Genomic DNA, 54,880 nt, shown 5'->3' with positions numbered 1-54,880 from the left:
TTCGCGCTCGATCGCTGGCAAGCCAGCTCCCACAGTTCCGGGTACACAAATCTACTGTGGGAGCCGGCTTGCCGGCGATGGGCTGGCAGCAGCCCCCGAATCTAGAAGTTCGCCGGGGTGTTGGCGCTGATGATCTCGGCCTCATCCTGGCCGATGTTCTTGAAGCTGTGGGGCAGGGTGGTGGGGAAGTAGTAACCGTCGCCGGAGTTGAGGATGCTGACCTGGCCATCCACCCGCAGCTCGATGGTGCCACGGGTCACCAGGCCACATTCTTCGCCCTCGGCATGCACGATCGGCTCACCGGAATCGGCACCTGGCGCATACAGCTCGCGCAACATGCGCATCTGCCGGCCTTCGACACTGGCACCCACCAGCAGCATGCGCAGGCCACTGTTGCCAAGGTCGGGCTGCTCGTTGGAGCGGAACACAAAGCGCTCTTCGCGGATCGGCTCGTCGAAACTGAAGAACTCCGCCAACGACATCGGAATGCCTTCAAGCAGCTTTTTCAGGGAACTGACCGAAGGGCTGACGCGATTCTGCTCGATCTGCGAGATCGTCGAGTTGGTCAGGCCACTGCGCCGAGCCAGCTCCCGTTGGGAGAGTTTGTTGCGTTCACGCACCAGTTTGAGTCGTGTCCCCGTGTCCATAGCCGCCTTATGTGTCAAAAATTTTGGGCGAAGCATTAAAGCACATTCCGTTAGGCTATAGCGGTCCGCCTGTAGGGATGGATGGCCGCAGGTGTTGCGGGCCTGATTTTGCACGCCACAACGACAGGGAGTGTTGGATGAGCCAGCTTGAACCTATCCCCGAGGGCAATAGCAGCTTGCGCGAGTACGCCAGGCAGTTGAGTGATGGTTTGCTCTGGATAAATGATCGTGCCTGGCCACTAGGGGGGTGTCTGCTATTCCTGTCCGGGCTCTATCTGCACCAGTACATCCAGGTCGAGAAGATCCCCTTGAGTATTACTTCGGGGGCGGTGATTACGGCATTGCCAATCATGTTTGCCATGATGATCTTCGTGATCGTGGTGCTCAGCACCAACATCCTGCTGCCGACCATGGTGCTGTTCCAGCGCCTGGATGCCAAGGGTAGGCGTCTGGCTGATCAGCTGGAGGGGAAGAGCCGGGGCGCAGTGAGCCTGGCGTGGCTTGCGGGCTCCCTCGCATTGGCATTGTTCCTGGCGTTTTCCGGGTATTTCGTGATTCAGATAGGCCCCATGGACTGGTACTGGCTGGTGCTGTTGCCGGTCGGGCTGATTGCCGTAGCAACCTTTGTAGGATTTATCCATTGGCTGGTTCCTACGGATCTCGACAAGCCCGAACGTGGCGAGTTTTACACGATTGCTTTGTGCAGCGCCGGGTTGCAACTGCTGGTGCTTCTGCAAGTCACAGCTGTCGTCGAAACACTGGTGGGCGAGCTGGCCGGCTCAGCCTCGACATTCCTGCCGATCATGGCTCTGGAAGTGCTGGTGCTGGTGATTGTGCAAGTCCTGATGGTGGCAATGATGGTGCATTTCCATCGGCAAAAAAATGTCTTTCGCCCTTTGATGGTGAGCTTCACTTTGCTGCTGATGGTTGTGGGGCTGTTCCCCGAAGCAGCTGCAAAAATTGGCGGTTACGCCCTGCAAGTGTCGGGCTCGGGCGGCAGGACCTGCATTGTGCTCAATACCGAGCAGGGGCCGACCGAGTCAATGAAAATCCTCGCCGAGGCCGACGGCATCTATTACGCGCGGCCTATCACGGCGACGACAAAGGAACTGCAGTTGATCCGCCGCGACACCGTCAAGGGTTTCGACGAATGCGCGAAACCCAAACCCGCTCAGCCCTGACGCCGCGGCATCGGCCAAAACCCCACCAGCAATAACAAGGCACCCACGATCAGGTATGGCAGGCGTGGATCGACGGCGTAGATCAGGGTTCCGGCCAGCGGCCCGATGACCACGCCCAGGCCCTGCACGGCGCCGATGGAACCGGCCGTGGCGCCTTGTTCGGAGGCGTCCATGGCATTGGCCGCCAGCGCCGAGAACGCCGGGAACACCCAGCCCATGCCGCAGGCCGAGAAAAAGAAACACGCCCACAAACCCACGGCGCTGGTGGCCAGGGCGCTGGCGGCAAAGCCCACGGCGGCGATGCTGGCGCCGACGCGGATCATCCGCAGCGGTGGCCACTCGAGTTTGCGCACCAGGATCTGCGACAGGATCAGCGCCACGCCGACCATGGTCAGGGCAACCCCGGCGGTTTGCGCCGCATCGGCCGGGTCCATGCCCAGACGGTCGAGGGCGAAGAAGCCGACGGTGATTTGCGCCACCGAGACGCTGAGCATCGCCACGAAAGCCACCAGCAACGGCTGGCGCAGGCGCGGGTCGGCCAGGCGTACCGGGCGGGGTGGCTGCTTGAGGTGCAGTTCCTGACGCTTGAGCTTGAGCAGCAGCACCAGGAACGCCAGCATCGGTAGCACCGCCATCACATAGAACGGCAGGCTCAGGCTGTAGCGGGCCAGGACCGCTGCCAGCGCCGGGCCGATCACCAGGCCGAAGGCGTTGGCCGCACCCAGCGAAGCCATTGCCCGAGCGCGGTGCTGAGGTTCGATGTTATCGGCAATCAGCGCCGCGCCAGCGACCGGCAGAGCGGCGTAGAAGGCGCCGATCAAGCCGCGGCCAAGCACCAGCCCGGCAAAGGCCAGGGTGGCACTGGGCAGCAGGTGCAAGGCGGTATCGATGAACAGGCATAACGCCCAATAGGCCGCGGTGAAGCCTGCGGTGCCAAGCAACAGCACCTTGCGCCGTCCCAGCCGGTCACTGGCTCGGCCCCAGGTGTGTGCCAGGAGCATCCAGATCACCCCGGCAACCGTCACCGCTGCGCCGGCCTGCCAGGTGGCCAGACCGAGCGTGCGGGCAATCGGGCCGATCAAGGACACGAAAGCCATCATCGCCATGGTGCAGGCCATGTTGGCCGCCAGTAACGGGCGTAGGTCGAAGGTAGATCGCTCGGGTTCGTCGAGCATGGCAGGGTCCGTTGCGGTGGTCATGGGCTATCCAGGGCAGGTGAGGGCAAGGCGGTCGACGACCGGCAGAAGATGATAACGATTGTCATCTGCTGGCGTCGACCGCAAATCACCTGCGTCAGAAATCGCCTTTGAGGGTCACCATGAAATTGCGCGGCTCACCATAGAAGTTGCCCCAGGCCAGGGCGCCGACGCTGGAGTAGTAATGCTTGTCGAACAGGTTGTTGCCATTGACGGCGATACTCCAGTTGTCATCCAGCTGGTAGCCCAGGCGCGCGTTCCAGATTGCATAGCCGGGCTGTACGGTTTTCGCCGCGCGGTCCTGGTAGTGGTTGTCGCTTTGCGCATTGACCCCACCGCCCAGGCTCCAGCGTTGCAGCGGGCCGTCCAGCTGATAGTCGGCCCAGACCCGCAACAGATGGCGTGGCACATAGCTGGCGGTGAAGGTCGCGTCCTGGCTGTTGGTATTGGTCTTGAGGTATTCAAGCTCGGTGTAGGTGTAGCCGGCCAGCACCTGCAGGCGCTCGGCCAGCTCGCCGCTGAGTTCGGCCTCGAAGCCCTGGGCGCGGACCTTGCCCTTGTCGCTGTAGCAGTAGCCGTCGGAGGAGCCGGCGCATACCGAGTTATAGTCGGCTTCGGCGCGGTGCGCCTCGATGGTGCGGAACAGGTTGAACGCCGCGTTCAGGCCGCCATCGAACCATTCGCCCTTGATCCCCAGCTCGTAGTTGGCGCCGGTCTTGGGTTGCAGCGGGCTGCCCTGGGCGTCGGTGTAAGTGCCTTGCGGCTGGAAGATATCAGCGTAGCTGCCGTACACCGACCAGGTGTCGTCCAGGTCGTAGATCAGCGCAGCAAACGGCGTGACCTGGCCGTTTTCCTGGCTGCGGTCATGCTGCCAGTAGTCCCAGGCCTGGGTGTAGGAATCGCGCTGGCTGCGGTACCAGCTGACCCGGCTGCCAAGCACCAGGGTCAAGGGCTCGGCCAGTTTCAGGCGCAAGGTGGCATAGGTGCCGATCTGCCGGGTGTCGCTTTCCACCGGCAGCGGGCCGCCGCGGTAGGAGGCGGTCTGGTACAGGCTGTCCGGCGGCTTGGGAATGTCGCGGTTGGGCGCGAACGGGTCCATGGTGGTGCCAAGCAACTGGGTCATGTTGATCAGCGCGTAGGTGTCGCTGCCCTTGGCCCGGCTGGCGTTGGCACCGATGATCAGCTCGTGCTCCAGGCCCCAGGCGTTGAATTTGCCATCCAGGTAGGCGTCCATGCCGTAGTCGTGCTGGTCGTAGTCGAACAGGCCGGAGTACAGCGGGTTGTTGGCCGAGCTGCTGCCGACCGGCACGCTGCCCAGGGTCATGGCGTACTGCATGTCCTGGGTGTTGTGGCTGTGCATGGCCGCGACTTTCAACAGCCACTGGTCATTGAAGTGGTGGGTGAGGTCGGCGAACAGGTTGACCCGCTGGCTTTCCCAGCTGTTCCAGGTCGCGCCCAGGCAGGTGGAGCGCGACAGCTTCAGGTCCGAACCATCGCTGTAGCGCGGCAGGCCCTGCCAGCACGGGGTGGCATTGAGCTTCTCGTAGGCGGCGCCGATGCCGAGGGTGGTGGCGTCGTTGAAGTCGTAGTCGAGGGCGCCATAGACCACCTGGTCGTCGCGCTTGCCCATGTCGTAGAAGTATTGGCGGTCCTGCCCGGCGACCACCAGCCGGCCACGCAGGCTGCCGGACGCGTTCAGCGGGCCGCCGGTGTCGAGCTGGGCGCGGTAGTTGTCCCAGGAGCCTGCCGAAAGGCTGACGCTGGTAGCGGCCTTTTCCTGTCCGCGCTTGCGGATGAAGTTGACGCCACCGGCGGAGCTGCCGGAGCCCTTGAGCATGCCGGCGGCACCGCGCAGCACTTCGACGCGGTCGTAGTAGGCCATGTCGCTGGCAAAACTGTTGGCCTGCACGTAGTTGCCACCGAGGTCCAGCGGCACACCGTCGTACTGGTACTGGCCGGCAAGCATGAAACCGCGCGAGTAGAAGTATTTACCGCCCATGGGCGAGTCATGCACGGTGATCCCCGGGGTTTTCTCCATCACCTGTTCGAGGGTGGTGAGGTTCTGCTCGTCCATCATCTTGCGGGTGATCACCGTCACCGACTGCGGCGTCTCGCGCAGTGAGTGCTCGCCCTTGGCAAAGCTGACCTGGCGCACCGTGAGGCTGTCGGTGGTTTCCATGCCGGTGTTGAGGGTGCTGGCGCCGATGGTGGTGGCGCCCAGTTCCAGTGCACCGTTGCTGGCCGGCAGCGGGCGGATCGAGTAGCTGCCGTCAGCCTGGCGGAACGCTTGCAGGCCGCTGCCGGCGAGGATCTGGCTCAACCCTTCGAGTACCCCGAAGCGGCCCTGCAGGCCTTGGCTCTGCAGGCTGGCGGTCAACTGTGCGTCATACGACAGGTTGACTCCGGCCGCTGCGGCAAAGCTGCCCAGCACCCGGCTCAGGGAACCCGCTTCAATGGCGAATACCTGGCCGCTGCTGGTGCTTTCGGTCTCTGCGGCCTGGGCAATGGCGAGGGGTAGCAGGGGCAGGACCAGGGTGGCAGCCAGCAGGTGGCTGCCAATCAGGTGGGGTAGAAGGGCACGGGGGAAGCGGGGTTGCATGGAAATCCTCTTCGTTCGCAAATGAGATTATTTCCTACAGAGGCGGACGAACGAAAAGAAACAGGCACCCCTCGCTGAAATTTTTTTAACTCAGGCCGACGCTGACCCAGAAGCGGTTGTAGCGACGCACCTGGAGCTTGAACGACGTGGCCAGCGCTGACAGCGCCGCATCGCTGTCTGTGAGGGAAAAGGTCCCGGATACCCGTAGCCCGTTCAGTTCGTTGGAGTAAGACAACAGCCCTGGCCGGTAGCGGCCGAGCTCTTCGAGCAAATCGCCCAGGCGCCAGTCTTCGACGATCAGGTGCCCGCCGGTCCAGGCCGCTTCGCTGCTGGCGACGGTCTGCGCGGCATGCACCACATGGCTGTCGAACTGGCAGCGCTGGCCGGCGTGCAGTCGACGTGCCGGCGCCTGGTGCGGGTTGATGCGCACCGCATGCTCGAAGACTTCGACCCGGCTGGCGGTGTCGCGCTGCTCAACGCTGAAGCGCGTGCCCAGGGCTTCGACCAGGCCTTGAGCGGTTTCCACTCGCAAGGGGCGTTGGCGGCTGTCTTTGCCACTGGTAAGAAAGATCCGCCCGTGACGCAAGCGAATCAGCCGTTGCTGGTGGTCGAAGCGAATGTCCACGGCGCTGGCGGTGTCGAGCACCAACTGGCTGCCGTCGTCCAGGGTAAGGTGACGAATTTCACCGGTGGCGCTGTGAACATCAGCCAGCCAGTGCTGCGCCGGCTGGCTGCGATAGCTGGCCCAGCCGCCAAGGCCCAGGCCGGTGGCCAGCAGCAGACCCTTGAGCACGCTGCGCCGGGGCAGGCCCTCAGCTTCGCTGCGCTGCAAGGTGTCGAAGGCCAGCGCCCCGGGCACACTGGCCAGGCGCCCCTGCAATTGCTCGACCCGCGCCCAGGCCCAGCGATGCTCCGCGGCGCTGGCCAGCCATAGCTGCCAGGCCTGGTGCAGTTCGGCCGGGGCATCGCCGGCGGCCAGTTGCACATGCCAGCGGGCGGCGGCTTTCAGGGCCTGGCGTTGGCGCTCGCGCTCCGTCATGGCTGGGCGTCGTAGGCGAGCAGCAGGCAGCGCTCGGTGGTCTTGATCAGGTACTTTTTCACCGTAGTCAGCGACACGCCCAGGGCCTCGGCGATTTCCACGTAGGTCATGCCCAGCCAGTTGGCCATCAGAAACGCCTTGCGCGCCTTGGCGCCACAGCCGGCCAGCAACTGGTCAATTTCACGCAGGGTTTCCAGAATCAGCACCTGCTCTTCGGTGGAGATCTGTTCGGCTTCCGGTTGCGCGGCCAGTGCTTCCAGGTAAGCGCGTTCCAGTTGCTGACGGCGGAAATGATCGATCATCACCCGCCGCGCCACCGTCGCCAGGTAGTTGCGCGGCTCACGCAGCAGGCGCACCAGTTCCAGCGCCTCGGAGGAGGCGAGGATGCGCACGAAAGTGTCCTGCATCAGGTCCGCCGCCCGTTGCGGGCAGCTCAGGCGCCGGCGCAGCCAGTGTTGCAGCCACAGGTGATGGTGCTGATAGAGCTGGCCGAGCTCGGCATTGGGCGGTGACGGCGGTGCGCTCATCCTGGCTGCATCCCGGAAAAATGATGCAGATGATAAGCATTCCCAAAAAACTAATAAAGGGTTGTTTTCACACGGCCGCCAGCCGCGTTACCAGAGGGCCAGGGTGTAGCCGACGATCAGGCGGTTCTCGTCGATGTCCGTGGTCAAACCGCTGCTGGAGCGAAAGGTGGCGTTGCGCAGGCGCACGCTGACATTCTTCAGCGGACCGCTTTGCACCACGTAGGCAATGTCGGTATCGCGCTCCCATTCCTTGCCGCCGTTGACGCTGGCGGTTTCGATATGGCTGCCATTGACATAGCGGGTCATGAAGCTCAAGCCCGGCAGACCGAGCGCGGCGAAGTTGTAGTCGTAGCGCGCCTGCCAGGCATCGGTTTCGGCCTTGGTGAAGACGTTCACGGTGACCAGGTTGACCGAGTAGGGGTCCAGGCCCGGGTAGGCAAAATCGCCGTCGCCGGACAGGTTCTGGTAACCGAGGCCGAACTTGTGCGCACCCACGCCGAGGGTGAGCATGCCGTTGAAGAAGCGGTTGTCGATCTTGCCGCCGTCAACCCGCGAGGCGGCGCGCAGGTCGTGGCTGCCTTGTTCGCGGGTGTCGAAGTAACGCAGGTCGCTGCGCAGGTTGATGCCTTCGGCCAGGGGCAGGTCGTGGACCAGCCCGGCGTAGTGCTGGCGGTAGATGTCCTGCATCTGCGCGTAGTAATAACTGACCGCCAGGCGCGGGTTGACCGCGTAGGTGCCACCGGCCAGGTCCAGATGATTGCTCTCGACCCCGGCGTAGCTCATTTCGTCGTTGCTCGAGGAATCGCGCAGGTTCTGTTTTTCCAGGCGGCCGAGGTTCAGGGTCAGGCCGTCGATGTCCTGGGAGGTCAGCAGGCCGCCGCTGTAGGTCGAAGGCAGCAGGCGCACGTCGTTGATCGCCGCCACCGGCAGCATCGGTTGCAGGGTGCCGAGCTTGAGCGTGGTCTTGCTGACCCGCAGCTTGGCGGTCAGGCCCAGTTCACTGTAGTCGTCCACCGGTTCCTGGGTGGCGCCGAAGGGCAGCAGGCCGGTGCCGCGACGGTCGCGGCTGGAGTCGAGCTTGACCCCCAGTTCACCCAGGGCATCGAGGCCGAAGCCTACGGTGCCTTCGGTAAAGCCCGACTCCATTTTCAGGATAAAACCCTGGGCCCATTCCCGCGCCTGGCTCTGCGGCGCGCCGCTCTGGCGAAAGTCGCGGCTGAAGTAGAAGTTGCGTGTCTCAAGGCTGGCTTTGCTGTCCTTGATGAACTCGGCCTGGGCGATGTAGGAGGTGAATGCGGCGCACAGGCCGGCACTCACCGTCAGCGAACGGGGCAGAAGCATGGGGCTACCTTTTTTTGTTGTTGTGTGTGGCGGGTGCCAGGTGTCTCTGCCTATATTGTTAACATATTATCTTTATTTTTGAATAGACCTCTTGTGGGTGCAATTGGACCTGAGCATAAAATAATTAAGATATTAATTCTTGGGCAGCGGCCCCGGCCACATGCTGCGCAGCACGCCGTCACGGCGTACCAGCCCGTGCACCAGTGCCGCGCCCAGGTGCAGCAGCACGGTGGCGAACAACACATAGGCCAGCCAGCCGTGGGCCTGGCGCAGCAGGGCATACAGCGGCAGGTCGTGGGGCAGCAGTGCCGGGAGTTGTAATGGCAGCGGATAGCCTCCTGCAGACTGCATGCCCCAGCCAAGCACCGGCATCGCCAGCATCAGCCCGTAGAGCAACAGGTGCGAAGCTTTCGCCGCCCAGCGTTGCACTGGTGGCATGTCGTCAGGCAGCGGCGGGGGCGCCAGGCTCAGGCGCACGCCAATGCGCACGAGCACCAGCAGCAACAGCGCCAGGCCAATGGCCTTGTGCAGGCTGACCAGCCAGGTGTGGCGCGGCGACAGGTCGCTGACCATGCTCACGCCGACGAACAGCATGGCCAGGATCAGCACGGCCATCAGCCAATGGAGCAGGCGGGCCAGGGGGTGGAAGGCAACAGGTTTCATGGGCGAGCTCCCAGCTGCGCGGCTTCACGGCTGCGGCGGTTGAAGGATTCCGAATAGGCCGCCGAGCGGGCAGCAAGGATCGGGTCGGCCGAAGGCCTGATGCCGCTCGGTAGAATCAGCGGGTCGAAGTTCAGGTCGCGACAGGCGCCTCGTTCCGCGGCATCGACCTGGTCGAGCACCAGGGTACCGGCGTTCACCGTGGGGCGTTGTGCGGGCCAGGGCTGGCTTGGGTCGTCGACTGCATCGCCGGCAGCTGCCAGGGTCAATTGCAGGGTCCAGCGCAGCGGGCCCTGGCTCAGGCGCTGGCGCAGGTCATGCTGCAGGTAGTCGTTGTCGTCAACCTTTGCCGGCAGCGCGCTGAACGGCGTTTGTGGCAACAGGCTCCAGCGCACGTAGTGGGCCTTGCCGCTGGCATCGATCAGGGCAAAGGCGTTGATGCTGTTGTAGCTGGTGCTGGCGAAACTGTCGGAGGCCTTGTAGTCCTTGGCCCATTGGCGAAAGGCGGCGCTTTCCGGGTGGGCGGCGAAAAACGCCTGCAGGCGCGCGGGGTCGGGTTTGCCGGTGGCCGGGTCCGGGCTCATGGCCAGTACCTGCTGGTAGAAGGCTTCAGGCGTACCCACCGCCAGCACCGGTGGGGTGTTCATGCCGGTGCGCCACTGCTGGCCATCGTCCGTGCTCAGTTGCAGCGCCAGGCTACGGGTCGGCACGCTGGCGTCAGGGCTGTGGGGGTTGGCGCCGCCGATGGCGAAGCGACCGATCACCGCTACGTTGCTCTGGTTGAACACCCGGGCAGTGGACAGGCTCGCCGCCTGCCCGCTGCTCAGGAAATAGCCGCTGACGCACAGGCCCTTGGCGTGATTCTTACGGTAGCCGGGGTAGTGCCCGGCCTGGGTTTCGAAGGTGTCGATAAAGCGCTTCGGGGTCAGGCGCTCGGCGCCGATCCAGCCGGCAGCATAGGCAAAGCCGGTGGCCAGGGCGGTAAGCCCGAGGCCAATGGCAGCCAGGCGCAGGGCGCGGGGGCGACCGTGTAACGGAGTGCTCATGGCGGTGATCCGGGTCAGTGAATGAGCCGGTACGACGCGTGGGGCAGAAATTTATTCCAGCACCAGGGAATAATTCTTCACCACCAGCGTCTGCCTCGTACACTGATCGCCTACAGGCCAAGACTGCGGCAATGAACGAACTAGACGACGAGCAATTGCGCCAGATGCTCCAGCGCCTGCGCCGCTTCGCCCTGTGGCTGACCCGCGAGGCCAGCAGCGCCGACGACCTGGTCCAGGCCACCCTCGAGCGCGCCCTCAGCCGCCGCGCTCAACAACGCGAAGACGCCAGCCTGCGCGCCTGGCTGTTCTCGATCCTGTACCGGCAGTTTATCGACGGTAAACGCCGCGAACGCCGTCAGGCGCGCTGGCTGGCCTGGTTCGGCCGCGGCGAGGAGGCGGGCAGCAACACCGAAGACATCGTCGTTGCCCAGTCGGGCCTGGCGGCGTTTGCGCAATTGCCTACCGAGCAGCGCGCCTTGCTGTTGCTGGTCAGCGTCGAAGGCCTGAGCTACAAGGAGGCCGCCCAGGCCCTGGATGTGCCGATCGGCACGATAATGTCACGCTTGTCGCGCGCTCGCGCGGCCATGCGCGAACTGGCCGAGGGCAATACGCCGCCCCCGGCGCTGCGGAGGTTGAAATGAGCTTGATTCCGTCTGACCACGAACTGCACGCCTATGTCGACGAACGCCTGGACAGCGAGCGGCGTCGGGCGGTGGAGCTGTACCTGGCGGCCAACCCCGAACAGGCGGCGCGGGTCGAGGCCTGGCGTAACGATGCCCGCCAGTTGCGCGCGGCGCTGTCCGGCTTTGCCGGGCAGGCAGCCAATCCGCGTCTGGACCCGGCCAACGTGCGCCGCGCGTTGCGTCGTCGCCGGCAGCGGCGCTGGGCCAGTGCCGCGGTATTGCTGGTGACCCTGGGCATCGGCGGCCTGGGCGGCTGGCAGGTGCGCGAGGCGAGCCTGCTGGCCAGCAACCCGCCGATGGCCGATGCCGTGCAGGCCCATCGGCTGTTCGCCAACGCCAAGGCCCTCGACCTCAACGCCCAGGACCCGGCGCGCCTGCAAGCCTGGCTGGGCCAGCACTTCGCCCATGTCGGCAACCTGCCGGACCTCTCGGCCTACGGCTTCACCCCGGTTGGTGCACGATTGTTGAGCAACGAGCAGGGGCCGGCGGCGCTGTTGCTGTTCGAGGACGCCCAGGGCCAGCGCGTCAGCCTGTTCCTGCGTTCGCCGGGCGAGCACTATGCGCGCATGCCCAGCGGTGAGCGAACCGACGGCCAGTTGCAGGCACGCTACTGGTCGCGGGGTGACTACAACTACGCCCTGATCAGCGCCACGTCCGATAGCCGGGGCGAGCAATTGCGCCAGGCGCTCGATATCACTTTGTAGCTGAAATGCCATTAGGGGCGTAAGCTCAAAGCCGTTGTTCCTGTCGTCATTTCACTTCATTCGAGGTATCCGCCAATGAAGCGCAAGCAAGGTTTGGTATTGGCCGCAGTGGTTCTGCTGGCCGGCCAAAGCGCGCTGGCTTCGGCACCAGAGGTAAAGGATGCGCGTCTGGTTGCCCATGAGCAGGCAGTGCAGGCCTATGCAGCAAGAACCGGCAAGACCGTCCCGACCATCCAGGACTTTACCTACGGTAAATCCGTGGATGTCGCCCGTCTGATCGAACAGACCCCCATGGCCCGCGGCTGCGAAGCGGCGCCGATGCTGATGACCTATGAAGATTCCAGCGGCCAGCTGGTTACCGTGCGTTATCGGCTCGAAGGTCAGTGTCCGCGCTTTCAGTCAACGCGATAAAGCGCCCCGGCAGCGGCGAGGGATCGTCGCTGCGCCACACCAGGTACAGACCCAATCGCGGGCTGGCTCCCAGCAAATGGCAAAAGCGTACCCCCGGCTGGGCATTGGCCTGGGCGGCTGCCGCCGGCACCAAAGCGATGCCGAACCCGCAACCCACCAGGTTGATCAGCGTTTGCAACTGCGCCGCCTGCTGGCTGATGCGTGGGTAAAAGCCTGCGCTTTGGCACAGGTCAAGCAGTTGCTGATGGTACCCGGCGCCCAAGGCTTGTGGGGTGAAGACGAAATCTTCATCGGCAAAGTCCGCCAGGCTGACAGATGTTTCGCCAGTGCGAGAATGTTCACTCGGCACCGCCAGCAGAATCTCCTCTTCCAGCAACAAGCGGCTGCTCAGGCGTTCGCTCATGATCGGCAATTGCCTGACCACGGCGATATCCAGCTGGCCATCGAGCAGGTTCTCGACCAACTGCGCCGACGATCCCTGCTGCAGGTCCAGCTGTACCTTGGGCCAGTCGGCACGAAACTGCTTGAGCGCATTGAGCAGCAGTGGATAGCCGGCCAGCGCCAGGCTGCCGATGCGCAACTGCCCGGCAATGCCTTCAGCCACGTGCCGGGCCTGGACGATGCCTTGCTGCAAGGTCGCCAGGGTCGCCCGCGCTGTTTGCACAAACGCCGCTCCGGCAGCGGTCAGCGCAACACCTCGGGAGTGACGGGTGAACAGGGCAAACCCCAGACGCTGTTCAAGCCTGCCAATGGCCTGGCTCAAGGGCGGCTGGGCCATGTGCAGGCGTTCGGCGGCGCGGTGAAAGTGCAGCTCTTCGGCCACGGCGATGAACTGGCGGAGCAGGCGGGTTTCGATCACGGCGGGCGTCCTTGATGCGCATCGATATCGGCAGGATATCGGCGGGTCAGCCCGATAGTATTCAACTTTGCGGTGCTCACTGGCTAGGCTGAACGGCCCATCAGGAGACTGCTTGTGATTTCATCCAGAACTGTACTCATCACTGGCGGCGCCCGTGGCCTGGGCCTGGCCTATGCCCGTGCCCTGGCAGAAACCGGTGCTCAAGTCGTCATCAGCGACCTTGGCACCGACCGCGTGGGGTGTGGCAGCGACGCTTCGATAGCCGAAGCCGCGGCCCAGTCCTTGCGCAACGAAGGCCACCAGGTGATCGGCCACAGCGCCGAGCTTGGCGATGAACAGGCCTGCCAGCAGTTGCTTGCCAAGGTACTGGACGCCTTTGGCGGCCTCGATGCGCTGGTCCATAACGCTGGCTGGGTCGGTTATCAGAATGTCGAGGACAGCAGCGCCGATTTCATCGAGCGCGCCCTGGCCATCAATGTTCACGCGCCGCTGTGGCTGAGCAAGCACGCCTGGCCTGCGCTCAAGGCCTCCGGTAGCGGGCGCATCGTGCTCACCACCTCCGACCGGGCCATGTACCTGCGCCATGCGCAGATCGGCCTTGGCGCCTACGCCGCCGGCAAGATGGCGCAATTGGGGATCATGAACGCCCTGGCTGCCGAGGGCGCCGAGCACGGGATTCGGGTCAACGCGATTTCGCCGGTGGCGCGCACGCGCATGTGGGGCCAGCAAGGCGAACCCGAGGATCTCAAGCCCGAGTGGGTTGTCCCCGGCGTGCTGTACCTGGCCTCGGCCGATTGCCAGGACAGCGGCTATATCCTGCGCGCCAGCAACGGCCAGTTCTGTGCCACGCGCTTCGAGGAAAACCCGCAGGTGGACTATCCGCGCGAACTGCGCGGGGTATCTGCCAGTACGGTGCGGGAAGTGCGCCAGCGCTGGCAGATGATAAAAGCCATGTAATAGCGCTTGGTTTGCGCAGGGGTATTAATTAGAATCAATCTCATTTGAGTCTAATCAATCCAGGTGCGTTGACATGAGCGAAGCGGCGGGCCCCACCGAGCAGACCCTGCATGGCCTCTATCGGGAGCATCGCAGCTGGCTTGAGCACTGGCTGTACCAGCGCCTGGGCAACCGCTGGGATGCCGCCGACCTCAGCCAGGACACCTTCCTGCGGGTGCTGGCCAGCCCCCAGGTGCTCAGCGAGTTGCGCGAACCGCGGGCCTATCTGCTGACCGTCGGCAAGCGTTTGCTGATCAACTTCCACACGCGCCGCAGCCTGGAGCGCGCCTACCTCGATGCCCTGGCCAACCTGCCTGAGGCACGGGTGCCTTCGCCGGAGCAGCGCTGGCTGCTACTGGAAACCCTGCAGGCCCTGGACGAACTGCTCGACGGTTTACCGGCAGTGGTGCGTCGGGCGTTTCTCTGGTCGCAGCTCGAAGGCCTGAGCTACGCACAGATCGCCGAGCGTCTGGCTGTCAGTGAGCGTACCGTCAAGCGCTACATGGCCCAGGCCTATGAGCATTGCCTGCTGGTCGAGCTATGAACCGCACCGTCACTCGCGAATCCCGGCAACTGGCCCGCACCGCCGCGCGCTGGCTGGCCCTGCTCGATTCCGGGCGGGCCAGCGCTGATGACCTGCAGCAGTTGCAGCACTGGCGCGCGGCCAACCCGCAGCATGAGCAGATCTGGCAGCGCGCCGAAGGCTTGCGCCAGCGCTTTCAAGAGGTGCCGCCAGCCTTGGCCATGGCCAGCCTGGATCGCCCCGAAACGAGCCGCCGAACCCTGCTCAAGCGCGGCCTGGCGTTGGCACTGCTACTGCCCGCCGGCGGGTTGCTCAGCCAGCAGACGCCGCTGCAGGCTCTGCGCGCCGACTTGCGTACCGCAGTGGGCGAGCGCCGCGGTGTGCGCCTGGCCGATGGCAGCCTGCTGCAATTGAACACCGCAACGGCCGTCAACCTTGACCTTGCCCACCAGCGCCTGACGTTGGTCGAGGGCGAAATCGCCTTGAGTGTCAGCCGCGCACAAGCGCTGCACGTCGATCTCGGCATGGCCCGGGTGAGCGTCGGCCAGGCCCAGGTCTGCCTGCGCCGCGATGCCAAGCAGTGCCGTATCGCCGTACTGCATGGCTCGGTGCAGGTACAGCCGCGCCACGGCACGGCGCTGGCCTTGCAGGTTGGCGATCAACTGACCATCAACGCCGACGGCAGTGGCGCCATGGACCGTTTCGATCCGCATCAACCGGATTGGCGCGACGGTGTGTTGAGTGTCAATAACCAGCCGCTGGGGCAGTTTTTGCGTGAACTGTCGCGTTATCGCCCGGGCTGGCTGCGCTGGGACCCGGCGCTGGAGTCGCTAAGAGTCACCGGCACTTTCCGCCTGGATGACACGGACCGGGTCCTGGCCTTGCTGGCTGCCAGCTTGCCAGTGGCGGTGCAGGCGCGCAGCCGTTACTGGATCACGCTGGTGGCGCAACAGAAAACGGCCTGAGTCGTGCCTGGTATTTTTACCAGTAGCGCGCCCGCCCGCAGATGGTGATTATGCCGACTCAAGGGCCGGAGCCATGCCGACATGGACGACAACAACAAAGAGCGTCTTCGCCTGTATCAACCTGGAGACACCGTGGTGCTGTACGGCTGTTTTGCCGCCGAATACGGAGTGATGGACACCCAGTCAGGCGAAGTACGCAGCATCGACTGGCGCACTCACCAATTGCAGCTGTACTTCGCCTGCGATGATGAATGCCGCTGTATTCCATTCGCCAGCATCACCGCCGTGCTGGCGCCGGCTCCAGGCTGAGCGCCGACCTTCAAAATGACGCCCGGACACCCATGCTCATGCTGCGCGGCTCGCCCCACCAGCCCTGGCTGTAGAAGCCGACCTGTTCGTAATAGCGCTTGTCGAACAGGTTGTCGACATGAGCGCTGACGCTGATGTAATCGGTAAGTTGATAACGCGCCATCAGGTTGAACAGGGTATGGCTGCCTTGCTCAAGGTCGGTGAAGCCGCCGGGACGGGCGACATTGTTACGGGAGATACCACTCTGCCAGGTAGCGCCACCACCGAGGGTAAGGCGGCTTAACGCACCGCTTAGGCGGTAGGTGCTGAACAGCTTGGCCTGGCTGCGCGGGAAGTTGCTGTTGATCGCTTCGCCGTCGCTGTTGCGGGCGATGAAATGGGTGTAGCTGGCCGACAGGTTCCACACTTCACTGAGCTGCCCGGCCAGTTCCAGGTCAAACCCGTCGACGCGCGCCCCCGTGCCAGCCTTGTAGGCTTGCTCATTGGCCTGGCCTTCCACGTTCACTCCCGGGATGGCTTCGGCCAGGCCTTCCTGCTGGGTGCGATACACCGCAAAAGCGGCATTCAGACGACCGTCAAAGTAGCCTGCCTTGATTCCCGCTTCGTAGCTGTCGCCGGTCACCGGATCGAGGATGCTGCCGTCGGCGCTACGGGCATTCTGCTGGTTGAAGATGCTGGTGTAGCTGGTGTACACGCTGTAAGTCTTGTCGATGTCATAGATCAGGCCAGCGTAAGGCGTAACCTCATTGTGGTAGCGGTATTTGCGCTGACTGCCGTAGTAATCCTGGTCGATTTGCCAGTCGCTGATCCGTGTGCCGATGATCAGGTGCAGCGGGTCGGCAAGCGAGAAACGCACCACGGCGTAGCTGCCGGTCTGTTTCGTGTGGGTGGCGTCACCGGATGCGCGGGTGCTTGACCAGACCGGTTGCGCAATGTGGTCCATGCCCCAGTCCATGAAGTTGCCGGTGTCCGGTACCGCGCCCAGAGGGCGGAACTGGTCGATGTTCAGGTCATCGTCGATGCTCATCCAGCCCAGGGCCAGCTCATGGCTGCGACCCAGCAGCTGGAACGGTCCGTTGGCCGTCAGATGCCAGTCGTCGCGGCTGCGTTCGCCGTTGTACTTGAGGAAGCTGGCATTCATGCCGCGGCCGCTGTCGCGGTCCGGATAGCCGCCCCGATAGAGGTAGCGCATGCGGTAGTTGCCATCGAAGCGGCTGTAGGCGGCGCGCAGTTTCCAGTCATTGTCCAGGCTATGTTCGAGGTCGACGAAGGCCGTGGTCGACTCGGTTCCGAAGTCGGCCCATTTGGTGTTGTTCGCCGCCGAGCGGCCGAAATCGGTGCGCGAACCGTCGCTGTAGAACAGCGGAAATCCGCTGCCCATGCCATTGGTTTGGTTTTTCTGGTACTCGATGCTGGTGGTCAGACGCGTGCTAGGTGTCAGCTCGCTGCTGATCACGCCGTACAGGGTACGTGAGCCATAGTCGAGGAAGCTTACGTAGCTGTCTTTGTCCGAATAGGCTGCCACCACCCGTGCCGCGATCCGGCCATCGGCGCTCAGTGGTGTCGACACATCGATATCGCCGCGCCGCTCGTCCCAGCGCCCGGCACCCGCCGAGCCACTCACGGCGAAATCTGGCAACGGTCTTTTGCGCACGAAATTGACTGCCGCCGATGGGCTGCCGGCACCGGTCAGCAGGCCTGTGGAGCCGCGTACCACTTCGACCCGGTCGTAGATTGCCGAATCCATTTCGGTGGCGCCAAAATTCCACAATCCATTGATCGGTGAAGCCAGACCGTCGAACTGAAAGTTGTCGATGGTAAATCCACGAGCAGAAAACGACAGGCGATTGCTGTCGTTGCGGGTGTAGGAGACGCCCGGCGCAGTGTTGAGAATATCGGCAGTGGTGGTCAGTTCCTGGTCTTCGATCTGCTGGCGGGTGACCACGCTCACCGACTGTGGCGTTTCCTTGATCGACAAGGGTAAACCGATGGCGGTGGACATCGCCCCGGTGGTATAGCTGCCACTGCCTTCGGTGGTTTGCGGCTGGTAGGCCTCGCCCTGGATGTCGATGGCCTGCAGGGTCAGGACCTGATCGCTTTCGGGTTGGGTGGGCTCTTCGGCGCTGGCGATCAGCGTGACGAAAGCGCTGCCCAACAATGCCGTGCGCAAGCGGACAGGACGAGCGGCAGGAGCAAGGCGGTACTGCATGGGAATAGTTCTCCGCAGAGTATAGTTATCGTCTGCGTATTATTCACATTTACCTGGGTTCTCAGTTTTGCCGGATGCCAGAGCCTGTATGGGCGCTGCCAAAGCATAAGGCAGGCGAGAACCTCAGGTGATTTCCCGCGGCGACAGGCCGAAGCGCTGGCGAAATGCCGTGGCAAAATTACTGGCATGACGGTACCCGACATAGTGCGCCGCCTGCTGAATGCGCCAACCTTCGTTGAGCAATTGCCGGGCTTGGTCCAGGCGCCGGTCACGCAGGTAGGCGAACACCGACTGGCCATACAGCAGGCGAAACTTGCCGCGCAGCGAGCTGCTGCTCATGCATGCCAAACGCGCGAGATCGGCCAGGTTATGATCATCGCCGGGTTGCAGGTGCAGATGCTCGCGGACCCGTTCGAGCATCAGTCGGTCGCGAGCGCAGAGGGTGCTGCTCGTCGGTTTTGGCTCGAACTGTGCCAGGGCGTGGGCCAGCAGTTGCAGGCTCACGCCCTGGCAGAGAATGTGCTGCAATGGTCCTTGCCAGCGTGCGGCCAGCAACTCTTCTATGCCAGCCAGCAGATAAGCGGGCAATTGCCAATGGCTCAAAACCGAGCCGTGGCTGCGCAGCCGGGCCTGGATCAGGTCGGCCAGTGCCTCTTCACCAACATCTTCGGGCTGACGCACCGCCAGGTTGAGCCCGCGCAGGTTGGCACCGCGCCGATGCAGCGCCGACATCGGCCGACCATCGGCGCAAAGGGTGGTCATGCAAGTGCCGGGTTGCAGGCGTTGAACAGCGGTATAGGAGATCGTTGCTTCGCCATCGAGCACCAGGGCCAGGGACAGGCCGGGCATGTCCAGTGAGTCGGCGCGGAACGTGTGATAGGGCTGTACATCCGAATGCACCAGGCTGAACCCGGGGGCCAGGCCATGTTCGCTGATCCGCCCCTGCATCAGGCACGGGTCGTCTTCGCCGCCATCGCCTTCGGGCAAGCTGTAGTGCACGTTGTAGCGGTGCCCCAGGGCGTGGAAGTCGGACAGCAGGTAACGGGTCGGTGCGGACAAGGCGCGAGCTCGTGGCGGTAGATAACGTTCACGATAATAACATTCATTCTCAAATGTGCGCTTGTGGAGGAGTATTTCCGGGCAGTTGTGTATTGCTCTGTCGCAGGGGGCTTTCAGTGCAGCTCGATTTGCGCGCAGAGGCCGCCACCGTCACGGTTGCTCAAGGTCAAGGTGCCGCCGATGGCCTGGGTCAGCTGCGCGGCGATGGCCAGGCCCAGGCCGGTGCCGCCGGTGCTGCGGTTGCGCGAGTTCTCTATGCGGTAGAAGGGCTGCAATACCGCGTCGAGTTCTTCGGCGGGAATCCCCGGGCCCTGGTCGAGCACGCGGATAATGGTGCTGTGGCTGGTACCGGTCTGCACCTCAAGCTGCGCTGCGCCGGCGAACTTCAGGGCATTGTCGATCAGGTTCACTAGCACCCGGCGCAAGGCTTGCGGGCGGGTCTCGATCCGCGCGCCGTTCTTGCCTTGCAGCTCGACCTGCTGGCCGCTGTCCTGGTAGTCGAACACCAGGCTGTCGAGAAAGGCATCGAGATTAACCCGGCACGGCGCCTCGCTGTTGCCATCGATGCTGCGGGCATAGGCCACGCCTTCGCGCACCAGGTGCTCCATGGCCTCCAGGGCGCTCCAGAGCTTGTCCCTGTCGATGCTGTTGTCCATGGCTTCGACCCGCAGCTTCATCCGCGTGATCGGCGTCTGCAGGTCATGGGAGATCGCCGCCAGCAGTTGCATGCGCTCTTTCAGGTAGGCGCCGATGCGTGCTTGCAGGCTGTTGAAGGCCACTGCGGCATACACCACTTCCCGAGGGCCGCTTTCGTCCAGTTGCGGCCCCGGGGCGTTGGGGTCGAGCTGGTCGACCGCTTCGGCCAGGCGGGTCAGCGGGCGGATCGCGATTTTCACCGCCAGCCAGGTGCACAGCAACAGAAGTGCCAGCTGGATCAGCAGCACCACGGGTAGCCAGCTCGACATGGGTACCGGCGCCGGGGTGACGTCGACGCTCAGCGGCGCGCCGTCGGCCAGGCGCAGGCGTACCTGGAAGTGCGGCTTGGGCCCGGGGATGTTCTGGTAATCCAGCACATACTGCCCACCCAGGGCCTTGCCGATGGACAGCGCGGCCATGGGCGCGTCGTCCATGCTCAGGCGCTGGCCGGGCTCGCCGGCATCCAGGCGGTAGCGGTAGGTGCGTCGCTCCAGGCGCGGCAGCCAGGCGGTGCGTTCGGCGGCCGGCAAGCGGTCGAGGATGGCCACGGAGGTGGCGACGTCCTGCTCCAGGTTGCCGAGCATCATCGAGCGCGAGCTCTGGTAACGCTCGTAGAACTGGAAACTGAACGACAAGCCGTAAGCCAGCACCAGGCCGGTGAAGAAGATCAGCGCCAGGCGCGAGGCGAGTGTGCGCGGCCAGCGCAGCAGGTTGTTCATGCTCAGGCCTCGACCAGTTGCACAGGCAAGGAGAACACGTAGCCCTCGCTGCGCACTGTCTTGATATAGGCCGGTTCGCGGGCATCATCCTGCAAGCGCTGGCGCAGACGGCTGACCAGCAGGTCGATGGAGCGGTCGAAGATATCCGCCTCGCGGCCCTGGGTGAGGTTGAGCAGTTGCTCGCGGCTGAGCACCTGTTGCGGATGATCGAGGAACACCCGCAGCAGCCGGTACTCGGCGCCGCTCAGGGCCACCAGGGTGCCGTCGGCATCGAGCAGGTGACGCGCCGTGGTATCCAGGCGCCAGTGGCCGAAGCCGATCAGGCGGCTGCTTTCGCTGATGGTCAGGTTCGGCGGCAGCATGCGCGTACGGCGCAGCACCGCGTTGATCCGCGCCAGTAGCTCGCGGGCCGAGAAGGGTTTGGTCAGGTAGTCGTCGGCGCCCATTTCCAGGCCGATGATGCGGTCGGTTTCGTCGTTGCGGGCGGTCAGCATCAGCACCGGCGTGGCCTTGTGCTTGCCGGCGCGCAGTTCGCGGCACAGTAGCAGGCCATCGTCACCGGGCATCATGATGTCGAGCACGATCAGGTCGACCACATCGGATTCGAGAAAGGCGCGCATCTGCCGGCCGTCGGCGACGATGGTCGTGCGCAACCCGTTCTTTTTCAAGTAGTTGCCTACCAGCTCCCTGATCTCGCGATCATCGTCGACGATCAGGATGTGATCGACATGTTCCATCGTCCGGCTCCCGTGGTGGTGGGGCAAGTGTACCGAGCCCGGTAGTGCTTGCCTGCCGGGCTTTGTATTGCAGTGTATCTGCTGTGGCCATAGATACCTGGGGAGGCAAAGCGGGCTGATCCGGACACATCGGCGATACCTGGCGGGCCTGCAATAGACAGCAACGGGGTGGAACCCTCCACCTCCTTGCAACGCTGATTCGGGAGTACCGCCATGAACATCAAGACCCTTGCCACTGCCAGCCTGTTTAGCCTGCTCAGCCTCGGCACCGTTGCTGCCCAGGCCGACGACACCGTACCGGTGCAGCAGTATCGCTACGGCCAGCAACTGGATGTGCACAAGGTCCTGGCCCTGCACGAGGACAGCAGGATTGGCTGCGGCGTGGTCAATGCGCAAATGGACTACCTTGATTCCCAGGGCAAGGAGCACCGCCTGCAGTACCTGAAATTTGCCAGCGACTGCAATGACGGCGGTTAAGCCATCGATCAGGGAGGTTCGTACATGAGCATCAACTTCATCACTACCCGCCGCCGGGTGCTGGGCATCGCCGCACTGCTGGCCGTGCTGCTGGCGGTGGCGGGCCTTGGCAACCGCCTGTTCGCCGGCACGCCTTCAAGCCTTGAAGTGCTGGGGCCGATGCCGGAACTGGCCGGCGCCGTGCAGTGGCTCAACTCGCCGCCGCTGGACCGCGAAGCGCTCAAGGGCAAGGTGGTACTGGTGGACTTCTGGACCTACGAGTGCATCAACTGTCGGCGCAGCCTGCCGCACGTCAACACCTGGGCCAAGCGCTACGCTGATCAGGGCCTGGTGGTGATCGGCGTGCACACCCCGGAATACCCCGAAGAGCGGGTGGTCGACAATGTGCGCGAGCAAGTGGCGAAACTGGATATCGCCTACCCGGTGGCCATCGACAACGACTATGCGATCTGGAACGCCTTCGGCAACCAGTTCTGGCCGGCGCACTACATCGTCGATGGCAGCGGCCAGGTGCGCTATGTGCACTTTGGCGAAGGGGCCTACGACACCCAGGAGCAGGTGATCCAGCAACTGCTCAAGGAGCGTGACGGGCAGGCGGGGTGAAGGCGGTCGAGGGGCCTTCGATCGAGCAGGTGATCGAGCGATTGAGGTTGGCCTTTTAGCGAGCGCCGCCTGATGTGTTGGTTGAACGGGCTTCATCGCGGGTCAAGCCCGCTCCTGCAGAGGGCCTTGGCCAGTTGCCGGATTGCCGTTTCGATCTCGCTGGCCGTCAGCGATGAATAGCCCAGCAACCAGCCCTGTTGTTTATGTTCACCGGCATACAAACGGCTGAGCCCCGGCAACTGCACACCGGCGCGGGCGGCCAGGCGCAGGGTTTGTTGTTCTGACCAGCCTGGCTCCAGCAAACAGGGAATCTGCAGGCCACCCGGCGGGCGCATGGCCGTGACGATGCCCGCCAGGTGCTTGCCAATGGCGTCGAGCAGGCACGCTCGGCGCCCGCCGTAGAGTTTGCGCATGGCGCGTACATGGGCGTTGTAGTGGCCGTCGTCCATGAAGCGCGCCAGGGTCAGTTGCAGGACCTGCGGCGTGTGTCCGTCGACAATGCTGCGCGCCGCACTGAACGGCGCCACCAGTTGCGTTGGCAGCACCATGTAGCCGATGCGCAGGCCGGGATAGAGGGTCTTGCTGAAGGTGCCGATGTAGAGGGTGCGCTGGTGGCGGTCCAGGCCCTGCACGCAGGCGGTCGGCAGGCCGTCGTAGTGGAACTCGCTGTCGTAGTCGTCCTCGATGATCCACTTGCCGTTTTCCGCTGCCCAGTTGATCAGCTCCAGGCGCCGCTCCAGGCTCAGGGTCGCGCCCGTGGGATACTGGTGCGACGGGGTGACGTACACGCAACTGGCACCGCTGCGGTCGGCGCGCAACAGGTCGGTGCGGATGCCGTGGGCATCGACGTCGATCGGCACGACCCGCGCTTGCGCCGCTTCAAAGGCCTTCTTCGCGCCAAAGTAGCCGGGGTTCTCCAGCAGGATCGGTTTGCCGGCGTCGACCAGCATCTGCGCGCAAAGGAACAGTGCCTGACGGGTACTGCTGAGCACCAGCACCTGCTCGGGCGCCACCTTGGCGCCGCGTTCCAGGTTCAGGTAGGTGGCAATGGCCTTGCGCAGGGCCTCGCTGCCTTGTGGGTCGCCGTGCAGCAGGATGTTGCCGCGATGGTCTTTAACGGCCTGGCGCTGCAGGCGTTCCCAGACCTCCAGCGGGAACGAGCGGGTTTCCGGCAGGCCGGTGGCAAAGGCCTTGATTGCCTGCTGGTCGCTGACGCCGCCGTTGTCGAACAGTATGCGTCCGCGCTGGCTCAGGCCCTGGCCGGGCTGCAGATCGCTGCGTTTTTGTGCCTGGGCGCGGATGCGCCGTTGCGTGCTGCCGCGCAGTTCGGCGCCAAGGCTGTCCGAGACATAGCTGCCCGAGCCCTCGCGACGCAGGATGTAGCCATCGCGCTGCAACTGCACGTAGGCGTTCTCGACGGTGTCGCGGGCGACCCCCAGCGACTTGGCCAGGGCTCGGCTGGCGGGCAGCTTGACGCCGCCGGCCAGGGCGCCTTCAAGGATCAGTGCGCGCAGGGCACGCTGGATGCGCTGGTGCAGGTCCAGCGGCGCGAACTCGGCGTCGTTGACGCGCATCTTCAGGGTTTCAAGCTCGAACGTGGTTGCCATGTGGTCTGCCGCAAGTGAAGAAACTGGCCTGAACGGGCAGGCCAGTCTATTCGTACACTCGGTCGCTCGTCACTGCCTCTTCGCAAGGAACCCTGCCGCCATGTCTACTTCAGCACTACGCCCCGGCGACCTCATGCACCCGCTCATTGCCGGTCTCATCTCGGTTATCGTCAATTACGGCGGGACCTTCATCCTGGTGTTCCAAGCGGCCAAGGTCGCTGGTTTGAGCCCGGCCCTCACTGCTTCCTGGGTGTGGTCGGTATCCATCGGCGTGGGGGTTACCGGGCTGTTGCTCAGTTGGCTCAGCCGCCAGCCGATCATCACCGCCTGGTCGACACCGGCCGCCGCCTTCCTGGTCGTGGCCCTGGCCAGTACGCCCTACGCCGAGGCGGTGGGCGCCTACTTGATCTCGGCAGCCGCGTTTGTGCTGCTGGGCTTGTCGGGCTGTTTCGACAAGCTCATCCGCCTGATCCCGCCGGGCATTGCGGCGGGGCTGCTGGCCGGGATCCTGCTGCAATTCGGCATCGGTGCCTTTGCCGGGCTCAGCGTCGACCCGTTGCTGGCCGCGCTGCTGATCGTGGCCTATCTGTTCTTCAAGCGCTTCAGTGCGCGCTATGCGGTGGTCGGCATCCTGCTGCTGGGGCTGGGCTTTTTGCTGATGCGCGGGCAGGTCGAGCTGTCGGGGCTGCGCTTGCAACTGGCGACGCCGGTCTTCACCGCGCCTGCATTTTCGCTCAATGCCATGCTCAGCGTGGCCCTGCCGCTGTTCCTGATTACCCTGACCGGCCAGTACATGCCCGGCATGCTGGTGCTGCGCAATGACGGCTTCAAGGCCAGTGCCAACCCTATTGTCGCCGTTACCGGGCTGGGCTCGTTGTTGATGGCGCCGTTCGGCTCCCACGCCTTCAACATCGCCGCGATCACCGCGGCGATCTGCACCGGCAAGGAAGCCCACGAAGAACCTGCCAAGCGCTGGATCGCCGGGGTGGCGGCGGGCGTGTTCTACATTCTTGTCGGCGTCTTCGGGGTAACCCTGGCCGCGCTGTTCATGGCCTTCCCGGCCACCTTCATCAGCACCCTGGCGGGGCTTGCGCTGCTGGGCACCATTGGCAGCAGCCTGGCCAATGCCATGGCCGATGCGAAAACCCGCGAAGCATCGTTGATCACCTTTCTGGCTGCGGCCGCCAATATCAGTTTGCTCGGTATCGGCGGGGCGTTCTGGGGGCTGGTGATCGGCCTGGGCGCTTATGCCGTGCTCAATGGCCGCTTGCCGCGCCGGGAGCGGGCAGGGGTGATCGGTGCCAGCAATGGCAAGGGGTAAGGCAGCGATCAGCGCTTGGCCGCCTTGGCGCGCTGATTCTCGTCGCTGCGCGCCCGTGCCGGGATGTTCTCCAGCGAAGTGGGCTTGTCGGCGATGTTGATCACCGTCCACTCCCAGAACGCGCTGGTCCAGTAGGTCAGTTCACCGTCTTCGAGCAGCAGGTCGTGGCGGCCACTGCTGTTCGGCGCTTCTTTGGCCTGACGCATCAACGGCACCAGTTGCATGGCGCGTTCGCCGTCGGTGGTCTCCAGCGACAGCGAAACCTGGCGCAGGCGGTCATCCTTGTCGAAGGCCGCTTCGATGCGGCTGACCTCGACGCCGCCGAGTTTGTAGGGTTCGATGCCCGGTACCGGGTCGACAGCCTGGTAGTACTGACGGGGCACGTTGTAGTGCACGCCGTTGATCAGCCAGACCCGGGTGAAATGCCGCTCCATTACCTCCACGACCTGCGCGCGCGGCATGCCCAGCGTGAACTCGCCAAGGCTCAGCGCCGACCAGGCGGTGCTCGGGAACAGGGCACAGCAGAGCAACAATGTCAGCATCCTTGGCACACCGAGTCCTCCTTGAAATGAGCGCAAAGGGTACTGCAGCCCTCGCATCCACGCTAGGATCAGCAGTCCTGCACTGACAATGAGGTCACCTGTGAAATACGCCATTACCCTGCTACTGAGCCTGATGCCGCTGCTGGCCAGCGCCGCCGAAGTCGGTGAACGCCTGACACCCTTTACCTTGCTCGACCAGCACGACCAGGCCTACAGCCTCAACGAGCAGACCCGTGTGCTGCTGGTGGCGCGCAACATGGACGGTGCCAAGCTGGTCCAGGCTGCAGTGGGCGAACAGCCCAAGGGCTACCTGGAAGCGCGCGATGCGGTGTTCGTCGCTGACATTCAGCGCATGCCGGCGCTGATCAGCAAGCTGTTCGCGATTCCGGCCATGCGCGACTACAGCTACCGGGTGGTGCTGGACCGCGACGGCAAGGTGGTTGCGCGCTATCCGGGGGCTGAAGACAAGGTGCTGTGGATTCAGTTGGAGCAGGGGGTTGTGGCGGGGCAGAAGGAATATGCCAGTGCCGAGGCGTTGGCCACAGCGCTCAAGGAGTTGCCGCAGCCATAGTGGATTTGGATGCAGCGCAACTCTGTGGGAGCGGGCTGGACCCGCGATCGAGCGCGAAACGGTCGCAATCCAGACGCCACCTGATGGGGAGGCTGTACTGACCCCATCGCGGGGCAAGCCCGCTCCCACATGGGCAGTGCAGGCCGGCGCAGATCTTACAGCGGCACCTGCAAGGTCGTCTTGACCCGCTCCAGCACCACAATGGTCCGGAACCACTTCACGTTCGGATTATCGTGAAACAGCCGCTGGGCGATGTTCTGGAACACGGTCATGCTCGCCACCGTCAGCACCAACAAAAAGTCGGCATCGCCAGTGACGTAATAGCACTGCTGAATTTCAGGCCCAGAGAAGGCGCGCTTCATCACTTCCAGGTCCGCCGACTGGGTGCGGTCGGCATGTACCTCGACCATCAGGGTAATCACCTGGCCGACTTTGTCCGGGTCGATGACCGCGGCGTTGGCCTGGATCACCCCGGTTTTTTTCAAACGCTGGATACGCCGCTGCACCGAGGCCGTCGATAAGTGCACCTGCTCGGCCAGCTCGCGCAGGGGCTGGCTGTTGTCGCGCTGCAAGGCGGCGAGCAGGGCAAGGTCGAATTCGTCCAGGTCCATGCAAAAATTTCTCATCTTGAGGGGGGAAAACGAGGGCACTTATCAGTGGCTGCGGAATAAATTATCACCCTCTGTGGGTCCTCATTAGGGAATTTGCAATGACCGCGCATAACTCCACGTTGGGCGTAGTGCTCAATGTCCTCGCCTCGGTGCTGTTCGCGGTGATGTACGCCTATACCAGCCTGCTCGCGCCCCTCGACGGCGCCGAAATCTACGGCTGGCGGATTCTGCTGACCGTGCCGTGCCTGACCCTGATGGTGATCACCAGCGGACACTGGCCGCAGGTGCGGCGGATCTTCCAGCGGCTGTTCGAGGAGCGTTGGTTCTGGGCGATTCGCCTGGTCTCGGCAGCCTTGCTCGGCGTGCAGTTGTGGCTGTTCATGTGGGCGCCGATCAACGGCCATGGCCTGGATGTATCGCTGGGCTACTTCCTGATGCCGCTGGTCATGGTGATTGTCGGCCGCCTGGCCTTCAAGGATTCGATCAGCCGCCTGCAACTGCTGGCGTGTGCGTTGGCGGCGCTGGGCATCATCAACCAGATCGCCATCGCCAAGGCGATTTCCTGGCCGGTGCTGGTGGTATCCCTGGGCTACCCCCTGTATTTCTGGCTGCGCCGGGTGACCGACACCAACAATATGGGCGGGCTGTGGTTCGACATGAGTTTGAGCCTGCCGGTGAGCCTGTACTTCGTGCTCAAGGGCGGGGTGGTGCTCGGCCTTGCCGGGCTGGCCTCGAACCTGCCCTGGCTGGTGCTCGGCCTGGGTGCGATCAGCGCGGCGGCCCTGGGCTTGCAAGCACTGTCGGCACCGCGCCTGAACCTGTCCCTGTTCGGTCTGCTGATTTATGTCGAGCCGGTGCTGCTGGTGGTGGCCGCGGTGCTGCTGGGCGACAGCATCGCCCCGGCGCAGTGGCCAACCTACCTGGCGATCTGGCTGGCGGTGCTGGTACTGGTGGTGGAGGGCGGCTTGAGCCTCAACGGCAACCGCCGCACTTACTCGCCGAGCCGCTGCTCGCGCGAAGGCGGGTAGCCGAAGTAGGCGCAGTAGCACTTGCTGAAGTGCGAGACCGAAACAAAGCCACAGGCAATGGCCACATCCATCAGCGGCAGGTCGGAATACTGCAGCAGGCGCCGGCTCTTGGTGATGCGCAGTTCCATGTAGTAGCGGCTCGGCGAGGTGCCCAGTTGCGCCTGGAACAGGCGGTCGATCTGCCGCCGCGAACGGCCGCTGTAGGCTGCCAGCTGATCGAGGCTGAGGGTCTCTTCCAGGTTGCTTTCCATCAGCTCGACGATGGTGCGCAGTGGCGCGCTCATGGTTTTTTTCTGGCTGCTGTCGACCCGGCGAAAGCGCGCACTGGAAAACGCCAGGATCTCCTCGACACCCTCGGCCAGCGCCTCGCCATGCTGTAACTTGAGCAACCCCAGCATCATCTCCAGCGCGCCGTTGGGGCTGGCGGCGGTCAGGCGCTCGCGGTCGAGCACAAAGCTTGCCGGGGTGATGGTGCACTGCGGGCTGCGCTCGGCCAGGCTTGCCCGTTGTTCGGGGTGAATGGTGCAGTTGTAGCCTTCCAGCACCCCGGCGCGGCCGAGAAACCAGGCACCGTTCCACAACCCGCCCAGGGCCAGTTGGTGGGCGGCGGCATCGGCCAGCAGCCTGTCCAGCTCCGGGTACTTGAGCGGGGTACGCAAGCCGCCGCAGACGATCAGCATGTCCAGGTGGTCCAGGGCCGCGCGGTCGATGTGCGCGGCATAGATCTCCAGGCCCAGGTCACTGGTCACCCGTTCGCTGCCCAGGGAAAACGGTGTGCTCAAATACAGCTGGCTCTTGAGCAGGTTGGCCGTGACCAGTACGTCCATCGCCACGGTAAAGCTGGCCATGGAGAAGTTCTCCAGCAGCAGGAAACCCACCTGATAAGCCGGGGTACAGGCCGCCACAGGGTGTTTGAGATTGAGCATGTTGCTGGTGCTGGATTTCTTGCTGAACTGGCGTGGGGTGGGCAAGGCGCGGCTCCGCGAACTGGCAGGTTGAGGCGATGATGCCAGATATTGCCCTGCCCGCAATGGCAATCGAAATGAACCCTGGCGGACCCGGCACACCTAACCTTCAAAACCCCTCTGGAGGCTACCCATGAAAAAACGGTCATATCTCGTGGCTGGGCCGAAAGCCAGCGCAGGAGTGCCGATTTCCCGCGAGGGTTGACCAACCGGCTGGCGATAGGGATTGTAGGAGCGGCGCTGCACCGCCTCTCCTACACCGATACAAGGAAAGTATCCATGCCCCTGTTCGAAACCCCGCGCCTGCTCGTCCGCGAACTCTCTCGCCAGGACCTGCCCGCCCTGACGGCCATCCTTAGCGACCCCGAGGTCATGAAGTTCTCGCTGCGCGGCGTCTGCGACGAACAGATGACGGGTGCCTTCATCGACTGGTGCGTGCAGTGCTATGCCAATTACGGCATGGGCCAGTGGGCTCTGGTCGACAAGGCCAGCGGCGAGCTGGTCGGGTTCTGCGGGGTCAGCCCGGAGCAGGTCGCAGGGGTGCAGGAGGCCAGCCTGGGCTATCGGCTGGCCACGCGCTATTGGCGTCAGGGGCTCGCTAGCGAGGCGGTGAAGGGTGTGCTGGAGTATGTATTCAGCCTGCAACAACAGCCTGCAGTCATTGCGATCATTGAATCTGCAAACGTCGCCTCCTTGCGCGTGGCGCAAAAAGCCGGTTTCAATGCGTTCGATACCGTGCAGTTTCACGGCCGGCCCGTGCGTGTGTACCGGCTGACGCATCAGCACTGGAAGGCGCCATGACCAGCAGACACCTCGACCCGTTACGCCAGGCCATCCGCCAACAGCCGGTCTCGCCAGCACCCGCGCCGTGGAAACTGACCGGCCAGTTCACCGTCGCCGGCCTGCTGGAAATCGGTTTCGACCGCGACAGCGAGCGGCTGCTGGTGGCCTCAAGTTCAGGCCGTAGCGTGATCGACTGTCGTACCGGCGAGAAAATTGCCCGCGACCGTACCGACAACCTCGGCAGCGACCATTACCTGGAAACCCGCGGCATCGGCCCGTTGCACGACCGGGTGATTCGCATGGCCGGCATTCAGGGCGGCAGCCTGCCGATCAGCACCAGCGATGGCTGGGTCGTGGAGAACATCACCCTGGCCTGGCCCGAGCAGCACCTACTGCTGGTCGAGCCGGGTTCGTGGCTGCATGGTGCGCGCTATAACCGTCCCTGGCAGTTTCATACCCTGGCGATCGAGACCGAAGTGCGCGCATTCGGGTTTTCCTACACCGGCCTGAGCCTGGTGATCGCCACGGGTGGCGAGTTGCTGATTTATGGGCGCGCCGCGTCCCATCGCGGATAAATGGAGTTGCCTGGGTTAGGGCGGATCCGATGCTGTTCTTGACTCTGGTGCATAACCTGTGGAAGCGGGCTTGACCCGCGATCGAGTGCGAAGCAGTCGCAATCCAGGCGCCGCTGGCGTATTTTCGATAACCCGGTCCAAGACGCCATTCCTGATGCCAGCCCAACCTTTCGATCCCTGCCAAGACCTTGCCGACATTTTGTTGCCGCACTTGCCTGCGGACAACGGCGATGGCTCCCACGACCTGGCTCACATCCACCGGGTCTGGATCAACGCCCGCACCATTCAGGCCCAAGAGGGCGGCGACCTGACCCTCCTCCTGGCCGCCGCGCTGTTGCACGACTGCGTCGTGATCGAGAAGAGTTCCCCACTGCGCTCAAAGGCCTCGAGCCTGTCTGCGGATAAGGCTGCAAAACTGTTGGCTGAACTGGGTTGGCCCGCCGAGCGCATCAGCGCCGTGGCCCACGCCATCGCCACCCACAGTTTTTCTGCTGGCTTGCAGCCTGAAACCCTCGAAGCGAAAATCCTTCAGGACAGCGACCGCCTGGACGCCATCGGCATGGTCGGCGTGGCCCGCTGCTTCTACGTCGGCGGGCGCATGGGCTCTGCCCTGTACGACTTCAATAATCCCACCGCAGCAGGGCGCGACTATCAGGACCGGCAGTACAGCCTCGAACACTTCCATAGCAAACTGCTCAAGCTGGCCTCGGGCTTTCAGACCGGGGAGGGCGCACGCCTGGCGGCGGAGCGGCATCGGCGGCTTGAGCTGTTTGTGCAAGGTTTCATGGATGAGATTGGCAGCCCGCAGCCTTGATCGACACCACACTGACCGAAAGGACGCCTCAGTGAACCCACTGACGCTCACCACCCATCAATTGTTGATCAATTTCGCCGTAAAACCGATGTGAAGATGGAGTGGGACTGATTTCAGTTCTGCCGTTTCCCTGGACAACAACCTGAGCGAGAACCCACCAATGATCACCTGCTACCTGCGCTACGTCCTCGACCCCTACAAACTCGCCGAGTTCGAGCATTACGGCAAACTCTGGATCCCGCTGGTGGAACGCTTCGGCGGCCAGCACCACGGTTACTTCCTGCCCTCGGAAGGCGCCAACAATATCGCCCTGGCGATGTTCACCTTCCCAAGCCTTGCCGAGTACGAGCGCTACCGCCAGGACTCGATGAACGACCCCGAGTGCCTGGCCGCCTTCCAGTATGCCCAGGATACCCGGTGCATCCTCAGCTATGAGCGTTCGTTCTTTCGGCCAGTATTCGGTCGGGACTGACAAACGGCGGCTCAGCCTCTATAAGTAGGGCATTTCCCACTCAATGGGAATCGAGTTTCACCTATTGAGAAAGACTGTGCACCATGGCGACAAGGAGCACATATGACCTACACCGCGCCCACCGATCGCCTGCTGCAAATCCTCGTTGCCCTCGGCCAGGCCAACGAGGCCGTGTCGGCCAAGGAGCTGAGCCTGCAACTGGACCAGCCCCTGAGCAGTACCTATCGGCACCTGAAGACCCTGCTGCGCTGGGGGCTGGCCGAGGACAACGGTCATGGCCGCTATCTGCCGGGCCCGGCCTGCCTGCAGCTGGCGAAGAAATTCGACCGTGAGGCGCTGCTGGTGTCGCTGGCCAAGCCCGAGCTCAGGCGCCTGGCCGAACTCAGCCAGGAAAGCGTGGCACTGATGGTGCCCAGTAACGGCCAGGCCATCTGTATCGAACTGATCGACAGTCCGCAGCCGCTGCGCTGCTGTTACCAGAAGGGCCTGGCCCAACCGTTGCGGGTCGGCGCTTCGGCGCGGGTGTTGCTGGCGCACATGGAGCCGGCGCGCAGCCTGGCCATTCTCGAGGAACAGGGCCTGGAGGCTGAAGCACTGGACAGTTACCGCCAGAGCTTCGTGCAGATCCGTGACCAGGGTTATGCCATCAGCCTCGGTGAAATCGACGACGGCATCTGGGGCGTCAGTGCTCCGGTGCTCGACAGCCGCAACCGCCTGCACGGCGCAATCAGCCTGATGGCCCCGGCCATTCGAGCCCGGCAGAACAGCGAGCGCCTGACCCGCTGGACCTGTGAGGTCGCCCTGCGCATCGGTGCGCGGCTGGACTGAATCTACTGGAGTACCCCGCATGAACAGCAATACCGCACTGCCGCTATGGCAGGGTCGCGTCGATGCCGCGGAAGGTGCGTCGGCATTGCGCTGGCACCAATGGGTGCGGCCCTGGGCTGACGATCAACCGGCAGGCAACGCCCTGGTGGGCCTGGCCTGTGATGAAGGTGTCATCCGTAACCAGGGCCGCAGCGGTGCGCGCCAGGGGCCACCGGCCCTACGCAAGGCATTGGCTAACCTGGCCTGGCGCGGCCAGCGTCCGGTGTATGACAGCGGCGACTTCGTCTGCCTCGGCAGCGATCTGGAAGGCGCCCAGCAGGCCTATGCCAAGCGAGTGACGCAACTGCTTGATCAAGGGCATCTGCCATTGGGCCTGGGCGGCGGGCACGAAATCGCCTACGCCAGTTTTCTTGGCCTGGCCGGACATCTGCGACGGCACGAACAGCGCCCGCGCATCGGCATCGTCAATTTCGATGCGCACTTCGACTTGCGCCATAGCGCCCAGAGCAGTTCCGGCACGCCGTTCCGGCAGATCGCCGAGTACTGCCAGCAGGCGGGCATGGCCTTTGAGTATTGCTGCCTGGGCGTGAGCGAGTTGAACAATACCCAGGCGCTGTTCGACCAGGCCCGGCGCCTGAACGTGCGCTATCGCCTTGATCGGCAGATGCAGCCGTGGAACATCGCCGCTCTCGAAGCCTTTGTCGATGACTTCCTCAGTGGCATCGACCACCTGTACCTGACCCTCTGCCTGGACGTGCTACCGGCAAGCCAGGCGCCTGGCGTCAGTGCGCCTTCGGCCCATGGTGTCGAGTTGATGGTGGTCGAGCACCTGGCCCGCCGCGCCAAAGCGAGCGGCAAGTTGCGCATGGCCGATATCGCGGAACTCAACCCTGGCCTCGACCAGGACCAGCGAACGGCGCGCATAGGTGCGCGGCTGTTGGCCAGCCTGGTCGACTGAAACCCTTACCCCCTGATCCAACTATAAAAAGAAGAGTGTTAACCATGCTGACCCTGCAACTCGATGCTCTGACCACCGTCGCCCTGGCGCTATTGCTGCTGGCGATGGGCGCACAACTGAAAAAGCACAGCTACTGGCTGCGCCAACTCTGTGTCCCGGCCCCGGTCATCGGCGGCTTTGGCTTCGCCCTGGTGGTGTGGCTGCTGCGTGACCAGCAGTGGCTGGACATCAAGCTCGACACCGCCATGCAAACGCCGCTGATGGTGGCGTTCTTCACCACCGTGGGCCTGGGGGGCAGCCTTGGCTTGCTGCGCCAGGGCGGCAAGATCCTGTTCGTCTACCTCGGCGCCTGCTGGGCCCTGGCGCTGGTGCAGAACCTGGTCGGCGTGGGCATGGCCAAGGCACTGGGCATCGACCCGTTGCTGGGGATCATGGCCGGTGCGGTGTCGCTGGAAGGCGGCTTTGGTGCGGCCGCAGCGTTTGGTCCGATCGCCGAGAGCCTCGGCACTGTCGGCGCCACCACCGCAGCGCTGGCCTCGGCGACCTTCGGCATGGTTGCCGGTGGCCTGCTCGGCAGCCCGGTGGCGCGCTACCTGATCGAGCGCAAGAAACTGGTGGTTCAGGCGGACAAGGCCGATGCCCTGCAAGCCCTGGAAAAAGCCAACGAAACCCCTGTGGTCAGCCTCGATGCGCCGGTGCTGCTGCGCCTGCTGACCTGCATGCTGGTGATCATGGTGCTCGGTTTCTGGATTGGCGATGCCTTGAAGGCGCACCTGGGGATTGTTCTGCCGGTGTATGTCGGCGCCATGTTCGTTGCCATTCTGGCGCGCAACTTCAACGACCGCGCACGGCTGATCGAGATCCCCGACAACGCCGTCAGCACCCTGGGCGACATCAGCCTGGGGATGTTCCTGACCATGGCGATGATGAGCCTGAAGTTCTGGGAGCTGGAGCAACTGGGCTTGCCGCTGCTGGTGATCCTGGTGGTGCAGGTGCTGATCATGGTGCTGCTGTGCATCTTCGTGCTGTTTCGCCTGTTCGGCGGCAATTACGATGCGGCGGTGCTGTGCGCCGGCTACATGGGCCATGGCCTGGGCGCTACACCGAACGCGGTGGCCAACATGGGCGCCATCTGCGACCACTACAAGGTGTTCTCCTACAAGGCCTTCATCATCGTGCCGCTGTGTGGTGCGGTGCTGATCGACATCGTCGCGTTGCCGTTGATTACCTGGTTCATCAACGCGTTCAGCTGATGGGGCGAGGCGGGGCGCAAGGCCCCGCCATCCACCGGGCTAGAGGGTTTTCATGTATTCGACCAAGGCATAACGGTCGGCATCGGTGAAGGACGATGCGCCGTAGTCGTGGCCGAAGTTGAAGTTACCGGGCAAGGACGTGTCGTAGGTAAATTGACTGCCGGGCCCGAAGGCATCGATAAATCCGACTTTTTCCGGATCGAACTGGGTCGAGCCCATCTTGAAGCGCGAGGGACGTTGCTCTGCCGGCAGCAGCAGGTCGTAAAGCGTGGGTACCGAGCCGTTGTGCAGGTAGGGCGCGGTTGCCCAGATGCCAGTCAATGGACGGGCTTTATAGGCCAGCGGGTATTTCTGGACTGTTTTGCCTTTCTCCACCGTGTTCTTCTTGGCCAGCGCATAACATTGCTCGAGTCGATAGGCTTTATGCGGCGGGAGCAGTGTTTTCATCATGCTCAGTTGCTTGTCTTTGCTGACTTCCAGTTCCACCAGGGGGTCGACATGAAAGACCCCACGCAACGCCAGGTCGATAATTTCGCTCTTCTGGTTCAACAGTATTTCCCGGGCAGCGACCCCTAGTTGAGTGACCAGCGACGAGCCATGGTCGATATGGCCGCGGTCTGCATTGAGGTGTTCGCCTAGAAGGTTGCCGGGGGCACTGCTGAACTGTACGGCATTGCACGCCATCCAGGGATCGGTTGCGATGGTCTGGGGCGTTTCCTGCGCAGCAATGCGCGTCATCTGTGCCTGGATCGGTGTGGTCAGGTCGTTGCGCGCCAGCGGTAGATGGCAGCTCGAACAATTGTTGGCGAACAGTGCAGCGCCTCGGCTGACTTTCACCGGGTCGATTTTCCCCAGTTGTTCCGGCCATTTTGGCGGCTTGAGTTTCTGAATGGTTCGCTCAAGGTGGTCAAGGTTCTGAACGCGCACGCTTGAAGCAAATCCCTTGAGCAGCGGGGCATGCTGCATCGCCACATCACCGAACACGCCGACCACTTCCGAAGCGTTACGGGCCAGGGCGCCGATGTCCAGGCCGTTCTTGCCCAGGCGCTTGTTCGGGGCCACGCCGTTCCACTGCACCACATTGTGCTGAGGGGTATTCCACAGGAACGGGTAGCTCACCGGTGCATCCGAAGGGTTGGGGGTCTGAGCGATGGCGCCATTGAGTTGCGCCACCCGGTTGAGAATATGCCCCACTGCATCGACGCGGCCGGGGCCATACTCCAGGTTGGTAGCGTTGAGTGAGGCGCTGGTCTTGAGGAACTGACCCAGGCTGTTGAGCGCCGTGTGCAGTTGCAGTCGATTGGCCGGTGTGTAGGCATCTTTCAAGACGTTTCGTGCAAAGCGGTCGAATGATTCTTCGTTTTCGGCGGTCGCAAACAGTGCTTCTCGAAAGGCATCGAGGAATTTCTGGAAATCCGCATTGGTGGGGGCACCCTGTATCACCCAGGTATTGTCACCATGGGAAATATTGGCGGTGTGGCACGCCGAGCAGTTCATGCCTACCCAGGGCTCCTGGTCCCGTTGATTGGCGTACCAGCGCAGGCGGGAAAAGGTCAGGGTCCTGTCGTCGCCCTGATCGATGACGAAACCGCGAGGCAGTCGGAAGGTGGAACCATTGAAGGGCAGAAGGTGGGGCGTATAACCGTACGCCTTGATGTTGTCTTCGGAGAGGAACGCCTTCCGCGTGCCTGCGACCTCCAGCGCCATCAACCAGCTCAAGGGCACCAGGCGCGAGCCCTGGGAGGTGTTCTGCCAGAGCGCAAGATCCTTGGTGCTCCAGTTTTGGTCCAGAATGGCCTCATCGGCCTGGGCACCTGTCGAAGCCAGGCACCCGACTCCGATGCTGACCGCTGCCAACACAGACTTCATTGTCATTTCTTCGATCCTTCGTGGCTTAGCCAACGTTGTTGTTAGAACATCAGGTCAGGGGCAGTACCTCTTTCAGTTTGCGTTAGCGCATTGCAGCGCCGCCGTCATTCAGGCTGGATCTTGTCTTGCAGCGTAGAAGGTTTTCAGTACCGTGCTGGCGTCGTTTGAGTCTGGAAGCCTGGGCGAGAGCGATCCAGTGCTGGCTGGGCACGGCGGGCTCCGGGCGGTGAGGGGGGCAAGCCCGACCATAGCGCGTTTGTGCGGCTGGCTTTAGAACAATTGTGCGCGCGGCTCACATCGGCAACGAGCGGTTCTCGATAACCCGCTTCATCACCAGGGTCGAGGTCAGGCGCTGCACATTGGGCAGTGCCGACAGCCGCTCATCGTACAGTTGCTGGAAGGCTGGCAGGTCGCGGGTGACCACCTGCAGCAGATAGTCCGGATCACCAAACAGCCGCTGCGCCTCGACGATCTGGGGTATCTCCTGCAGCGCCGCTTCAAAGGCGCTCACCGCCGGGCGATCACCTTCGCGCAAGGTCACGAACACCATTGCCGAGAAGTTCAGCCCCAGGGCACCCGGCGCCAGTTGTGCGCGGTAGCCCTGGATCACCCCGGATTGCTCCAGGGCACGCACCCGCCGGTGGCAGGGCGACAGGCTCAAACCCACCCGTTCGGCCAGTTCGGTCACCGACAGGCGCCCGTCGTTCTGCAGTTGCGCAAGAATATTGCGGTCAATCCTGTCCATGTGGAAGAACCTTTCTATATTGGCCAGTAGTTCTGGAATATTCGAAAGATAATCCTATCAGCTTTTCTCTAATCTCCCTGCGAACTCCAGATTTGCGACGAGGTAGAGCGATGCAGGCAAGAAACTTCCAGGCACAGCATGCGGCGGTGCGGCCATGACCTTGAACATGCTGGCCGCCTTCTGGGCGGTGTCGTTGTTGTTCGTGATCACCCCGGGGGTGGACTGGGCCTATGCCATTTCCGCCGGCCTGCGCGGCCGAGTGGTCGTGCCCGCCGTGACCGGGCTATTGCTCGGGCACCTGGCGGCAACCCTGGTGGTGGCTGCCGGGGTAGGCGGGCTGGTGGCGAGCACCCCCATGGCCCTCACGCTGCTGACCGTGGCGGGCTCGGCTTATCTGCTGTGGCTGGGCGTCAACATGCTCATCCATCCTTCGGTTCCACACGCCGGACAGGCGCAGGCGTCGGCCTACTGGGCGCGCTGGGCATTCAAAGGTGCCTGCGTCAGCGGCCTCAACCCCAAGGTCTTCCTGCTGTTCGTGGCCTTGCTGCCGCAATTCACCGACGCCATGGCCGCCTGGTCGGTGCCGGTGCAGATCGTCACCCTGGGCCTGGTCCATGCCTTCAGTTGCGCGGTGGTCTATCTGCTGGTGGGCTTCGGCTCCCAGGCAGTGCTGCAGTCGCGGCCCGCAGCGGCGAAAGTGGTCAGCCGGGTGTCCGGGCTGGCGATGATCCTGATTGCCGCGGTTTTGCTCGTCGAACAGTGGGTCGGCCACCTTCGGTTGCTCTGAAATTGACCGCTGATCAAGGGAAAAGCGCTTTTGCTCTTTCGACTTGGAGCAAGGGAAGGCACAATGCGTGTCCTTTTTTTGGCCGGCCTGGCCGGGGGCCTCGAAATGATCAAAACGCCGTACTACCTCATCGACAAAACCAAGCTGCTGCGCAACATGGAGAAGATCGCCTACGTGCGCGAGCAGTCCGGGGCCAAGGCCCTGCTGGCACTCAAGTGCTTCGCCACCTGGTCGGTGTTCGACCTGATGCAGCAGTACATGGACGGCACCACCTCGTCGTCGCTGTACGAGCTCAAGCTTGGCCGCCAGAAGTTCGAGGGCGAGACCCACGCCTACAGCGTGGCCTGGGCCGACGACGAAATCGAAGAGATGCTCGACAACTGCGACAAGATCATCTTCAACTCCATCGGCCAGCTGCAGCGCTTTGCCGATGCCTCCGAAGGCAAGGTCCGCGGCCTGCGCGTCAACCCGCAGGTGAGCAGCTCCGACTACCTGCTGGCCGACCCGGCGCGCCCGTTCAGCCGGCTGGGCGAGTGGGACCCGGTGAAGGTCGAAGCCGTCATCGAGAAGATCTCCGGCTTCATGTTCCACAACAACTGCGAGAACGACGACTTCGGCCTGTTCGACCAGATGCTCGGCACCATCGAAGAGCGCTTCGGCCATCTGCTGCACAAGGTCGAGTGGGTCAGCCTGGGCGGCGGCATCCACTTTACCGGTGAAGGCTACGCACTCGATGCCTTCTGCGCGCGCCTGAAAGCCTTCTCCGAGAAGTACGGCGTGCAGGTTTACCTGGAACCGGGCGAAGCGGCGATCACCCAGAGCGCCTCGCTGGAAGTTACCGTGCTCGACACCCTCTATAACGGCAAGCACCTGGCCGTGGTCGACAGCTCGATCGAAGCGCACATGCTCGACCTGCTGATCTACCGCCTGAACGCCAAGCTGGCGCCAAGCGAGGGCGAACACACCTACATGGTATGCGGCAAATCCTGCCTTGCCGGCGACATTTTCGGCGAATACCAATTCGATCGTCCGCTGGCCATCGGCGATCGGCTGTCGTTTGTTGACGCAGCGGGTTACACCATGGTCAAGAAAAACTGGTTCAACGGCCTGAAAATGCCGTCCATCGTAGTGAAACAACTCGACGGTAGTGTCGAGCTGGTTCGTGAATTCGGGTTCGAAGACTACTTGTCCAGCCTGTCGTAAGCTGGCAGTAAAGGAGAGAAAGAGAAATTGAAGAAGAACGTTCTTATCATTGGTGCAGGAGGTGTCGCCAAGGTGGTGGCCCACAAGTGCGCGCAGCACAACGACGAACTCGGTCGTATTGCTATCGCGTCGCGCAACATCTCCAAATGCCAGGCCATCATCGACAGCGTCAAGGCCAAGGGTAGCCTCAAGCAACCTGCAGAGATCAAAGCCTTCTCGTTGAATGCGCTGGACGTCGAAGCGACCAAAGCGCTGATCCGCGAAACCGAATCGCAAATCGTCATCAACGTCGGTTCCGCTTTCCTCAACATGTCGGTGCTGCGTGCCTGCATCGATACTGGCGTGGCCTACCTGGACACCGCCATTCACGAAGAACCGGGCAAGATCTGCGAGACGCCGCCTTGGTATGGCAACTACGAGTGGAAACACCTCGAGGAATGCCAACAAAAGAACGTTACCGCCATTCTTGGCGTGGGCTTCGATCCGGGCGTGGTCAACGCCTATGCGGCCCTGGCCAAGCAAAAGTATTTCGACAGCATTGACTCCATCGATATCCTCGACGTCAATGCCGGATCCCATGGCAAATATTTCGCCACCAACTTCGACCCGGAAATCAACTTCCGCGAGTTCACCGGGCAGGTGTGGAGCTGGCAGAACAGCCAGTGGACCAGCAACACCATGTTCGAAGTCAAGCGTACCGACGACCTGCCGGTAGTCGGCTCGCAGAACCTGTACCTGACCGGCCACGACGAAGTGCACTCGCTGTCGAAGAACCTCGACGTGCCGAACGTGCGCTTCTGGATGAGCTTCGGCGAGCACTACATCAACGTGTTCACCGTGCTGAAGAACCTTGGCCTGCTCTCCGAGCAACCGGTCAAGACCGCCGAAGGCCTGGAAGTGGTGCCGTTGAAAGTGGTCAAGGCCGTGCTGCCTGACCCCGCCTCGCTGGCACCGGGTTACACCGGCAAGACCTGCATCGGCGACCTGGTCAAAGGCACCAAGGACGGCCAGCCGCGCGAAGTGTTCATCTACAACGTAGCGGATCACGAAGAGGCTTACGCCGAAACCGACAGCCAGGGCATTTCCTACACCGCAGGCGTGCCGCCTGTGGCCGCGGCGCTGCTGGTTGCCCGTGGCGAGTGGGACGTGCAGCGCATGGTCAACGTCGAGGAACTGCCAGCCGAGCCGTTCCTCAAGGCGCTGGACGTGATGGGCCTGCCGACCCGGGTCAAGGACGAGAACGGCGACCGTCCGTGGAACTGAGTTCCACGCAGCGGTAAAATACCGGGTGCACCAGGTTAGGTGTACCCGGTGAGCGGTCGAGGCGCCGATCTGGCGCCTCGATTCAGAGTAAGTGGCTGTTTTAACAACAATTTGTGCAGTCAGGGGCTTCCCAGGCACAACGAAGTTTGATAAATTGCCAGCCATTCTTGCAACGGTCCTCACGGGGCTGGCAGCGAAGGCCCGCAACTTCCCAGGTTGCACCACGTTGCATCATCGCAAGCGAGTGCCACGCACTCATCGCTACAGCTACAGGGGCGTCGCCAAGCGGTAAGGCAGCAGGTTTTGATCCTGCCATGCGTTGGTTCGAATCCAGCCGCCCCTGCCATTTTCTCGTTGTACCTTTCCTCTTTGTAATGGTCGCTCCCAGAGCAATTGCAACACCCGTGCAATTACTGTCATTGTTGCCACTTATTCCCCCTGGCAAGGACTGCCTCCATGGCACTGCACCTCTGGCTCACCTTTTCCCTGGCATACCTGCTGACTTCCCTGACCCCCGGCCCCAACGTACTGCTGACCGTGCGCAACGCCTTGCGCCATGGCCCGGCGGGCATGGGCGTGACCTTGTTCGGCAACCTGCTGGCGCAACTGCTGGTCATCAGTGCCGTGGCCTGGGGCGTGGGGGCGATGTTGCTGGCGTTGCCGACAGCGTTCCTGGTCTTGAAGGTGGTTGGCGCGGGGTACCTGATCTACCTCGGTGCACGCCAGCTGTTCGCACGCCAATCGGTTCCAGCCGCTGCCACCGAAGGTGCCGTGCCGGCAGCGCAATCGAAATGGCGGATCGGCACTGAAGCCTTCCTGGTCTCGGCCAGCAATCCGAAAACCCTGATTTTCTTCTGCGCCTTCCTGCCGCAGTTTCTCGACCATGGCCGGCCGATCGCCGAGCAGTTCGCGGTCATGTACCTGACCAGTGCCGCCATCGTCTGCGGCGTGCACTCGTTCTACTGCTTTAGCGCCTTGCACTTCAGTAAGCACGTGAAGGCTTCGCGCGTGGTGGCGGCGCTCAAGCGTGCCACCGGTGCGCTGTTCATCGGCCTCGGGGTGCGGTTGTTGAGCGCCAGGGCGGTATAACGCGCTCGCTCACCAATGCCGCAAGGCGCCCATGCTGACCATGGCCGCCAGCCCCAGCAGGCACATGATGCCCACGGCATAGGCAATGGTGCGCCACGGTTGCCAGCGCGCCAGGTAGGTCACGGTGTGTACCAGGCGTGCGACGGTAAATAGCACCATCAACCCGGCCGTGAACAGCAACGGCGGGTTGAACACCAGGCACAGCGCGCCCAGCACAAAAAACAGCGGAATGTTTTCCAGGTCGTTGGCCCAGGCCTGGGCCGCGCGGCTGACCTGCGGCAACTCCTCGGGGCTCGCCTGGCGGCCGACAAACCCGGCGTCCTCGCTGTTTTTGAAGGTCAGGCGGCTGATGCGATAGAAACCCTGATAACAGGAGATCGCCAGCATCTTCACAAACAGCGCGACCACGCAGAGGGCGTAGATGGAGATCAGCGTAGGCATCTTCATTCCTTCGAAAACGGGGAGCGCGATCATCGCCTGAATCGCGCAGGCGCGTACAGGTCAACCTGCGCTCACCGTTGTCAGGAAGGCTTAGAACGTGGCTTTGACCTGCAGGCCAAGCACCAGTGCATTGTCGATGTTGTCACCGGAAAACGCCCCCGGCTCGATGATGTATTGCACATCCGGGCGCAAGGTCAGCCAAGGGGTGGCCTGGTAGCCGTAGCTGAGTTCGATCAACTGCTCGGCGCTGTCCAGGTTGGGGTAGGCGACGCCTGCGGCTGCGGCGGCATCTTGCTGCACATCACGGCTGCGCGGGTTCGGCACGGCGCGGCCATAGCCCAGGGCCACGGTGTCGCGCGGGCGACCTTCGAACGGCTTGTACAGCACGACACCTGCGCCATACCACTTGCTGAACGGCGAGGCGGCGGCGCTGGTGGCCGAGTACTGGCCAAAGGCATGCAGGCTGCGCCCCTCGGAACTCGACGAGGTCCATACGGCCTGATCCACCAGCAGGTAATGGCCGTCACGGCCGGACACCTGTTTGTCGCTGCCGATGCGTTTGACATCAGAGCTGTCGTAGTAGTAACCCAGCTTGTACTCACCCGGCAGTGCGCCCGACAGCTTGTACACCAGCTCGACCGGTACCACGGTGCCGGTGGTGTGCTTGGGCCCCAGGTGCCAGGCGCGGCTGGAGTTGCCGTTGCTTTCGGGGTCGACGTTGAACGCCGCCACGCGCAGTTGCCAGGCCGGCGACAGGTCGTATTTGACCCGCACGCCCAGGTGCGCATTGGGGTAGTTGGTCCAGCCACTGCCGCCGGACATGTTCAGTGGATGGCCGCAGAAACCGGCGTTCATGAAGTTGCAGAGGATGCCGCTGTCCAGGCCGCCGAGGTCGTTGCCCATGGCCATGTAACCGAGCTTGAGGTTGAGTGCCGGGGTGAACAGGGTGCGCTCATAGCTCAGTTCAGTCAGGCGGGTATAGAGGCCACCGTAGTTTTCCTGGATCGGCAGGCGGTTGCCCACCAGGTCTTCGGAAGCGCTGTTGCCGCGGCGGTCGTTGACCGTCAGCTGGACCTTGCCGCCGTTGTCCAGGCCGTACAGCTTGCCCAGATCAAACTGCACGCCCAGCTTGAGGTTCTGCGAGTAACGCGCCGAGCGGTGCAGGCCGCCATCGGCGTTGTAGGCGGTTTCGCCGCTGTAGTCGCCAGTGAACTTGATGCCCTGTTCGTCGAGCTGGTGGCGCAGGCCGCCCCAGTCGCCGGTCAGGGTGTTGCGGGTCATCAGGTCGTCGGCCAGGGTTGTGGAGCTGGCCAGGGCCAGGAGCAGGGCAGGGGTGATGCGAGAAGCGGAGGGCATTGCGGGGTATTCCTGGGAGGTCGGTAAAAGCCTCATCGCGGGTCAAGCCCGCTCCCACAGAAGCTGTGGGAGCGGGCTTGACCCGCGATTGGGGTGATGCGATTTAAGGCAGCGCGTACGCCATCACATAGTCGCCACGATCAGTCGACTGACGCGCACCACCAGCGGTGATCACCACATACTGCTTGCCGGTTTTCGGCGACACATAGGTCATCGGGCCGCCCTGGCTGCCGACCGGCAGGCGGGCTTTCCACACTTCTTCACCGTTGGCGCTGTTGAAGGCGCGCAGGTAGAAGTCCTGGGTGCCGGCAATGAACACCAGACCGCCCTGGGTCGACAGGGTGCCGCCGAGGGTCGGCAGGCCAACCTTGATCGGCAGGTGCATGCGGATGCCCAGCGGGCCGGTGTCTTCAACGGTGCCGACCGGCACCTGCCAGGCAACCTTCTGGGTCTTCATGTCGATGGCGGTGAGGGTGCCGAACGGCGGTGCCTGGCACGGAATGCCGGCCACCGACAGGAAGCGGTTCTTGTTCACCGCATACGGCGTGCCCTTGAGCGGCACCGCGCCCATGCCGGTGTTCAGCGCTTCACCACCGGAGGCGGCCTGGCCCTTGTTCCGCGACGGGATCATCTGAATCCACAGGCCCAGGCGCATGTCGTTGACGAAGATAAAGCCATGCACCGGGTCGGTGGAGATGCTGCCCCAGTTCATGCCGCCCAGGGAGCCCGGGAAGCTCAGCGACAGGTCGGTGCCGGGCGCGGTGTACAGGCCGTCGTAGCGCATCTTCTTGAAGTCGATGCGGCACAGCAACTGGTCGTACGGGGTCGCGCCCCACATGTCCGACTCGGTCAGCTGCTGGGCACCGATCTGTGGCATACCCACCGATTTTGGCTGGGTTGGCGAGTACGGTTCGTTGGGGATGTTGCCCGGTTTGACCGGGGTCTCGACCACTTCGGTCAGCGGCTTGCCGCTGGCGCGGTCGAGCACGTAGATCTGCCCGGCCTTGGTACCGATGACCAGCGCAGGCACCGACTGGCCGTCGGCCTTGGTGAAATCGATCAGGCTCGGCTGCATCGGCAGGTCGAAGTCCCAGAGGTCGTTGTGCACGGTCTGGTAGACCCACTTCTCTGCACCGCTGCTGGCGTCCAGGGCCAGTACCGAGGCGCCGTACTTGTGGTTCAGCTCGGTACGCTCGACGCCGTAGATGTCGGTGGACGAGCTGCCCATTGGCAGGAACAGGGTGTTCATCGCCGGATCGTAGGACATCGGCGCCCAGCTGTTGGGGGTGCTGCGCACGTAGGTGCTGTCGCCGGTCGGCGCATTGCGGTCTTCAGGGTTGCCCGGGTCGAAGGCCCAGCGCATTTGCCCGCTGATCACGTCGAAGCCACGGATCACGCCACCCGGCATGTCGGTCTGGACGTTGTCGGCGACGCGGCCACCGACCACTACGGTTGTGCCCGCCATCAGCGGCGCCGAGGAGAGCTGGTAGAAGGAGTCCGGAACGTTGCCCAGGCCGGCTTTCAGATCCACCTGACCATTGTTGCCAAAGCCCTGGCAGAACTCGCCGGTGTCGGCGTCGACCGCGATCAGGCGCGCATCGATGGTGTTGGTCAGCAGACGGCGCTGGCAGTTGGCACCGGCCGGCACGCTGGCGGCGATGATCGGCGAACTGTTCGGCTGGGTCGGCTGGGCGATCGGTGCGCTGGCATCGAAGTAGGCCATGCCGCGGCAACGCTGCCAGACCGCCGACCTGGCGTTGATTTCGTTCTTCCACAGCTCTTTGCCAGTGTCGGCATCGAGGGCGATCAGGTTGTTGTGCGGGGTGCAGATGAACACCTTGTTGCCGACCTGCAGCGGGGTCAGCTGGTCTTCGGCGCCGTTGCCGTCGCTGATGGCTACGTCACCGGTGTGGTAGGTCCAGGCCACTTTCAGTTTGTCGACGTTACTGCGGTTGATCTGGTCCAGCGCGGCGAAGCGGCTGCCACCTTCGGTGTTGCCATAGTGGGCCCAGTCTTTTTGCGCCTTGGCCGGGTCGACCGCGGTCAGGCCCGGGCCGTCACCGGTAGGGGCAACGCTTGGATGGGCGACGAACATATTGCCCGCTGCCACCGCCAGGGCAATTGCAAGCACCGCCGCCAAGCCATAGGCACCTCGGCCGGGCGTGGCGCCAGCGGCACGCTTGAGCAGCGGATAGACCAGCACCACCGCCAGGCCCATCGCGCCGAACATGAACAGGCGCGAGAACAGCGGCCAGAACACCAGGCCGACATCGGCCACGGCCCAGATCGCGGTACCGACCAGGAAGGCGGCGAACAGCCAGGCGCCGGCCAGTTTTCGGCGGGCGATCAGCAGGCCGGAAATGGCCATCAGCAAACCGCCGACCAGGAAGTACCAGGAACCACCCAGGCTGACCAGCTTCACGCCACCGGCGGCGAGCGCAAGGCCGAGCAGGGCGATGATCACCCCCAGGCCAACCAGGATGAATGTTGAGGCGCCAGATACGCGCGGTGTCTGTGTCATATCGAAGAAAACTCGAAGGGGGGGAGTGGTCGAATTTTATACCCTTAGCAAGCTAATTAACAAGTTAGTACATAATTCGCTCGGGTTGGCACTGTGCCGGGAAACAGCTGAAACGCCCTCTCCCACAGGGGGAGAGGGTGGGTATCAGACTTAGGTATGAGTGATGTCGCGGTCCTTGGTTTCCGGCAGGAAGAAGGTGCCAAGGATCGCCGTCATCACCGCGCTGACGATCGGGTACCACAGCCCGTAGTAGATATCGCCGGTGGCGGCGACCATGGCGAAGGCCACGGTCGGCAGGAAGCCGCCGAACCAGCCGTAGACCATGGTCACGTAGATCACCAGGATGGTCAGCAGCAAGACCATCGGGTAGTTGGTCTTGGCCGGGTCGGCTTTTTCCGGGTAGCCAGCATCCTTGAGGGCGGTGCCCGGGGTGGCGATGAAGGCGTCGTTCTGGGCCTTGAAGTCGGCGGCCGGCATGCCGGTGCCTTCAAAACTCTGGATCACCTTGTCGCCGATGCGGATCTGCGCGACGGTGCCGGGATCAGCGTTCTCGTTGCTGTAGGGGATGGCTTTTTTCGCCAGCACGCTCTTGGCCAGGTCGCACGAACTGGTGAATTTGGCCTTGCCCTCGGCCTTCATCTTCTGGAACACCGGCGATTCGCTCAGTTGCAGGCGGATGTACACCGAGACGATCAGCAGCAGGATCGACAGCAGGAACGGAATCCGCCAGCCCCAGGCCTCGAAGGCCTCGGTGCCGAGGATAGTGCGGCAGGCGAGGATGCCGCCATGAGTCTTCTCCGTCTTGTGCTTGTAGGCCGGAGTTCCCACTATCCTTAATCGGCAAAGCCACTCACTCAACGATCATCCGGCGCCTGAGGGTTGGCGGCAATCTATCCATCTTGTCTGCATCGAGGTGGGCCCTGCGTACATGAAGCTGTGGCCAGATCACCACGCCGCAGGCCGACCATACCAAGTAACAACGCGACTTGAAGCTTGCAGTGCCCCATAGGTTCTTCTGGCGTTCGAACCAGGGGTTGCCTTGAATTGCCTCAATCAAAAAGGTCGAAATCACGGCTCAAGGCGACGCAGGCATTCATCGCCATTGCAGATAACATCAACAGAAAAGGCGTTAATAAGAAAACCAGTTGCACGCCGGGCATCCAGGTTCGAGGATCTTCCAGCATGGTCGTTTCCTGTGGGAGCCGGACTTGCCGGCGATGAGGCCAGTTCAACCAGCACATCAGACGCTGACTGGATTACGACCGCTACGCGCTCGATCGCAGGCAAGCCAGCTCCCACGGGTCCGGCGTACTGATCCACTGTAGGAGCGGGCTTGACCCGCGATTGGGCCAGTCCAGCCATCACATTAGGTGTCGCCTGAATTACGTCCAGGCCGGGTTACTGCGAAATCGAACAGCCGATGCGCACAGAACTCACCCAACACAACGGTTACTTCCAGGGCGAGATCATCGGCTCATTCCGCTCAAGGTTTGAGTCAGGATCGTCCTTCGATGGCCTTGCGGATGAGTGTTGGTTAGGGCTAAAACATGCCCAGTTTTATCAGGCCTATACCAACCATCAGCCAGGCGAATCCTACAATTGTCAACCAGGACGAAATGTACATTCGGAGTTTTAGATAAGGTGGGAAATCTGCTACTTCCGCTGGGTCCAATACGCCTTTACGGATACCAAGGCGCGGTCTAAGCATTGCGCCGCAGACACTACCCACGACAAGCGTGCGTGACCTTACGCTGGTGATTCCCCACAAGTTGACTTGCTGATGAAGCCAGGGGCTATTTTCAAGGGCCTTGAGCATGACCTTGAAATGTCGGCTACAAGCGAGATGGACGCCAATGCCTAAGCCAGACAAACACAATACGAAGGGGGCCAGGCCAAAAGCAATTTGAGCCCCTATTGGCCAGGTGCTCAGGTTCATCACGAGTGGGCAATCCATTGCGGGTTCGCTTGACTGCTGCACGGTGGTTTCAATACTTGCTCGCCTGCACCAGCCCTGCGCCAATCATTACCCAGACAAAGACCGCCGCTGAGTAAACCAAATTCCAACGCGACGTAAAGCTGGATGTTCCCTGCGAGCGCTTCTGCGACTCAAACCAGGGGTTGCTCTGAATTGCCGAAATCAGCACAAGGAAATCGCGGCTACAAGCGATATACGCACTCATCATCAACCCGGTCAAACCGACCAGAAAAGGGGAGAGGCCGAAGACAGTTTTCAATGGTAATGGCCAACTGTCGATATGGATCATTCCTGTGCTCCATAGATCAAATCACCCACCCACTCGTGTGGGAGCGGGCTTGACCCGCGATGAGGCCAATACAACCAGCACATCAGGCACTGACTGGATTACGAGCGCTATGAGCTCAATCGCTGGCAAACCCGGCTCTCACAGATTCGGTGCATGCAGAACCATTTATCCGTTGCTGAGTTTCAGCAGCCCTGCACCTGTCATCAGCCAGGCAAAGCCGATGATCGACAACCAGGACGAGATGATCATTTTACGTTTGAGATAGGCTGGGAATACCTGCAGTTCACCTGCATCGAACAGCCCTTTGCGAATGCAGAACCTGGGGTAGAGCATGGCGCCGCTGACTGTGTTTACCAGATACCAGCGTGACCTTAAGCTTGCGTTACCAAAATTGGGGGTTTGGTTCTGAAGTCGCAAGCTGTTTGGCAGTGCCGAGAGCTGATGCAATTGCTCAATACTGCGCAAGGTCGCTTCGACCTGGCGCAAGCCCTTTTCCAGCATGTCCTTGCCAACGCCCATGGCCTGGCTCGCGCCTGCGGACAGCCCGGCAATCTCGGCCTGATGGCGCATCATGAAGTTGGCTTCCTCAGCACTCAGTGCAGCCAGGCTTTCGCGCACCTGCGCCGCAGCCGTCATCAGCTCGGCCTCCTCACGGGTGCAGGCACTGGTGATGTCCGGGTCACCAACGACAAAGATTTCCCCCGCCTTGAAGCCACTGGCAAAGGTCGGGTTGAGCCGCTGTAGTCGAGCGATCAGTTGAGGCCCTTGTTGTGCCGTCAGCAGGGCCAGCACCTGGGCACCGGTCATGCTGTGCGGCACGATGTAGAAGCCAGGCTGCAAAGTACCGCTGGTGGCGGTCATCGCAGGCGGAGGGGGAAAAACGGCAGATGGCGTCCTTGTCATGCACAGGTTCCTTGGGCAAAGAGGCCCGGAACCTAGCACTGGCATTCACGGCTTAACGCACCGCTAGACGGAATGGGAAGCGTCCCACAGTAAAATCGGATTCATCGCCCTATGAAGCTGGCTTGCCGGCGATGGCCTGGTTCACTCGAACAGCACTTCAGCCGCCATTTGCGGATACTCGGCCTGCAGAGTGGCCAGGCATTTTTGCATCAGCTCGGCGTCCCTCGGCAACTGCCTGGAAAAAGTGTCCCAGCCACTGAGCTTCAACTGTCGAGGCATCTGCACAAGGCCGGTAATCGCATCCCAGAAGGCATCCCAGTTACAGCCATACCAATCGGGAAAGCCGAGGGCATCCCTTAACAGGCAATGCAGCTCCCTGGCGCTTGTCACCTTGCCCAGATCAATCGCCACCACCTGTAAGCGGCTCAATTGAAATGCCCCAGATAGGTGAGCGTGGCGGTGCTTTGTGGTTGCCGCGGATTGGAGTGATCTGGTGAGCGGCGGTCGCCGTAAATCGCGTTGTCGCCGATGATGATGAAGTGACTGAACCCGGCCAGAGACCGGGAACACAACTGCGATTTCTGCGCCTCGTTGGCTACCAGGCTCTGCACATACTCCAGCGATTCATCCAGCTCGACAAAGTCCGAATCCATGAAGAACTCAAGTTCCCGGGCAAGCTGCCAGGTTGGATTGTGATCTTCCCACGCGGCGAACTCGGCAGAACTTGCGTCGGCGGGCGGCTCGGGTTGCCATTGCTCGAAAGCGAACTGGCGAGCGTGCGTTTCGCTCTCGAAGGTGGCGGCGAAGAGGTGGAAGGGGTAGTAGGTTGGATCGTCCATAATCGGCCTTGCTGAGTGTGCTGAACAGGGCTGCAGGTTACCAGTGATCAACGGTTAATTTTTGCCGGGTTCGTAGGTGTAGGTTGGTCCGGGACCTCCCAGTGCAAGGAGCGGATCTGTGGAAGGCAGTACGGATTACGACCGCTACGCGCTCGATCGCAGGCAAGCCTGCTCCCACAGGTCTGGCGCACACAGATCCACTGTAGGAGCGGGCTTGACCCGCGATGGGGCCAGTTCAGCCAGTACATTAGGTGTTGCCTGGATTACGTCCTTTGCGTGCTTGATTGACTGCTGCACGGTGGTTTCAATACTTGCTCGCCTGCACCAGCCCAGCACCAATCATTAACCAGACAAAGCCAATGACTGTCAGCCAGACTGACCAAAGCATTCGGCGTTTGAGGGGGAGGGGGAAGCGGCGGAATTCTTCAGCATCAAGCAATCCTCTTCGTATATGCAGATGCGGACAGATCAATACTCCCGCCGCTGAGTAAACCAAATTCCAACGCGACGTAAAGCTGGATGTTCCCTGCGAGCGCTTCTGCGACTCAAACCAGGGGTTGCTCTGAATTGCCGAAATAAGCACAAGGAAATCGCGGCTACAAGCGATATACGCACTCATCATCAACCCGGTCAAACCGACCAGAAAAGGGGAGAGGCCGAAGATAATTTTGATTCCTAATGGCCAACTTTCGATATTGATCATTCCTACGCCTCATAGATCAAATCACCCACCCACTCCCCGAATGCTCCGCCCGCGATACCCCCGGCAAGCGACCCACCCCCGACCAGAACAATCCCACAAACCGGTACACCTAATCCGCCACTCGCTACGGCAAACACACCACATAGAGCAGTAGCGGCAACGAATCCGGCTTTGGCATCGTACGTTCCACCGATAAGCCCCCCGGTAAAGCTACCCGTCGCGGTAAACCGGATCCTTTTGCATTCATCCGTCTCCCCAGCCCGACATGCATCCCGCACCGTCAACCACGACGCCGTCCCACCCAACCCGATCCCGACATACCCTCCATACTTAAGATACTTGGCCGTCTTCGCCACCTGGTCCAAATGCGTAGCGTACCCGGGAATCTGCCCGGCCCCGCCGGCCCGGTTCCAGTGGTGCACCAGGCTACGCGTCGAAATTCCCAGGCCCTTGCGCAAGCTGTCGTAGCTCCCCAGGTTCAGCTGCTTGTTCAGGAAGGCACTCTTGAGCTGCGCATCAAGCTGCAAGTGCAGCCGTCGGCGGGCGTTGAAGAAGTCTGCGCTGTTCAACTTGCCGCTGCGGCTGAATTCGCGTTGATGCAATTGCTCGATACTGCGCAACGTTGCTTCGACCTGGCGCAGGCCCTTTTCCAGCATGTCCTTGCCGACCCCCATGGCCTGGCTCGCACCCGCGGACAGCCCGGCAATCTCGGCCTGATGGCGCATCATGAAATTGGCCTCTTCAGCACTGAGTGCAGCCAGGCTTTCGCGCACCTGCGCCGCAGCCGTCATCAGCTCGGCCTCTTCACGCGTGCAGGCATTGCCAATGTCCGGGTCAGCAATGACGAAGATTTCCCCCGCCTTGAAGCCACTGGCAAAGGTCGGGTTAAGTCGCTGTAATCGAGCGATCAACTGAGGCCCCTGTTCTGCCGTTAGCAGGGCCAGCACCTGGGCACCGGTCATGCTGCGCGGCACGATGTAGAAGCCTGGCTGCAACGTGCCGCTTGCGGCGGTCATCGCAGGAGGTGGGGAAAAAACGGGGGATGGCGTCCTTGTCATGCGCAGGTTCCTTGGGCAATGAAGCCCGGAACCTAGCACTGGTGTTTACGACTTAACGTACCGCTGGACGGAATCGGAATCGTCCCACGGCAAAATCGGATTGATCCAATACGCCTAGAATGTCTGGCCAAGAACCCTTTGGGTGCTGGCGTGCCAGCGATGGCCACGTTCACTCGAACACCCAATCAGCAGCCAGATGCGGATACTCAACCTGCAGTTTGCGTTTTTCAGGGGCCCGCTCAACCACCCGTCGGACATCATGCACTTTTGCCACCACCCCCTGGCCGGTCCGGTTTTCCCTGCTTTACTGATCAGGGCTGCCAGGCAGGCAGCTATGCGCCCAGGGAGGGTTTCATACCCGTTGCACCTCGGCGAACCTTGCCCATTGGGCATGGCCGTGCCGGACCGCAGCGTCTTCGCCGCAGGCAATCTGCGCGTGACGCCATCACGGAGGTCGCAACGCCGTTCGCCTACATCCAACTGCGCGCCAAGGAAGTCGCCCGCCAGAAACAGCCCACGCGCTTGTTTCCACTCATTGTTTGCAATGGAGGCACCATGACTGACTCACTACAAGCACCCGTAATAGGACTCTTCCCCGTGTCCTACATCATCGGCACCGATGCACCCGGCGCCCAGCGCCTGGTGCTCGACCTGCTGGTTCATCCGTCTGACCGCACCCTGCGCGGCACCGCCCATCTCACCCAGTCCACCAACCCGCCGCTGGATCAGCACCTGGACGTGTGGGGCACCTACAGCTATCAGCTGTTCCTGCCGCCAAGCCCAAGCAATATCCTCATCACGTTGCAGGGCAACCATGGCGGCAAAACTGCCAACTCGCCGATCATCTTCAGCCTCAAACTCGCGGTGGGTTCGGACTGGCAGAAAGGCCAGGCCGGTTACCGCTACCTGAACAGCCAGGGGCAATGGATCGTGGTCGAAGCGCCAGCGCACCGGGAAGACACCCGCATCAAGGCTTTCGGTGATGTCGACATCCAGGCACTGCTACACGCCACCACCCTGGAGGCGGCCATTGCCACCGGCGATGTCGATCATCTCAAGGCCCTGGCTACCGGTGACGCAGGCGCTGCCCTGAACACCGCCATCGATTCGACCAAGAGCACTTCCGGCAAAGCCGGCAAATCCAGCCGCGCCTGAACAGACAAGGAGTCGCACCATGCCCGCAATCGGACTGTTCCACACCCGTCTCAATGTGCGTACCGGCCTGCTCGGTGCTCCCGTCCTGACCCTCGATCTGTTGGTCAATACCGTGCAGAAGAAGATCACCGGCGTAGCCAGTATCTTTGCTGCCACCTACCCACCGCTGAACTTCCATGCCGATGTCTGGGGGGACTATTCCGACCTCAAGCTCGGCCTCAAAGGTGATGGCCATATCGTGCTCAACCTGACCGGCAGCCCCAGCGGTCCGTTCAGCACCCTGGAGCAGACCTTCCATCTGCACGGGATCCTCAGCGCCAACTGGGCCAGCGGTACCGCCAGCTATCGCTACCTGCGCCTGGACGGCGGAGGGTGGCAGGTGGTGCCCCATGCCAACGTGCGCCAGGCACCGACCGAGACTCACCAGAGCCAGAAGGATGTCAGCGAACGTAGCCGCAGCCGCCTGCAGGCAGCGATTGGTCAGCTGGAAAACGCGTAGACGCGCGTGAGAAGCGGGCGGCCCGGAAGACCGGGCTGCCTTTCTCGTGCTTGCAAAGGTTGTGGGATTTAGGCTAGATCGACGTTGAATCTGTTTCGCTGCCAGGGTCGATCTATGCCGCTGAGCTTTCACAAGATGCACGCCAATGGCGATGACTTCGTTATCGTCGACGCGCGGAACGCAGCCAACCCGATCACTGGCGACATTGCCCGGCGACTGGGGGATCGCAGCCACGGTATCGGCTTCAATCAGCTCGCGGTGCTGCTCGATTGTGATGATGCCCAGGCGCGCCTGCTGTTCTGGAATGCCGATGGCTCCCCGCTGGACGTTTGCGGCAGCGCAACCCGGGGTGCTGCGGACAGGTTGATGCACGAAGCGAACACCACGTCGCTAACCTTGCGCTCCAACCGTGGGCTACTGACGTGCGAACGAACGGCATCGGGCGCCATTGCCATCAGCATGGGCGCGCCGCTGTTCGGCTGGTCGGATGTTCCGCTGGCTGACGCAATGGATACGGCTGTATTGCCACTGGCTGGAGGCCCCAGCGCCTGCAGCATGGGCAACCCGCACTGCAGCTTTTTTGTCGATGATCTGGCGGCCATTGACCTGGCGGCTATCGGCCCGGGCATCGAGACCCATCCGCTGTTCCCCAACCGGACCAATGTGCATTTCGTCCAGGTCATTGACCGAGCGCACATTCGCTTGCGCATCTGGGAGCGTTGGGGCGGCATTGCATTGGGTTCGGGGTCCTGCTCCTGTGGTGCGGTGGTCAACGGCATCCGTCGCGGCCTGCTGGACCCTTGCGTTGAGGTGGAATGCGATGGCGGGACCGTCACTGTGCAATGGGATGGCGAGGGCCCGGTCTTTCTCACCGGGACGGTGGCCTTGAGCTATTCGGGCGTAGTTGCAGATGGCCTGTTACCGGCCGGCTTCGTCGGTAGCTGAGCCTCACGCAAGCCCCTCACAGCTGGATATCTATCACAACCGGGCAATGGTCCGATATCGCCAATGCAGCGACGGGGTACTGCGGTGGCTTTGCAGGAAGGGAGCCGCCCATGTTGCCGATTGGAACCTTGTAAGTCGACTGGACACTATTGGCCAGCGTCTCAGATACAAGGATGTGGTCCAGGCCAACCGGGTTTCGGCAGCCCAGCCCATCAGCAGCAGTCAGTGCCTTGCGCTGCGCCTGGGACAGTTTGGAGGTTTTTGCCGACTCGCACGCAGCCTTTACTGACGGGGCTCCAGGACACACTGCTGACAGAAGTCTGGCCTTCGACCCTGCGGGTGCTCCGTCATTGATTTCCAAGAGCAGATTGCGCGTTGATACCGTGGCGGCCCGGCTCTTCGTCAAATCGGTCTCTCCGTCGCTTCGCAGTGGCTCTGCGCCCGCCAGTTTGTTGGCTTCGTGCCAAAGATTACGGTTGAAATCGCCAAGTACAACGAAGCCATCCACGTTCAACGGCAGTGTTTCGAATGCGACTTCAAGTGGGCCTACCTGCTGCTGCAAAACAGGACATGGGTCGTCGGCTCCCTTGTCGCCGTCGAGACGATCACCTTCCAGCGGTGTGACACACCCGGATTTGAGATGGACCGTCAAAAAGCGAACCCGTTTGCCGCCCAGATTCAACGTGACGGTATACCCCGGTCGTACCTGTTTGGTCGCTGGACGAT

57 protein-coding genes, 1 tRNA gene and 1 pseudogene (1 of these 59 cut by a window edge) are annotated in these 54,880 nt (G+C 62.6%); 28 read left to right on the top strand and 31 right to left on the bottom strand.

Annotation, left to right across the window (positions count from 1 at the left end):
• Positions 1-101: 101 nt before the first annotated feature.
• Positions 102-647 carry a cupin domain-containing protein gene (locus CCOS864_RS16740; RefSeq protein ID WP_038995852.1) on the bottom strand — a complete coding sequence of 182 codons (546 nt, stop codon included), beginning with the start codon at positions 645-647 and terminating at the stop codon, positions 102-104.
• Between the two features lie 137 nt (positions 648-784).
• Between CCOS864_RS16740 and CCOS864_RS16735 the strand changes: the two genes are divergently transcribed.
• The gene (locus CCOS864_RS16735; protein ID WP_115087461.1) at positions 785-1,828 is read left to right on the top strand and encodes a hypothetical protein; all 1,044 of its coding nucleotides are present in this window, start codon (positions 785-787) and stop codon (positions 1,826-1,828) included.
• Here the strand turns inward: CCOS864_RS16735 and CCOS864_RS16730 are convergent.
• From CCOS864_RS16730 to CCOS864_RS16700, 7 genes are all read right to left on the bottom strand, one after another.
• Entirely contained in the window at positions 1,819-3,027 is a 1,209-nt protein-coding gene (locus tag CCOS864_RS16730; RefSeq protein WP_115087459.1) for an MFS transporter, read from the bottom strand. The genes CCOS864_RS16735 and CCOS864_RS16730 overlap by 10 nt on opposite strands.
• Positions 3,028-3,121: 94 nt before the next feature.
• Positions 3,122-5,623 carry a TonB-dependent siderophore receptor gene (locus CCOS864_RS16725; RefSeq protein ID WP_115087457.1) on the bottom strand — a complete coding sequence of 834 codons (2,502 nt, stop codon included), beginning with the start codon at positions 5,621-5,623 and terminating at the stop codon, positions 3,122-3,124.
• An 85-nt stretch (positions 5,624-5,708) separates the two neighbouring features.
• On the bottom strand, positions 5,709-6,662 hold the full coding sequence (locus tag CCOS864_RS16720; RefSeq protein ID WP_115087455.1) for a FecR domain-containing protein: 954 nt from the start codon (positions 6,660-6,662) through the stop codon (positions 5,709-5,711).
• Positions 6,659-7,189 carry a sigma-70 family RNA polymerase sigma factor gene (locus tag CCOS864_RS16715; RefSeq protein WP_115087453.1) on the bottom strand — a complete coding sequence of 177 codons (531 nt, stop codon included), beginning with the start codon at positions 7,187-7,189 and terminating at the stop codon, positions 6,659-6,661. Before CCOS864_RS16715 ends, CCOS864_RS16720 begins: the two co-directional genes overlap by 4 nt.
• Before the next feature lie 87 nt (positions 7,190-7,276).
• Positions 7,277-8,530: an OprD family porin gene (locus CCOS864_RS16710; RefSeq protein ID WP_115087451.1), complete on the bottom strand. Its 1,254-nt coding sequence runs from the start codon at positions 8,528-8,530 to the stop codon at positions 7,277-7,279.
• 132 nt (positions 8,531-8,662) lie between these two features.
• Positions 8,663-9,193, bottom strand: a complete 531-nt coding sequence (locus CCOS864_RS16705; RefSeq protein ID WP_115087449.1) for a cytochrome b — start codon at positions 9,191-9,193, stop codon at positions 8,663-8,665.
• The gene (locus tag CCOS864_RS16700; protein ID WP_115087447.1) at positions 9,190-10,236 is read right to left on the bottom strand and encodes a catalase family peroxidase; all 1,047 of its coding nucleotides are present in this window, start codon (positions 10,234-10,236) and stop codon (positions 9,190-9,192) included. Before CCOS864_RS16700 ends, CCOS864_RS16705 begins: the two co-directional genes overlap by 4 nt.
• Before the next feature lie 131 nt (positions 10,237-10,367).
• Between CCOS864_RS16700 and CCOS864_RS16695 the strand changes: the two genes are divergently transcribed.
• The 3 genes from CCOS864_RS16695 (at position 10,368) to CCOS864_RS16685 (ending at position 12,034) form a co-directional block, all read left to right on the top strand.
• On the top strand, positions 10,368-10,877 hold the full coding sequence (locus tag CCOS864_RS16695; protein WP_115087446.1) for a sigma-70 family RNA polymerase sigma factor: 510 nt from the start codon (positions 10,368-10,370) through the stop codon (positions 10,875-10,877).
• The gene (locus CCOS864_RS16690; protein WP_115087444.1) at positions 10,874-11,623 is read left to right on the top strand and encodes an anti-sigma factor family protein; all 750 of its coding nucleotides are present in this window, start codon (positions 10,874-10,876) and stop codon (positions 11,621-11,623) included. Before CCOS864_RS16695 ends, CCOS864_RS16690 begins: the two co-directional genes overlap by 4 nt.
• Positions 11,624-11,698: 75 nt before the next feature.
• Positions 11,699-12,034, top strand: a complete 336-nt coding sequence (locus CCOS864_RS16685; protein WP_115087442.1) for a DUF2790 domain-containing protein — start codon at positions 11,699-11,701, stop codon at positions 12,032-12,034.
• Here CCOS864_RS16685 and CCOS864_RS16680 read toward each other — a convergent pair.
• Entirely contained in the window at positions 11,979-12,893 is a 915-nt protein-coding gene (locus CCOS864_RS16680) for a LysR substrate-binding domain-containing protein (RefSeq protein ID WP_115087440.1), read from the bottom strand. The two genes, CCOS864_RS16685 and CCOS864_RS16680, sit on opposite strands and share 56 nt — an antisense overlap.
• 114 nt (positions 12,894-13,007) lie before the next feature.
• On the opposite strand from CCOS864_RS16680, the gene CCOS864_RS16675 reads away from it, so the two are divergent.
• The 4 genes from CCOS864_RS16675 to CCOS864_RS16660 all read left to right on the top strand — a co-directional run bounded on the left by CCOS864_RS16675 (position 13,008) and on the right by CCOS864_RS16660 (position 15,686).
• Positions 13,008-13,850: an SDR family NAD(P)-dependent oxidoreductase gene (locus CCOS864_RS16675; RefSeq protein WP_415842518.1), complete on the top strand. Its 843-nt coding sequence runs from the start codon at positions 13,008-13,010 to the stop codon at positions 13,848-13,850.
• A 73-nt stretch (positions 13,851-13,923) separates the two neighbouring features.
• Positions 13,924-14,433, top strand: coding sequence for a sigma-70 family RNA polymerase sigma factor (locus CCOS864_RS16670; RefSeq protein ID WP_115087436.1), 510 nt, complete (start codon positions 13,924-13,926; stop codon positions 14,431-14,433).
• A complete protein-coding gene (locus CCOS864_RS16665) occupies positions 14,430-15,377 on the top strand; it encodes a FecR domain-containing protein (RefSeq protein ID WP_115087434.1) in 948 nt (315 codons plus the stop codon). The genes CCOS864_RS16670 and CCOS864_RS16665 overlap by 4 nt, the downstream gene beginning before the upstream one ends.
• Positions 15,378-15,458: 81 nt before the next feature.
• Positions 15,459-15,686, top strand: a complete 228-nt coding sequence (locus CCOS864_RS16660; RefSeq protein ID WP_115087432.1) for a hypothetical protein — start codon at positions 15,459-15,461, stop codon at positions 15,684-15,686.
• A 10-nt stretch (positions 15,687-15,696) separates the two neighbouring features.
• Here the strand turns inward: CCOS864_RS16660 and fauA are convergent, their stop codons facing one another.
• The 4 genes from fauA to CCOS864_RS16640 all read right to left on the bottom strand — a co-directional run bounded on the left by fauA (position 15,697) and on the right by CCOS864_RS16640 (position 21,106).
• Positions 15,697-17,895, bottom strand: coding sequence for a TonB-dependent alcaligin siderophore receptor FauA (gene fauA, locus CCOS864_RS16655; RefSeq protein ID WP_115087431.1), 2,199 nt, complete (start codon positions 17,893-17,895; stop codon positions 15,697-15,699).
• Positions 17,896-18,018: 123 nt separating this feature from the next.
• A complete protein-coding gene (locus CCOS864_RS16650) occupies positions 18,019-18,954 on the bottom strand; it encodes a helix-turn-helix transcriptional regulator (RefSeq protein WP_115087429.1) in 936 nt (311 codons plus the stop codon).
• 113 nt (positions 18,955-19,067) lie between these two features.
• Complete coding sequence (locus CCOS864_RS16645) at positions 19,068-20,357, bottom strand: sensor histidine kinase (protein WP_115087667.1); 1,290 nt, start codon at positions 20,355-20,357, stop codon at positions 19,068-19,070.
• 14 nt (positions 20,358-20,371) lie between these two features.
• Positions 20,372-21,106: a response regulator gene (locus CCOS864_RS16640; protein WP_115087427.1), complete on the bottom strand. Its 735-nt coding sequence runs from the start codon at positions 21,104-21,106 to the stop codon at positions 20,372-20,374.
• 213 nt (positions 21,107-21,319) lie between these two features.
• On the opposite strand from CCOS864_RS16640, the gene CCOS864_RS16635 reads away from it, so the two are divergent.
• Both CCOS864_RS16635 and CCOS864_RS16630 read left to right on the top strand, forming a co-directional pair.
• On the top strand, positions 21,320-21,583 hold the full coding sequence (locus CCOS864_RS16635; protein WP_115087425.1) for a DUF2790 domain-containing protein: 264 nt from the start codon (positions 21,320-21,322) through the stop codon (positions 21,581-21,583).
• A 24-nt stretch (positions 21,584-21,607) separates the two neighbouring features.
• The gene (locus CCOS864_RS16630) at positions 21,608-22,186 is read left to right on the top strand and encodes a thioredoxin family protein (RefSeq protein WP_115087423.1); all 579 of its coding nucleotides are present in this window, start codon (positions 21,608-21,610) and stop codon (positions 22,184-22,186) included.
• Positions 22,187-22,278: 92 nt separating this feature from the next.
• Here the strand turns inward: CCOS864_RS16630 and pdxR are convergent, their stop codons facing one another.
• Entirely contained in the window at positions 22,279-23,793 is a 1,515-nt protein-coding gene (gene pdxR, locus CCOS864_RS16625) for a MocR-like pyridoxine biosynthesis transcription factor PdxR (protein ID WP_100782468.1), read from the bottom strand.
• Between the two features lie 100 nt (positions 23,794-23,893).
• Between pdxR and CCOS864_RS16620 the strand changes: the two genes are divergently transcribed.
• Entirely contained in the window at positions 23,894-25,114 is a 1,221-nt protein-coding gene (locus CCOS864_RS16620) for a benzoate/H(+) symporter BenE family transporter (RefSeq protein WP_115087421.1), read from the top strand.
• Positions 25,115-25,122: 8 nt separating this feature from the next.
• On the opposite strand, the gene CCOS864_RS16615 is transcribed toward CCOS864_RS16620, so the two are convergent.
• Positions 25,123-25,656 carry a hypothetical protein gene (locus CCOS864_RS16615; RefSeq protein WP_115087419.1) on the bottom strand — a complete coding sequence of 178 codons (534 nt, stop codon included), beginning with the start codon at positions 25,654-25,656 and terminating at the stop codon, positions 25,123-25,125.
• A gap of 100 nt (positions 25,657-25,756) precedes the next feature.
• Here CCOS864_RS16615 and CCOS864_RS16610 point away from each other — a divergent pair, with 100 nt between their 5' ends.
• On the top strand, positions 25,757-26,227 hold the full coding sequence (locus CCOS864_RS16610) for an FAD/FMN-containing dehydrogenase (protein ID WP_115087417.1): 471 nt from the start codon (positions 25,757-25,759) through the stop codon (positions 26,225-26,227).
• A gap of 155 nt (positions 26,228-26,382) precedes the next feature.
• On the opposite strand, the gene CCOS864_RS16605 is transcribed toward CCOS864_RS16610, so the two are convergent.
• Entirely contained in the window at positions 26,383-26,838 is a 456-nt protein-coding gene (locus CCOS864_RS16605) for an Lrp/AsnC family transcriptional regulator (RefSeq protein WP_115087415.1), read from the bottom strand.
• Between the two features lie 98 nt (positions 26,839-26,936).
• On the opposite strand from CCOS864_RS16605, the gene rarD reads away from it, so the two are divergent.
• On the top strand, positions 26,937-27,866 hold the full coding sequence (gene rarD, locus CCOS864_RS16600) for an EamA family transporter RarD (protein WP_115087413.1): 930 nt from the start codon (positions 26,937-26,939) through the stop codon (positions 27,864-27,866).
• On the opposite strand, the gene CCOS864_RS16595 is transcribed toward rarD, so the two are convergent.
• Positions 27,830-28,837 (bottom strand): GlxA family transcriptional regulator, encoded by a 1,008-nt coding sequence (locus CCOS864_RS16595; protein ID WP_115087411.1) that lies wholly within the window; start codon positions 28,835-28,837, stop codon positions 27,830-27,832. The genes rarD and CCOS864_RS16595 overlap by 37 nt on opposite strands.
• A gap of 273 nt (positions 28,838-29,110) precedes the next feature.
• Here CCOS864_RS16595 and CCOS864_RS16590 point away from each other — a divergent pair, with 273 nt between their 5' ends.
• The 7 genes from CCOS864_RS16590 (at position 29,111) to gltS (ending at position 34,514) form a co-directional block, all read left to right on the top strand.
• Entirely contained in the window at positions 29,111-29,632 is a 522-nt protein-coding gene (locus tag CCOS864_RS16590; protein WP_115087410.1) for a GNAT family N-acetyltransferase, read from the top strand.
• Positions 29,629-30,189: a hypothetical protein gene (locus CCOS864_RS16585; protein ID WP_115087409.1), complete on the top strand. Its 561-nt coding sequence runs from the start codon at positions 29,629-29,631 to the stop codon at positions 30,187-30,189. Before CCOS864_RS16590 ends, CCOS864_RS16585 begins: the two co-directional genes overlap by 4 nt.
• Before the next feature lie 154 nt (positions 30,190-30,343).
• On the top strand, positions 30,344-31,003 hold the full coding sequence (locus CCOS864_RS16580) for an HD domain-containing protein (protein WP_115087408.1): 660 nt from the start codon (positions 30,344-30,346) through the stop codon (positions 31,001-31,003).
• Between the two features lie 160 nt (positions 31,004-31,163).
• The gene (locus tag CCOS864_RS16575) at positions 31,164-31,475 is read left to right on the top strand and encodes an NIPSNAP family protein (protein WP_115087407.1); all 312 of its coding nucleotides are present in this window, start codon (positions 31,164-31,166) and stop codon (positions 31,473-31,475) included.
• 102 nt (positions 31,476-31,577) lie between these two features.
• Positions 31,578-32,303, top strand: a complete 726-nt coding sequence (locus tag CCOS864_RS16570; RefSeq protein ID WP_115087405.1) for an IclR family transcriptional regulator — start codon at positions 31,578-31,580, stop codon at positions 32,301-32,303.
• A gap of 19 nt (positions 32,304-32,322) precedes the next feature.
• Positions 32,323-33,261, top strand: coding sequence for a formimidoylglutamase (gene hutG / locus CCOS864_RS16565; protein ID WP_115087404.1), 939 nt, complete (start codon positions 32,323-32,325; stop codon positions 33,259-33,261).
• A 44-nt stretch (positions 33,262-33,305) separates the two neighbouring features.
• Positions 33,306-34,514 carry a sodium/glutamate symporter gene (gene gltS / locus CCOS864_RS16560; RefSeq protein WP_115087402.1) on the top strand — a complete coding sequence of 403 codons (1,209 nt, stop codon included), beginning with the start codon at positions 33,306-33,308 and terminating at the stop codon, positions 34,512-34,514.
• Positions 34,515-34,553: 39 nt separating this feature from the next.
• Here gltS and CCOS864_RS16555 read toward each other — a convergent pair whose 3' ends face one another.
• Positions 34,554-36,389 (bottom strand): di-heme-cytochrome C peroxidase, encoded by a 1,836-nt coding sequence (locus tag CCOS864_RS16555; RefSeq protein ID WP_148708546.1) that lies wholly within the window; start codon positions 36,387-36,389, stop codon positions 34,554-34,556.
• A 286-nt stretch (positions 36,390-36,675) separates the two neighbouring features.
• On the bottom strand, positions 36,676-37,128 hold the full coding sequence (locus CCOS864_RS16550) for an Lrp/AsnC family transcriptional regulator (protein ID WP_115087398.1): 453 nt from the start codon (positions 37,126-37,128) through the stop codon (positions 36,676-36,678).
• 154 nt (positions 37,129-37,282) lie between these two features.
• Between CCOS864_RS16550 and CCOS864_RS16545 the strand changes: the two genes are divergently transcribed.
• The 5 genes from CCOS864_RS16545 (at position 37,283) to CCOS864_RS16525 (ending at position 41,470) form a co-directional block, all read left to right on the top strand.
• Positions 37,283-37,915, top strand: a complete 633-nt coding sequence (locus CCOS864_RS16545; protein ID WP_115087396.1) for a LysE family translocator — start codon at positions 37,283-37,285, stop codon at positions 37,913-37,915.
• A 105-nt stretch (positions 37,916-38,020) separates the two neighbouring features.
• Positions 38,021-39,118 (top strand): carboxynorspermidine decarboxylase, encoded by a 1,098-nt coding sequence (gene nspC, locus CCOS864_RS16540; protein WP_115087666.1) that lies wholly within the window; start codon positions 38,021-38,023, stop codon positions 39,116-39,118.
• Between the two features lie 27 nt (positions 39,119-39,145).
• The gene (locus CCOS864_RS16535) at positions 39,146-40,381 is read left to right on the top strand and encodes a saccharopine dehydrogenase family protein (RefSeq protein WP_115087394.1); all 1,236 of its coding nucleotides are present in this window, start codon (positions 39,146-39,148) and stop codon (positions 40,379-40,381) included.
• 271 nt (positions 40,382-40,652) lie between these two features.
• Positions 40,653-40,727 (top strand) — tRNA-Gln (locus tag CCOS864_RS16530).
• A gap of 110 nt (positions 40,728-40,837) precedes the next feature.
• On the top strand, positions 40,838-41,470 hold the full coding sequence (locus CCOS864_RS16525) for a LysE family translocator (RefSeq protein ID WP_115087392.1): 633 nt from the start codon (positions 40,838-40,840) through the stop codon (positions 41,468-41,470).
• A gap of 9 nt (positions 41,471-41,479) precedes the next feature.
• Here CCOS864_RS16525 and CCOS864_RS16520 read toward each other — a convergent pair whose 3' ends face one another.
• The 11 genes and pseudogenes from CCOS864_RS16520 to CCOS864_RS16475 form a co-directional block, all read right to left on the bottom strand.
• Positions 41,480-41,911 (bottom strand): MAPEG family protein, encoded by a 432-nt coding sequence (locus tag CCOS864_RS16520; RefSeq protein ID WP_115087390.1) that lies wholly within the window; start codon positions 41,909-41,911, stop codon positions 41,480-41,482.
• A gap of 90 nt (positions 41,912-42,001) precedes the next feature.
• Positions 42,002-43,267: a carbohydrate porin gene (locus CCOS864_RS16515; protein ID WP_115087388.1), complete on the bottom strand. Its 1,266-nt coding sequence runs from the start codon at positions 43,265-43,267 to the stop codon at positions 42,002-42,004.
• A gap of 103 nt (positions 43,268-43,370) precedes the next feature.
• Entirely contained in the window at positions 43,371-45,788 is a 2,418-nt protein-coding gene (locus tag CCOS864_RS16510; RefSeq protein WP_115087386.1) for a glucose/quinate/shikimate family membrane-bound PQQ-dependent dehydrogenase, read from the bottom strand.
• A 150-nt stretch (positions 45,789-45,938) separates the two neighbouring features.
• Positions 45,939-46,568, bottom strand: a pseudogene (locus tag CCOS864_RS16505) (MFS transporter); the annotation flags it as partial.
• A 269-nt stretch (positions 46,569-46,837) separates the two neighbouring features.
• A complete protein-coding gene (locus CCOS864_RS28605) occupies positions 46,838-46,972 on the bottom strand; it encodes a hypothetical protein (protein ID WP_258579099.1) in 135 nt (44 codons plus the stop codon).
• An 801-nt stretch (positions 46,973-47,773) separates the two neighbouring features.
• On the bottom strand, positions 47,774-48,052 hold the full coding sequence (locus CCOS864_RS16500) for a hypothetical protein (protein WP_115087384.1): 279 nt from the start codon (positions 48,050-48,052) through the stop codon (positions 47,774-47,776).
• Between the two features lie 165 nt (positions 48,053-48,217).
• Positions 48,218-48,955: a hypothetical protein gene (locus CCOS864_RS28480; protein WP_244211931.1), complete on the bottom strand. Its 738-nt coding sequence runs from the start codon at positions 48,953-48,955 to the stop codon at positions 48,218-48,220.
• A gap of 141 nt (positions 48,956-49,096) precedes the next feature.
• Positions 49,097-49,384: a barstar family protein gene (locus CCOS864_RS16490; RefSeq protein WP_115087382.1), complete on the bottom strand. Its 288-nt coding sequence runs from the start codon at positions 49,382-49,384 to the stop codon at positions 49,097-49,099.
• Positions 49,381-49,794, bottom strand: coding sequence for a hypothetical protein (locus CCOS864_RS16485; RefSeq protein ID WP_115087380.1), 414 nt, complete (start codon positions 49,792-49,794; stop codon positions 49,381-49,383). The genes CCOS864_RS16490 and CCOS864_RS16485 overlap by 4 nt, the downstream gene beginning before the upstream one ends.
• A gap of 304 nt (positions 49,795-50,098) precedes the next feature.
• Entirely contained in the window at positions 50,099-50,497 is a 399-nt protein-coding gene (locus CCOS864_RS16480) for a hypothetical protein (protein ID WP_115087379.1), read from the bottom strand.
• A 2-nt stretch (positions 50,498-50,499) separates the two neighbouring features.
• Positions 50,500-51,555, bottom strand: coding sequence for a hypothetical protein (locus tag CCOS864_RS16475; protein WP_115087376.1), 1,056 nt, complete (start codon positions 51,553-51,555; stop codon positions 50,500-50,502).
• A 597-nt stretch (positions 51,556-52,152) separates the two neighbouring features.
• Here CCOS864_RS16475 and CCOS864_RS16470 point away from each other — a divergent pair.
• The 3 genes from CCOS864_RS16470 (at position 52,153) to dapF (ending at position 54,154) form a co-directional block, all read left to right on the top strand.
• Positions 52,153-52,710 carry a DUF1842 domain-containing protein gene (locus tag CCOS864_RS16470; RefSeq protein WP_233674722.1) on the top strand — a complete coding sequence of 186 codons (558 nt, stop codon included), beginning with the start codon at positions 52,153-52,155 and terminating at the stop codon, positions 52,708-52,710.
• A 19-nt stretch (positions 52,711-52,729) separates the two neighbouring features.
• On the top strand, positions 52,730-53,209 hold the full coding sequence (locus CCOS864_RS16465; protein WP_115087372.1) for a DUF1842 domain-containing protein: 480 nt from the start codon (positions 52,730-52,732) through the stop codon (positions 53,207-53,209).
• Between the two features lie 114 nt (positions 53,210-53,323).
• Complete coding sequence (gene dapF, locus CCOS864_RS16460) at positions 53,324-54,154, top strand: diaminopimelate epimerase (protein WP_115087370.1); 831 nt, start codon at positions 53,324-53,326, stop codon at positions 54,152-54,154.
• A gap of 16 nt (positions 54,155-54,170) precedes the next feature.
• Here the strand turns inward: dapF and CCOS864_RS16455 are convergent, their stop codons facing one another.
• A protein-coding gene (locus tag CCOS864_RS16455) for an endonuclease/exonuclease/phosphatase family protein (RefSeq protein ID WP_167458906.1) crosses the window boundary here: on the bottom strand, positions 54,171-54,880 show its 3' portion. Its footprint extends 577 nt past the window's final position; only the last 710 of its 1,287 coding nucleotides appear in the window; the start codon falls outside the window, past its right edge; the stop codon is at positions 54,171-54,173.

This window comes from Pseudomonas wadenswilerensis (genome assembly GCF_900497695.1).
Taxonomy (GTDB): Bacteria; Pseudomonadota; Gammaproteobacteria; order Pseudomonadales; family Pseudomonadaceae; genus Aquipseudomonas; species Aquipseudomonas wadenswilerensis.
The sequence above is the reverse complement of the archived record's forward strand: the minus strand, read 5'-3'. Positions and strand labels throughout refer to the sequence as shown.

Bases quoted from the DNA above. Each gene is read 5' to 3' on its own strand.
- CCOS864_RS16740 (WP_038995852.1), bottom strand. From the start codon at position 647: ATGGACACGGGGACACGACTCAAACTGGTGCGTGAACGCAACAAACTC.
- CCOS864_RS16735 (WP_115087461.1), top strand. From the start codon at position 785: ATGAGCCAGCTTGAACCTATCCCCGAGGGCAATAGCAGCTTGCGCGAG.
- CCOS864_RS16730 (WP_115087459.1), bottom strand. From the start codon at position 3,027: ATGACCACCGCAACGGACCCTGCCATGCTCGACGAACCCGAGCGATCT.
- CCOS864_RS16725 (WP_115087457.1), bottom strand. From the start codon at position 5,623: ATGCAACCCCGCTTCCCCCGTGCCCTTCTACCCCACCTGATTGGCAGC.
- CCOS864_RS16720 (WP_115087455.1), bottom strand. From the start codon at position 6,662: ATGACGGAGCGCGAGCGCCAACGCCAGGCCCTGAAAGCCGCCGCCCGC.
- CCOS864_RS16715 (WP_115087453.1), bottom strand. From the start codon at position 7,189: ATGAGCGCACCGCCGTCACCGCCCAATGCCGAGCTCGGCCAGCTCTAT.
- CCOS864_RS16710 (WP_115087451.1), bottom strand. From the start codon at position 8,530: ATGCTTCTGCCCCGTTCGCTGACGGTGAGTGCCGGCCTGTGCGCCGCA.
- CCOS864_RS16705 (WP_115087449.1), bottom strand. From the start codon at position 9,193: ATGAAACCTGTTGCCTTCCACCCCCTGGCCCGCCTGCTCCATTGGCTG.
- CCOS864_RS16700 (WP_115087447.1), bottom strand. From the start codon at position 10,236: ATGAGCACTCCGTTACACGGTCGCCCCCGCGCCCTGCGCCTGGCTGCC.
- CCOS864_RS16695 (WP_115087446.1), top strand. From the start codon at position 10,368: ATGAACGAACTAGACGACGAGCAATTGCGCCAGATGCTCCAGCGCCTG.
- CCOS864_RS16690 (WP_115087444.1), top strand. From the start codon at position 10,874: ATGAGCTTGATTCCGTCTGACCACGAACTGCACGCCTATGTCGACGAA.
- CCOS864_RS16685 (WP_115087442.1), top strand. From the start codon at position 11,699: ATGAAGCGCAAGCAAGGTTTGGTATTGGCCGCAGTGGTTCTGCTGGCC.
- CCOS864_RS16670 (WP_115087436.1), top strand. From the start codon at position 13,924: ATGAGCGAAGCGGCGGGCCCCACCGAGCAGACCCTGCATGGCCTCTAT.
- CCOS864_RS16665 (WP_115087434.1), top strand. From the start codon at position 14,430: ATGAACCGCACCGTCACTCGCGAATCCCGGCAACTGGCCCGCACCGCC.
- CCOS864_RS16660 (WP_115087432.1), top strand. From the start codon at position 15,459: ATGGACGACAACAACAAAGAGCGTCTTCGCCTGTATCAACCTGGAGAC.
- fauA (WP_115087431.1), bottom strand. From the start codon at position 17,895: ATGCAGTACCGCCTTGCTCCTGCCGCTCGTCCTGTCCGCTTGCGCACG.
- CCOS864_RS16640 (WP_115087427.1), bottom strand. From the start codon at position 21,106: ATGGAACATGTCGATCACATCCTGATCGTCGACGATGATCGCGAGATC.
- CCOS864_RS16635 (WP_115087425.1), top strand. From the start codon at position 21,320: ATGAACATCAAGACCCTTGCCACTGCCAGCCTGTTTAGCCTGCTCAGC.
- CCOS864_RS16630 (WP_115087423.1), top strand. From the start codon at position 21,608: ATGAGCATCAACTTCATCACTACCCGCCGCCGGGTGCTGGGCATCGCC.
- pdxR (WP_100782468.1), bottom strand. From the start codon at position 23,793: ATGGCAACCACGTTCGAGCTTGAAACCCTGAAGATGCGCGTCAACGAC.
- CCOS864_RS16620 (WP_115087421.1), top strand. From the start codon at position 23,894: ATGTCTACTTCAGCACTACGCCCCGGCGACCTCATGCACCCGCTCATT.
- CCOS864_RS16615 (WP_115087419.1), bottom strand. From the start codon at position 25,656: ATGCTGACATTGTTGCTCTGCTGTGCCCTGTTCCCGAGCACCGCCTGG.
- CCOS864_RS16605 (WP_115087415.1), bottom strand. From the start codon at position 26,838: ATGGACCTGGACGAATTCGACCTTGCCCTGCTCGCCGCCTTGCAGCGC.
- rarD (WP_115087413.1), top strand. From the start codon at position 26,937: ATGACCGCGCATAACTCCACGTTGGGCGTAGTGCTCAATGTCCTCGCC.
- CCOS864_RS16590 (WP_115087410.1), top strand. From the start codon at position 29,111: ATGCCCCTGTTCGAAACCCCGCGCCTGCTCGTCCGCGAACTCTCTCGC.
- CCOS864_RS16585 (WP_115087409.1), top strand. From the start codon at position 29,629: ATGACCAGCAGACACCTCGACCCGTTACGCCAGGCCATCCGCCAACAG.
- CCOS864_RS16580 (WP_115087408.1), top strand. From the start codon at position 30,344: ATGCCAGCCCAACCTTTCGATCCCTGCCAAGACCTTGCCGACATTTTG.
- CCOS864_RS16575 (WP_115087407.1), top strand. From the start codon at position 31,164: ATGATCACCTGCTACCTGCGCTACGTCCTCGACCCCTACAAACTCGCC.
- CCOS864_RS16570 (WP_115087405.1), top strand. From the start codon at position 31,578: ATGACCTACACCGCGCCCACCGATCGCCTGCTGCAAATCCTCGTTGCC.
- hutG (WP_115087404.1), top strand. From the start codon at position 32,323: ATGAACAGCAATACCGCACTGCCGCTATGGCAGGGTCGCGTCGATGCC.
- gltS (WP_115087402.1), top strand. From the start codon at position 33,306: ATGCTGACCCTGCAACTCGATGCTCTGACCACCGTCGCCCTGGCGCTA.
- CCOS864_RS16555 (WP_148708546.1), bottom strand. From the start codon at position 36,389: ATGACAATGAAGTCTGTGTTGGCAGCGGTCAGCATCGGAGTCGGGTGC.
- CCOS864_RS16550 (WP_115087398.1), bottom strand. From the start codon at position 37,128: ATGGACAGGATTGACCGCAATATTCTTGCGCAACTGCAGAACGACGGG.
- CCOS864_RS16545 (WP_115087396.1), top strand. From the start codon at position 37,283: ATGACCTTGAACATGCTGGCCGCCTTCTGGGCGGTGTCGTTGTTGTTC.
- nspC (WP_115087666.1), top strand. From the start codon at position 38,021: ATGATCAAAACGCCGTACTACCTCATCGACAAAACCAAGCTGCTGCGC.
- CCOS864_RS16525 (WP_115087392.1), top strand. From the start codon at position 40,838: ATGGCACTGCACCTCTGGCTCACCTTTTCCCTGGCATACCTGCTGACT.
- CCOS864_RS16520 (WP_115087390.1), bottom strand. From the start codon at position 41,911: ATGCCTACGCTGATCTCCATCTACGCCCTCTGCGTGGTCGCGCTGTTT.
- CCOS864_RS16515 (WP_115087388.1), bottom strand. From the start codon at position 43,267: ATGCCCTCCGCTTCTCGCATCACCCCTGCCCTGCTCCTGGCCCTGGCC.
- CCOS864_RS16510 (WP_115087386.1), bottom strand. From the start codon at position 45,788: ATGACACAGACACCGCGCGTATCTGGCGCCTCAACATTCATCCTGGTT.
- CCOS864_RS28605 (WP_258579099.1), bottom strand. From the start codon at position 46,972: ATGCTGGAAGATCCTCGAACCTGGATGCCCGGCGTGCAACTGGTTTTC.
- CCOS864_RS16500 (WP_115087384.1), bottom strand. From the start codon at position 48,052: ATGATCCATATCGACAGTTGGCCATTACCATTGAAAACTGTCTTCGGC.
- CCOS864_RS28480 (WP_244211931.1), bottom strand. From the start codon at position 48,955: ATGACAAGGACGCCATCTGCCGTTTTTCCCCCTCCGCCTGCGATGACC.
- CCOS864_RS16485 (WP_115087380.1), bottom strand. From the start codon at position 49,794: ATGGACGATCCAACCTACTACCCCTTCCACCTCTTCGCCGCCACCTTC.
- CCOS864_RS16480 (WP_115087379.1), bottom strand. From the start codon at position 50,497: ATGATCAATATCGAAAGTTGGCCATTAGGAATCAAAATTATCTTCGGC.
- CCOS864_RS16475 (WP_115087376.1), bottom strand. From the start codon at position 51,555: ATGACAAGGACGCCATCCCCCGTTTTTTCCCCACCTCCTGCGATGACC.
- CCOS864_RS16465 (WP_115087372.1), top strand. From the start codon at position 52,730: ATGCCCGCAATCGGACTGTTCCACACCCGTCTCAATGTGCGTACCGGC.
- dapF (WP_115087370.1), top strand. From the start codon at position 53,324: ATGCCGCTGAGCTTTCACAAGATGCACGCCAATGGCGATGACTTCGTT.